Raw genomic sequence first — 57,044 nt, 5'->3', positions numbered from 1 at the left:
ACCTGCCGGATACCCAGGCCAAAGCGATGAACGCCGATACGCAGCCTATAACCGTGTCCATCAACTCGGCCGGTCAGATCTACCTCCAGGAAACCGAGATCCCGATCGAGGAGCTGGTGGCAAAGCTGCAGGCGATCTCGAAGACCGGCTATGACGAGCGCATTTTCATCAGGGGTGACAAGTCCACCGACTATGGCACTGCCATGAAGGTGATGGCCCGCATCTCGGCTGCTGGCTACAAGAATATCGGCCTGGTTTCACTGCAGGAACAGGATCAGTAGACGCAAGATGAGGACCGGCCTCACCACATCGGTGATCTTGCATACGGTGGCGATCGCCTTCGGGCTGTTCACGTTGTCCTCGCCGCCTGCGATGCCTGCGTCCGATGCGGAATCGGTGTCGGTCGAGATCGTGCCGATGGAAGCGACGGCACAGGTCCTGCTAGGCGACAAGAAGGCTGTAATGCACGACAAGCCGGCGCCGGTACCGACGCAGCGTCCCGACATCGTTCCCGATGCCCAGAAAGTCGGCGATAACAGCGTCGACACCGACAAGCCGCCGACACCGGAGTCCAAGCCCCAGCCAGTCGACATGACGGCGGCTCCGCCACCCGCGCCGACGCCGGTCGAAAAGCCCAAGCCCGAGGACGTGCCGAAGCCGAAGGAAGAGCCGAAGCCTATTCCTGCTACGGAGGTGGCGCCGGTGCCGCAGCCGAAGGAAGAGGTCAAGCCCGAACCTGTCAAGCAGACCGAGCCCAAGCCGACGCCGGCCAAGGAGCCGACGCCCACGCCGCCGCAGGACAAGACTGCCGCGATCGATCCGCAGCCCGAGGTCAAGCCGGATGCCGTCGCCGAGGCGATTGCCAAGCAACCGCCAACCGAGGAGGCGCAGCTTCCCGACTCGGCGCCGGCACCCGAGGCTCGGCCAAAGCCGCAGCCGGCCCAGGCCGAGAGCGCGAAGGCACCGGAGCGCAAGGACGCCGACAAGCCGGTCAAGGAAGCCTCATCCAGGCCGAAATCGGACGACAAGCAATTCAACGCCGACGAGATTTCGGCTCTGCTCGACAAGCGGAAGCCGTCCGGCGGCGGCGCCAAGCGCTCGACCCAGCAGGCATCGCTCGGCGGCGAGAAGGATCAGGGCCAGAAGCTTTCGAAATCGGAGCAGGGGGCATTGGAGGCCCAGCTTGGTGGTTGCTGGACGCTTCCGGCAGGGCTCGAGGGTTCGGAGAATTTCGTCGTCGTGGTCCGGTTTAATCTGGACGCCTCCGGCAAGCTGGATGGCCGGCCGAGCGTTGAAAAGTCGAGCGGAAACCGCCCGTTTGACGAAAGTGCAGTGCGCGCGGTTCAGAAATGCGATGTGGCCGGCTTGCAGGTTCCGGCGGGCAAGCAAGACATCTGGTCCGACGTTCGGGTCACTTTTGACCCCAGGGAGATGCTCGGTCTTTAGGCCTGGCGCTCACAGAATCAGCGAAAGAAGCGAGAAGACATGAAATCCATCCTCAAGCCGCTCCTGACGATCGCAGCGATGGCGCTGGGTATGACCGTTGCTGTCACCCTGCCGGCGCGGGCGCTCGTTGAGCTCAACGTCAATAAGGGCAATGTCGAGCCGTTGCCGATCGCCATCACGGACTTCCAGGGCGGCGATGCGCTCGGCGCCGAGATTTCTGGCATCGTCAGTGCCGACCTGAAACGCTCCGGCCTGTTCGCGCCGATCGACAAAAGCGCTTTCATCGAAAAGATCTCGAACCCGGATGCAACGCCGCGCTTCGAAGACTGGAAGGTGATCAATGCGCAGGCGCTGGTCACCGGCAGTGTCGGCAAGGAGGCTGACGGCCGCATTCGCGCCCAGTATCGGTTGTGGGACACGTTTGCCGGCCAGCAGATGTCGGGCGAGCAGTTCTTCGCCAACGACGCCAATACCAGGCGCGTCGCCCATATCATCGCCGATGCGATCTACGAGCGGCTAACCGGCGAGAAGGGCTATTTCGACACGCGCGTCGTCTTCATCGACGAGTCCGGCGCCAAGAATGCGCGCAAGAAGCGGCTAGCCATCATGGACCAGGACGGCGCCAACGTCCGCTATCTCTCGAACGGCAAATCGATCGTGCTGACGCCGCGCTTCTCGCCGAACCGGCAGGAAATCACCTACATGTCCTATGAAAGCGGTCAGCCGCGGGTGTACCTGCTGCAGATCGAGACGGGGCAGCGCGAGCTGGTCGGCAATTTCCCCGGCATGACGTTTGCGCCGCGCTTTTCGCCGGACGGCCAGAAGGTGATCATGAGCCTGCTGCGCGATGACGGCAATTCCAACATCTTCGCCATGGATCTGAGAAGCCGCTCGACAACCAGGCTCACCAACTCGACCGCCATCGACACCTCACCATCCTACTCGCCTGACGGCAGCAAGGTGGTGTTCACCTCGGATCGCGGCGGCCGCGCGCAGATCTACGTGATGGGCGCCGACGGCTCGGGCCAGACCCGCATCTCGTTCGGCGACGGCGTCTATTCGACGCCGGTGTGGTCGCCGCGCGGCGATCTCATCGCCTTTACCAAGCAGACCGGCGGCGAATTCCAGATCGGCGTCATGCGCACCGACGGTTCGGGTGAGCGCATCCTGTCCACCGGCTTTCAGCAGGAGGGGCCGACCTGGGCGCCCAACGGCCGGGTGCTGATGTTCTTCCGCGATTCCAATGGTGGACCAAAACTTGTTTCGGTCGATCTCACCGGCCGCAACGAACAGTCGATCCCGACGGCGAACTTCGCCTCGGATCCGGCCTGGTCGCCGCTGCTGGAGTGATGGAAGAAGAATTGAGGAATTGAAGAACTGAGGAATTGAAGAGTTGAAGAACTGAAGAATGGAGAAGGCAGGGGGGTCTACATCGAGCACGCGAGGGATTTAGAAGTCTATAAGCGTGCCTATGCGGTTTCCCTTGGGGTACACAGAGCCACGCTTGCTTTTCCGAAAATGGAGCAATACGCGCTCGCCGATCAACTACGTCGTTCCAGCAAGGCGATCTGCGCCACTTTGGCCGAAGGCTTTGCCAAACAGGCTCACTCCAAGCCCGAATTCGCACGCTTCATTTCAATGGCCATAGGATCATGCAGTGAGGTGGAGACCTGGAGTTCGTATGCGTTCGACCTCGAGTACATCACACAGGCGCAACGCGACGATTGGTTGCAATCCTATGCCCGCATCTACGGAATGCTGGTCAATCTCATAGAGAAGCTGAGGTGATCTCTTTCCTCAATTCCTCAGTTCTTCAGTTTCCTCAATTCCCTCTTTTTCATGTTTTGGCCGCATTTCCGCCTACGGTCCGCGCTCATTGTCGCCCCTCGGCAGAACGGTTGCGGACGGCAGCCGAAACCAAATTTTAACCGTGTTTCTTGAGCGTCGGTTAACCCAAACGTGGTTACTGGACGATCAATGAAATCACTCGAATTGCGAAGGAGAGGCGGCATGGGCCGTATCGCAGCACTTACCACAAACCCGGTCATGATCGCTCTGGTCGCTATGCTCGCGATCACCGGTTGCGCCTCGAAGAAGACGCCGAACAGCGCCGCCGATCTCGGCCTCAACGGCGCTGGCGCGGCAACGCCCGGGTCGGCCCAGGACTTTACCGTCAATATCGGCGACCGCATCTTCTTCGACACCGATTCGTCCTCGATCCGCGCCGATGCGCAGACGACGCTGTCGCGCCAGGCGCAGTGGCTGAACCAGTACAAGCAGTATGCCATCGTCATCGAAGGCCATGCCGACGAGCGCGGCACGCGCGAATATAATCTGGCGCTCGGCGCCCGCCGTGCTGCCGCCACACGCGACTTCCTGGTCGCCAAGGGCGTTTCGGCGCAGCGCCTGAAGACCATTTCCTACGGCAAGGAGCGTCCGGTCGCGGTTTGCGACGACATCTCCTGCTGGTCGCAGAACCGCCGCGCCGTAACCACACTGGGCGGCGCCGGTTCTTGATCGGCATAAATGCAACACCTGGTGCGAAAGGCGGCCAAAAGGCCGCCTTTTTCATATCTGCCCGCTCCAAACAAAATTTGGCCGAAGTCTCACGTCCTGTTAAGAGCCGAGGGCGCCTGGCCACTTCGGTTGGAAAGGGCGCGCAACAGGCTAACGGTTTCACGGCGAGAGGCACATGCATTTCAGATCGGTCTTGAGCGGCACGCTTGCGCTGCTGCTCGTATCAAGTATCGCGGCACTTGCTGACGGGGCAAACGGCACCGGGCAGTCATCGGAAAGCGGTTTTTCCTTCCACCTGCCGACGATCAAACTGCCCGGCATTTTCGGCGAAAAGAAAAAGCCGGATCAGGTTCAATTCGCGCAACAGGATGGTACCGGCACTCCGGCGCTGGAGGAACAGCTCCGGCAGATGAATGGCAAGATCGAGGAACTCAATTTCCAGGTCCTGCAGATGCAGGAGCAGATCCGCAAGCAGCAGGAAGACAACGAATTCCGCTTCCAGCAGCTGGAAGGCGGTCCGCAAGGCGCGCAGCAGCCGGCGGAGCAGAAGAAGTCCGAGGCCGCGCCCAGCAGCGACAGCCCCAATGGCGACGGTAACGTGGCGGAGGCGCCGGCAACGCCGGCTCCAGCCGCTGCGGACGCGCCGCCAGCAGGCGATAAGAGCGTCGAGGACGTCATCGTCGAATCGCCCAACGGCGATCCCGGCAAGCTGATCCCCGGCGCGCCGCCCAAGACGTTCGGCACCATCACCGTCGACAAAAACGGCAATGTCGTCGAAGCCGATGGCAATGCGCAAGCGAATGCGCCGCGGCAGAATACGGCCCCAGCCAACGGCGCCAGCGCAGCCGGCAACAAGGCCGGTAAATCCGATGATACGGTGGTCGCGGCACTCCCGTCGACCAACGATCCGGAAGAGCTTTACCGCAATTCTTACCAGTTCATCCTGTCGGGCGACTACAGCACCGCCGAACAGGGCTTCCGCGACCATATCGCCCGTTTTCCCAAGGACGCCAAAGCAGCGGACGCGCATTACTGGCTTGGTGAATCGCTGCTCGGCCAGCAGAAATACCGCGATGCGGCCGAGACTTTCCTCGCTGCCAGCAAGGACTATCCCAAGGCCAAGAAGGCGCCAGACATGCTGCTGAAGCTCGGCGTTTCACTGGTCGGGCTGAAGCAGCGCGACGTGGCCTGTGCCACTTTCAGCGAGATCGGCAAGCGCTACCCCGATATTTCCGGCGCGCTCAAGGAGCGGGTCAAGCAGGAAAGGGCACTCGCGGCGTGCTAGTTTTTCCGTTGCGTGTCGTTGCCGCAAAACCGGGCCCACGCTTGGGCGACATGCATGACGCTCGACAGCGAGCCTGACCTTTCGGATTTTTCGCGGATCGACTTTTCCAACGGCGCTGTTGCGGCCGTGTCCGGCGGCAGCGACTCGACCGCCCTTCTCCTCCTCCTCAAAGCCCATCTCGATCGTAACGCCCCGGCAACGAAATTGCTGGCGGTAACGATCGATCATCAATTGCGGCCGCAAGCGGCAGCGGAAGCGCAAGCCGTGGCCAGGCTGTGCGCGGCGCGCGGCATTGCCCATCGCATCCTCGCCTGGTCGGGGCACAAACCATCGACCGGCCTGCCCGCCGCCGCGCGCGAGGCGCGCTACCGGCTGCTCGCCGAGGCCGCCGAAGCGGCAGGCATCGGCCTGATCCTGACCGGCCACACCGCCGACGACCAGGCCGAGACCGTGCTGATGAGGCAAGCACGTGACGACGGGCCAGGTGAGGAGAGGCCGCGCGAGGAAGGGCGGGGCCTTGCCGGCATGGCGCCGGCAACCCTCTACGAGTGGCGGCACTGGATCGTGCGGCCGCTGCTCGGCATAAGGCGTGCTGAGCTGCGCGAATTCCTGCGGCGTGAACAGGTTGTCTGGATCGAAGATCCGACCAATGCCGACACCGCTTTCGAGCGGCCGCGCGTCCGCGCAGCACTTGTTGAAGGCGACGATGCGCCTCGCATGGCTGAAGCTATGGCGCTGGCCAGAAAGGCGGCGGTCGAGCGTGAGCAGCTGGGACATCGCGCGGCCATGCTGATCCGCAGCTTGGCCTCCAGGCCGGCCGCCGGCCTCGTCCGGCTCGATCGGGATTTTGCGACGGCCGCCGACAGCCGGTCGGCCATTTATGCGCTGCGCATCCTGCTGGCGGCGACCGGCGGCACCGCCTTCCTTCCCGACCAGGCCCGCAGCGAAGCCCTTTTCGGCCGGTTCCGCACCGGGCCGCTTTGTGCCACATTGTCGCGGACCGTGGTCGATGCCCGGCGTACCGGCATCTTTCTGCACCGCGAATTGCGCGATCTGCCGCCCGCTGTTGCGGTTTCCGGCAATGCCCTGTGGGACGGCCGCAGACGGATCACATTGGGCGACAGCCCAGGTGCATTGTTGATCGCGCCGCTGTTGGTAGCACCGCTCGGGGCGGCTCTTGCCGCAAAGCGGGCAATTGAAGGGCATGGCACGCCGGCAAGCCTTGTGCGTGCCGCCTTGGCCGCCGAGCCGGCGCTCTGGCGGGACGGCGAATGCCTCGGTTTGCTCGGGGAAGGCCGGGGTTTGCCCGGGGAAGGCCCGATGCAGGCGGCTGTCGCCGCATATCCGGCAGTCGCGCCCTTCGCCCGTTTCCTGCCGTCCTTCGATCTGGCGCCGGCCGATGCCGTCGCCGCGTTGCTTGGCGCGGCGCCCGTTCCAGCCGTGCCGTTCGGCGGCCACAATGCCGGCCTACCACGGGCGAAAGCTTAACCGAGACCTGCTGTTATGCTTGGCAATGGGAGACGCTCTCCCTATGTTAGGGCCAAGTTTCCTCTCACGACGCGTGTCCGCCCAGCGGGCGCCAACGGGACAATTGATGAATCCGAATTATCGCAACCTCGCGCTCTGGGCGATCATAGCGGTCCTGCTCATCGCTCTCTTCAATCTTTTCCAGACGCCGCAGACGCGTGGAGCCTCGAGCGATGTTCCCTATTCGCAGTTCCTGCAGGAAGTCGCGGCGGGACGGATCAAGTCGGTGACCATCGCCGGCGCCCGTATCTCCGGCAATTACACGGACAGTTCCAACGGCTTCCAGACCTATTCGCCTGGGGACCCGTCACTGGTTTCGCGGCTGCAGGACAAGAACGTCACCATCAATGCGCGTCCTGAATCCGACGGCTCCAATTCGCTGTTCGGCACCCTGATCTCCTGGCTGCCGATGATCCTCATCCTCGGCGTCTGGATATTCTTCATGCGCCAGATGCAGTCCGGTTCCGGCCGCGCCATGGGCTTCGGCAAGTCGAAGGCCAAGCTTTTGACCGAAGCACATGGCCGCGTCACCTTCCAGGACGTCGCCGGCGTCGACGAAGCCAAGGAAGATCTGGAAGAGATCGTCGAGTTCCTGCGCGACCCGCAGAAATTCCAGCGGCTGGGCGGCAAGATCCCGCGCGGTGTGCTGCTCGTCGGTCCTCCTGGAACCGGCAAGACGCTGCTCGCCCGCTCGGTCGCGGGTGAAGCCAACGTGCCGTTCTTCACCATTTCGGGCTCGGACTTCGTCGAGATGTTCGTCGGCGTCGGCGCAAGCCGCGTTCGCGACATGTTCGACCAGGCCAAGAAGAACGCGCCTTGCATCATCTTCATCGACGAAATCGACGCGGTCGGCCGCCATCGCGGCGCCGGCCTCGGCGGCGGCAATGATGAACGCGAGCAGACGCTGAACCAGTTGCTGGTCGAGATGGATGGCTTCGAATCCAACGAAAGCATCATCCTGATCGCCGCCACCAACCGGCCAGACGTGCTCGATCCGGCGCTGCTGAGGCCGGGCCGCTTCGACCGCCAGGTGGTGGTGCCGAACCCCGACATCGTCGGCCGCGAGAAGATCCTGAAGGTGCATGTGCGCAACGTGCCGCTGGCGCCCAATGTCGACCTCAAGGTGATCGCGCGCGGCACGCCGGGCTTTTCCGGCGCCGATCTGATGAACCTGGTCAACGAATCCGCCCTGATGGCGGCGCGGCGCAACAAGCGCCTCGTCACCATGGCCGAATTCGAGGACGCCAAGGACAAGATCATGATGGGCGCCGAGCGCCGCTCGTCGGCGATGACACAGGCCGAGAAGGAGCTGACCGCCTATCACGAGGCTGGTCATGCCATCCTGGCGCTCAACGTGCCGTCGGCCGATCCGCTGCACAAGGCGACCATCATTCCGCGCGGCCGGGCACTCGGCATGGTCATGCAGCTGCCGGAAGGCGACCGCTATTCGATGAGCTACAAATACATGATCTCGCGCCTCGCCATCATGATGGGCGGCCGTGTCGCCGAGGAGTTCAAGTTCGGCAAGGAGAACATCACCTCCGGCGCCTCCTCCGATATCGAGCAGGCGACCAAGCTGGCGCGTGCCATGGTGACGCGCTGGGGCTTCTCCGACAAGCTCGGCCATGTCGCCTATGGCGACAACCAGGAGGAGGTGTTCCTCGGCCATTCGGTGGCGCGCACGCAGAACATCTCGGAAGAGACGGCGCAAATCATCGACGCCGAAGTGCGCCGGCTGATCGACGAGGCCTATTCGACGGCAAGGTCCATCCTGACCAAGAAAAAGAAGGAATGGATCGCGCTGGCGCAGGGCCTGCTCGAATACGAGACGCTGTCCGGCGAGGAGATCAAGCAGCTGATCGCCGGCAATAAGCCCGCGCGCGACCTTGGCGACGACACGCCGCCGAGCCGCGGCTCGGCCGTGCCGAAGTCCGGCCGCCGCAAGAAAGGCCCCGAGCCCGAAGGCGGCATGGAACCTCAGCCGTCAAGCTAGGCTCCGGCCCGGCACAGATCGATTTCGAAACGCCGCGGCTCTAACCGCGGCGTTTTCTCTTGGGGAATGCGACCCTTCCTGCATCGCAGGAAATTGGCGAAAGTGACGATGACGGCCAATCTCCCGCCTCGCGGGGGGATGTCCGGCAGGACAGAGAGAGGCGCGAAGGAATGGAGCCTTCTATCGGCCTCGTTGACGACTTCGGGAAGATCGACAAAGCGCGCCGGAGAATGAAGCTCGCATTTTTTGCCGGCGGCGCCACATTTTGTTCTTGCTTTGTGCCGGCAGCTATGCTATCAATTTGGGTGTGGTGCCAATTGGCGCTGAATGACCCGCCCGCCGAGGCGGGTTTTCTGCTTCCGGCTATGAGAGTTCCGGTGGTGCCGAGATCGATGTCGGCCGGACAGAGCCAAGAAACACGATCTGACAGTTGGTTCGACCTCGGAAGGCCCTCTCACTTGTTCGGCAGCAACAAAAAGCCCGCGAACCTTGCGGCTCGCGGGCTCATGTCGTCGGATGGTGGCGCCGGTCAGCTCTTCAGCTTGGCGTTGCAGAGGCTGTAGAAGCCGCCGCCCTTCTGGATCCACCTGAGGCCGCCCAGCGTGTTGGCGTCCTTGTTGGCGTAGTAGAGGTCGAGACAGGTGTGCATGCGGCCCTTGGCCGGGGTCTCGGTTGCATACTTCTTGGAGATCGCCGTCGGGAATTTCACGCCCTGGGGGGCGGTGATGGTCGGCGGTTGCGGATCGCCGGTGTATTTGGCATCGGGAGCCGGCAGGGTGTCGTCGTCGGCTGCGCCGGCGCCGCATTGGCTCTTGCGGAAGTCGTTCCACTTCATGCCGTTCAGCGTGTTGCCGGCCTTGGCAGCCTGATATTTGGCGCTGCAATCCGCCATGCTGACGCCTTTGCCGGTATCGGTCGCGGCGGCTGTCGTCGCCTTGGCAGGTGCCGCGGCGGGTTGTGCGGCTGCAGTTGCGCCGGCGGCGCATTCACTCTTGCGGAAGTCGTTCCACTTCATGCCGTTGAGCGTGCCGGCAGCCTTGGCGGCCTGGTATTTGGTGCTGCATTCCTTGGCCGTCAGCCCAGGCGCTGCGTCATCGCTGCTGGCCGCCGCTGCTTTGGTCTTGGCGGCGGGTTGTGCGGCTGCCGTCGCGCCGGCGGCGCACTGGGTCTTGCGGAAATCGTTCCACTTCATGCCGTTGAGCGTGCCGGCAGCCTTGGCGGCCTGGTATTTGGTGCTGCACTCCTTCGCCGTCAGGCCCGGCGCCGCATCGTCGGCGGCGGCTGCCTTGGTCGTGTCGGCAGCCTTGGCCGTGGCTTTGGCTGGCGCGGGTTCGGTTGTAGCGGCGGAAGCATCGGTGCCGCATTGGGCCTTGCGGAACTGGTTCCAGTTCTGCCCGCCAAGCGTTCCCGCGTCCTTGGCCGCATTATACTTGGTGCTGCACTCGGCCATGGTCAGCGCGCTGGCAGGCGCCGCCAGGAATAAGGTCGCGACGGCAAGACCCGTCAAAGTGGCAAGTCGGTGGATGAGCATGCGTTTTCTCCCTGCGGCGGTTCATGATATGTCCCAGTGCAGCAATAGCGCTCAACGGCTGGTTGCGCCAGATGCTAAGTAGCGTAGAGACAAATTTAGAAGTGCATTCTTTTCTTTAAGGTGATGAATTCGTTGCCGGGACCGTCTCCCCGCCAAGTTCGTCCGGGTGCATTGCACGGAGCGCGCGCCTATGGCTGGTTCCCAGCGAGGACACTGCGTCGAATGACAGCCAGTCAAATCGGCGGCTGCGGCGGACCTGAGCCACCGCTGTCTGGAGCAGCACGATGCGGATTCGGGTTCAAGGCCACACTGCCACAGCCCAAAGGAACCAGATGAGGTTTGAGTTGATGTTTCTGATGCTGCTGCCGCAACAAGGGCTCGGAACTTGAAAATCAACACACTAGCGTGACGTAAAACACACAAAACAACAATTTTCTAAGGATTGGTCGTCCATAATCATACAATGTGATGACGGGGCTTGGGCCATTTTATGGCATGAGATGCTCGGAAAGAACCATCGGGAAGCTGGCGAACATGGCAGGACATTATTTCGGTACGGACGGCATTCGTGGGCGCGCCAACAAGTTTCCAATGACGGCGGAGGTCGCCATGCGGGTCGGCATGGCCGCCGGCCTCTCGTTCCAGCGCGGCAGCCACCGCCACCGCGTCGTGCTCGGCAAGGATACCAGGCTTTCCGGCTACATGATCGAGAACGCCATGGTGTCGGGCCTGTGCGCCGCCGGCATGGATGTCTTCCTGCTCGGCCCGATCCCGACGCCGGCTGTTGCCATGCTGGTGCGCTCGCTGCGCGCCGATATCGGCGTGATGATCTCTGCCTCGCACAACCCCTATTACGACAACGGCATCAAGCTGTTCGGCCCCGATGGCTACAAGCTGTCCGATGAGATCGAGGAGCGTATCGAGGGGATGCTCGACAAGGATATCGAACTGGCGCTCGCCGATTCCGATGGGCTCGGCCGCGCCAAACGCGTCGACGGCGTGCATGACCGCTATATCGAATTCGCCAAGCGCACGCTGCCGCGCTCGATGTCGCTGTCGGGCCTGCGCATCGTCGTCGATTGCGCCAATGGCGCCGCCTACAAGGTGGCGCCCGACGCGCTGTGGGAACTCGGCGCCGAGGTCGTTGCCATCAATGTCGAGCCCAACGGCTTCAACATCAACAAGGAATGCGGCTCGACTCATCCGGCCGGTCTGCAAAAGAAGGTGCACGAGGTGCGCGCCGATATCGGCATTGCGCTCGACGGCGATGCCGACCGTGTCGTCATCGTCGACGAGAACGGCGCGATCGTCGATGGCGACCAGATCATGGCGCTGATCGCCGAATCCTGGCAGCAGAGCGGACGGCTGGCCGGCGGCGGCGTCGTCTCGACGGTGATGTCCAATCTCGGCCTCGAACGCTTCCTCGGCGACATGAACCTGCAGTTGCATCGCACCAAGGTCGGTGACCGCTATGTCGTCGAGCACATGCGTGCCCATGGACTCAATGTCGGCGGCGAACAGTCGGGCCACATCGTGCTGTCCGATTTCTCGACCACCGGCGACGGCCTCGTCTCGGCGCTCCAGGTGCTCGCCTGCATCAAGCGGCATAACCGACCGGTCAGCGAACTGTCGAAGAAATTCGAGCCGGTGCCGCAGCTTTTGAAGAATGTGCATATTTCCGGCGGCAAGCCGCTGGAGGAGGCGCCGGTCAAGGCGGCGATCGAAGATGCGCGCAATCGCCTCGGCAAGGCCGGGCGCCTGGTCATCCGGCCATCCGGCACGGAGCCGCTCATCCGCGTCATGGCGGAGGGCGACGACCCGCAGCTTGTCGAGTCCGTGGTCAACGACATCGTCGAGGTCATTTCGGAACCGCGCAGCGCCGCCTGATCTCCCTCCAACATCGGTTCAAAAGCCCGCCTTGCCGGCGGGCTTTTTTATTGGGTCGCGGCCAGCTCCGCCTGCAGCAACGGCCGCCAGGTTGCTCCACTTTTAGAGATTCGTGGTTAATCAATACGGTTAAACGCCTTTTAACCTTTCCGATTCATTATCCACAACTGAGGTCAATCACATTTCGGGCGCGTTCGCCGTTCGAGGGTTCTCAGGGGTGATAAGCATGTTCAACACAGCTAGAATGGCTCTTCTGGCCGCGCTGTTTGCCGGCGTCGGACCGGCATTCGCCGCCGATTTCGTCGAGCCGCCCGTCGTCGAGGAGGCACCGCCACCGGTTGCCTATGAGCAGCCGGCCGAATTCGGCGGCTGGTATATCCGCGGCGACATCGACTATCACTGGTCGAGGTTTCGTGGTGGCGACTACATCACCTACGGTGTGGCGCCCCAGAATCCCGGCAAGTTCGATACAGGCAAGCTGGATGGCGCCTTCTCGGCCGGCGGCGGTGTTGGTTACCAGATCGACGAGCATTTCCGCACCGATCTCACCCTGGACTGGATGAGCAAGTCCAAATTCCGCGGCTCGACCAACGGCTTCTGCGGCCCACAGCAAACGCCTTGCACGTCCGTCGATACCTCGTCCTATTCGGCGCTGCTGCTCTTGGCCAACGCCTATGTCGATATCGGCACCTGGCATGGGATCACGCCTTACGTCGGCGCCGGCATCGGCGGTGCCTGGGTCAAGTGGGATGAACTGCACAACGTGGACAGCGACGGTTCATTTGATCATGCCGGTGGCAAGGGCTGGCGGTTTGCCTATGCTGCCATGGCGGGCGCATCCTACTGCTTGACTGACCGCGTCAAACTAGATGTCGGCTACCGCTTCAGCCACATCAACGGCGGTAAGATGTTCGACTATGCCTCCCTCCCCAATGTCGGCCCCGGCTATGACAAAGGTATCAACGTTCACGAAGTGCGCGGCGGCCTGCGCTACCAGTTCGGCAGGTCGGACTGCGCGCCGCCGGAGCCTTACGTCCCGGAACCCGAGCCGGTCTACACGAAGTAGTCGCTTCGAAATCGAGGAATTCGTCGACCGCCCGGCTGATGCCGGGCGGTTTCGTTTGGCTGCCTAAAGATGCTGCGTTGCCCTGTAACACCGTCCGGCTCGAGGAGCGAAAACGGATCAAATCAATTGCTAACGCCTTGTTATCCTTAACCCGCACTTAACCACTATGGTTAACAATGCTGTCTGAAACGGCGCGCGCGATCGCGAATGCGCCAAGTTCGGGAGCCGGGACCATGACATCCAAATCGCCTGTAGTGCTGGCGCTTGCAGCAATCGTCCTGATGCCGCTGACGCCGGCACTTGCCGCCGACTACGATCCGCCGGTCTATGTCGACCAGGCGCCCGACTATGTACCGGTCGAGGTTGGCTCGGGATGGTATCTGCGCGGCGATGTCTCCTATCTGGTGCAGAAGAGCTTCAAGGATGAGGATTTCGCCTTCACACCCGCGAGCTTCGACGAAAAGGAAGATCCCATCTTTGCCAGCATTGGCTTCGGCTACCATTTCAACGACTATCTGCGCGCCGATCTCAATGTCGGCTATCTTCCCGGCAACAAAATCGACGTCGGCTATAACGACGGAACGACCGTGGCATCGGCGACCCTGAAGAACTATGCCTTCTCAGGCATACTCAACGGCTATGTCGACCTTGGCACCTATGTCGGAATCACACCTTATCTCGGCGCCGGTGTCGGTATCCTGCAGAGCAAGCGTCGCCTGTCGGCGAGCTACTTCACCGACAACGCCGACCCCACCGACGATTTCGTCCGGCATGACAACAAAACCCAATACTCCTTCGCCTACACGCTGAATGCCGGCCTTGCCTACCAAGTGTCCAAGAACGTCTCAGTCGATCTGGGCTATCAGTATTTTTCCGCGCCAGACGCCGAATATGTGACTGCCGAGAGCCTGACTTCCTTTCCGATCCGCAAAGGAATCAACAATCATCAAGTCAAAGTCGGACTACGCTACGATCTGTGGTAGGCTCGATCGAAGCCGAGGCGTTGACAATCGTGGGTCGCAGGCCCGCTGTTTGCGTTTCGCCCCCGGCAATATCCTGACAGCGACAAAAACTTTCCCCTTGACGCCGAAAGCCTGAACGCATATCGCCGTCCGTGGGCCACCCCTCCCCAACGAGGGGCCACTATCTGGAAGGATAGACCACGATGACGACGCATACGAAGCCCGGATTCCGTCCGGCAAATCCCAATTTTTCCTCAGGTCCCTGTGCAAAACGCCCCGGCTGGTCGGTCGAGGCGCTCAAAAATGCCGCGCTCGGGCGCTCGCACCGCGCCAAGATCGGCAAGACCAAGCTCGAACAAGCGATCGAGCTGACGCGGGAAATCCTCCAGGTTCCGGCGGACTACCGCATCGGCATCGTGCCGGCCTCGGATACCGGCGCGGTCGAAATGGCGCTGTGGTCGCTGCTCGGCGAACGCGGCGTCGACATGGTCGCCTGGGAGAGCTTCGGCTCCGGCTGGGTCACCGATGTGGTCAAGCAGCTGAGGCTCGCCGATGTTCGCAGGTTAGAGGCGGACTACGGCGCACTGCCGGACCTGACCAAAATCGACTTCGACCGCGACGTGGTCTTCACCTGGAACGGCACGACGTCGGGTGTGCGCGTGCCGAACGGCGATTTCATCCCGGCCACCCGCAAGGGCCTGACCATCTGCGACGCGACTTCGGCGGCCTTTGCGCAACAGCTCGATTTCAGGAAGCTCGACGTCGTCACCTTCTCCTGGCAGAAGGTGCTGGGCGGTGAGGGCGCGCACGGAATGCTGATCCTCAGCCCGCGCGCCGTCGAACGCCTGGAAAGCTACAAGCCGGCCTGGCCGTTGCCGAAAATCTTCCGCCTCACCTCGGGCGGCAAGCTGATCGAAGGCATCTTCAAGGGCGAGACTATCAACACGCCGTCGATGCTGTGCGTCGAGGACTATCTCGACGCGCTGCGTTGGGCGAAGTCGATCGGCGGCCTCGACGCGCTGGTCACCAGAGCGGATGCCAATGCCGCTGTTCTCGATCGCTTTGTCAGAAAATCTTCCTGGCTCGGCCATCTTGCCGTAGACCCGGCGACGCGTTCGAACACGTCGGTCTGCCTTTCCTTCACCGACCGGCAAGTCGCTGCACTCGACGCCGATGGACAGGCTGCGTTCGCCAAGGCAATTGTCTCGGCGCTCGACAAGGAAGGCGTCGCCTACGACATTGGTGCCTACCGCGATGCACCGCCCGGCCTGCGCATCTGGTGCGGCGCGACAGTCGAGACCTCCGATCTCGAAGCGTTGCTGCCCTGGCTCGACTGGGCCTTTGCGGCGCAAAAGGCGTCGCTCAAAGCGGCGGCCTGACTCCCTCCCCCTCGAGGGGAGGGTGGCCCGAAGGGCCGGGTGGGGTCGCCTCCACCCGTTCAACGATCCGCCATCCAGAAAGAAAAAGATTTGGCCGCATCCGGCCGCAACGACCCCACCCCGGCGCTTCGCGCCGACCCTCCCCTCAAGGGGGAGGGACGCCAATCGCAAAGGACCAAGCCAATGCCCCGCGTTCTCGTCTCAGACAAACTTTCCACCACCGCCGTGCAGATCTTCAGGGATCGCGGCATCGAGGTCGACTATTTGCCGGATCTCGGCAAGGACAAGGAAAAACTGCTCGAAGTGATCGGCCAGTATGATGGGCTGGCCATCCGCTCGGCGACAAAGGTCACGGAGAAGCTGATCAATGCTGCAACCAGGCTGAAGGTCGTGGGCCGCGCCGGCATCGGCGTCGACAATGTCGACATCCCGGCGGCGAGCCGCAAGGGCATCATCGTGATGAACACGCCCTTCGGCAATTCGATCACCACCGCCGAGCATGCCGTCGCCATGATCTTCGCGCTGGCCCGCCAGATACCGGAGGCCAACGCCTCGACCCACGCCGGCAAATGGGAAAAGAACCGCTTCATGGGTGTCGAGATCACCGGCAAGACGCTGGGCATCATCGGCTGCGGCAATATCGGTTCGATCGTCGCTACGCGCGGCGTCGGCCTGAAGATGCATGTCATCGCCTTCGATCCATTCCTGTCGGACAGCCGCGCCGAGGAGCTCGGCGTCGAAAAGGTCGAGCTCGACGAGCTGTTCGCCCGCGCCGACTTCATCACGCTGCATACGCCGCTTACCGACAAGACGCGCAACATCATCGACGCCGCGGCGATCGCCAAGATGAAGACCGGCGTGCGTATCATCAACTGCGCCCGTGGCGGGCTGATCGTCGAGGCCGACCTGATCGCGGCGCTGAAGAGCGGCAAGGTGGCCGGCGCCGGCATCGACGTGTTCGAGGTCGAACCGGCGGAGAACAACGCACTGTTCGGCATGGAGAATGTGGTGGCAACGCCGCATCTGGGGGCCTCGACGATGGAGGCGCAGGAGAATGTCGCGCTGCAGGTCGCCGAGCAGATGTCGGACTATCTGATCAAGGGCGCCGTTTCCAACGCCATCAACATGCCGTCGATCACCGCCGAAGAGGCGCCGCGGCTGAAACCTTTCGTCAAGCTTGCCGAAGTGCTCGGCGCCTTTGTCGGACAGGTCACCGAGGATCCGATCAAGGAGGTCGAGATACTGTTCGACGGCTCGACCGCGACGATGAACACGCGCGCGCTGATCAGCGCCACCCTTGCCGGGCTGATCCGGCCGCAGGTCTCCGACGTCAACATGGTGTCGGCGCCGATCATGGTGAAGGAGCGCGGCATCATCGTCGCCGAGGTCAAGCGCGACAAGTCGGGCGTGTTCGACGGCTATATCAAGCTGACGGTCAAGACCGAGCACAGGACGCGCTCGATCGCCGGCACCTGTTTTTCGGACGGCAAGCCGCGCTTCATCCAGATCAAGGGCATCAATCTCGACGCCGAGGTCGGCCAGCACATGCTCTACACGACCAATGCCGACGCGCCCGGCATCATCGGTCTGCTCGGCACGGTGTGCGGCGAGAACGGCGTCAACATCGCCAACTTCCAGCTCGGCCGCAACCGGCCGGGCGGCGATGCCATCGCATTGCTCTATCTCGATGCGCCATTCCCGGAAAACGTGTTGGCGCAGGTACGCTCGCACAAGTCGATCGACTCCGCCAAGCGGCTGCATTTCGATGTTGGGATAGCCTGAAATTCGGTCGCCCCGTGTGCAGCAGCACGCGGGGCGGTGGAACGTCGCGGCAAGCGACTTCATTCAGCAGCGGATGCCGCCATCTTCCGTCCGCTGTATTCCGCGAGGCTGATGCCACCGAGCACCAGCGCGAGAGCCAGCGCCTGATAGAGCTGGAATGTCTCGCCGACAATCAGCACCGATAGCAGCGTACCGAAGATCGGCACCAGATTGATGAACAGGCCGGCGCGGTTGGCGCCGATCAGCTCGTTGCCCCTGATGTAGAAGATCTGCGAGATGACCGAAGCACCGATGGCGGTATAGAACGCGACCGCCCAGCCGCGGGCATCGGGGACGATGACTTTGCCGGCGGCAATCTCCCACAGGAAGAAAGGCAGCGATGTGACGAGTGCGGCAACCGACAGCGCCAGCATCAGGCTCTGCCAGCGGATTATCGGCTTCAGCCGCAACCCCACCGAATAGAAGGAGTAGCAAAGCACGGCGACCAGCATGATCGCGTCGCCAAAGTTGAGATCCAGCTTGAGAAGCTGGCGCAGGTCGCCATGGCTCGCCGTCACCGCGACGCCAATGATGGTCAGCACGACGCCAGCGATCTGCACCCGGTTCACCCGCAGGCGAAACAGCACGAAATTGGCGATGATGATCACGATCGGTATCGCCGCCTGCTCGATCGAGACGTTGATCGCCGTCGTGTAGTTGAGCGCCGTGTAGAAGATCGCATTGAAAAAGGCGAAGCCGCAAGCGCCGAGCCCGCCAAGCAGCAACCAGTGCCTGCGCACCACCGGCCAGTCTTGGCGTAGCGTTCCCCAGCCGATCGGCAGCAGGATCAGAACCGCCAGCAGCCAACGCAGGAAGACCAGCGTCATCGGCGAGATATGACCGACCGCCAGCTTTCCCGCCACGGAGTTGCCGCCCCACAGCAAGGTGGTGAACAGCAGGAACAGATAGGCGGCTCGATGCATCGTGAACTCCCGGCCAGGCAGAGGGAATTTGGCGGTCGGTGTGGGCCTATTGCGACCGCCAGCCCAAGTAAATGATGTCAAAGGCGAAAATTGTTGTGCCTCGGAGCGTTTTCGGCGGCAAAGAGTGGTCGCACTCGCCGGGTCTTGACGCTATAGAACGACGTGCGTGCAATTGGACGCTACAAAGTACGCGTCGGAAGGCTTTAATCCTCGCGTCGTGCTTTCCGAAAATCGATTCCGATTTTGGGGGCCGATGCGATAGAGGCCCGTCGTTTCGAACTGTTTCAAGCTGCTCGTGCGGCGTCTCAAGGGAAAAGAAATATGGCCAATGTGGTGGTCGTCGGCTCGCAATGGGGCGATGAGGGCAAAGGCAAGATCGTAGACTGGCTGTCGGAGCGCGCCGATGTTGTCGTGCGCTTCCAGGGCGGCCACAATGCCGGCCATACGCTGGTCGTCGACGGCAAGGTCTACAAGCTGTCGCTGCTGCCGTCCGGCGTGGTGCGGCAGGGCAAGCTGTCCATCATCGGCAATGGCGTCGTCTTCGATCCGCACGCTTTCGTCGCGGAGGTTGCGAAATTGAAGGCACAGGGCGTCGAGGTGACGCCAGACCGCCTGAAAATAGCCGAAAACACCGCGCTTATCCTGTCCTTGCACCGGGAGCTGGACGGATTTCGCGAGGACGCCGCTTCCAATTCCGGAACGAAGATCGGCACGACCCGTCGCGGCATCGGTCCCGCCTATGAAGACAAGGTGGGCCGGCGCGCGGTCAGGGTGATGGATTTGGCGGATTTGGAAACGCTGCCCTTGAAGGTCGACAGGCTGCTGACGCACCACAATGCGCTGCGGCGTGGGCTCGGCCATGCCGAGGTCACGCATGAGGCGATCATGAGCGAGCTGATCTCGGTGGCCGACGAGATCCTGCCCTATATGGACCGCGTCTGGAAAATCCTCGACGACAAGCGCCGCGCCGGCGAGCGCATCCTGTTCGAGGGCGCGCAAGGGACGTTGCTTGACATCGACCACGGCACCTATCCGTTCGTCACCTCGTCCAATACGGTTGCCGGCCAGGCCGCCGCCGGGTCGGGTGTCGGGCCGGGCGCCATCGGCTATGTGCTCGGCATCACCAAGGCCTATACGACGCGCGTCGGCGAAGGCCCGTTTCCAACCGAACAGAAGAACGAGATCGGCGAGTTCCTGGGCACGCGCGGCCATGAATTCGGCGTCGTCACCGGCCGCAAGCGGCGCTGCGGCTGGTTCGATGCCGTGCTGGTCCGCCAGGCCGTCGCCGTCAACGGCATCAAGGGCATTGCGCTGACTAAGCTCGATGTGCTCGATGGGCTGGACGAGATCAAGGTCTGTACCGGCTACCGACTCGACGGCGAGGCGATCGATTACCTGCCGGCCAGCCAGGGTGCGCAGGCCCGCGTCGAACCGGTCTACGAGACGCTGGAGGGGTGGAAAGGCACCACTGCCGGCGCGCGCAGCTGGAACGACCTGCCGGCCCAGGCGGTGAAGTACGTCCGCTACATCGAGGAGCTGATCGGCGCGCCGGTCGCACTCCTTTCCACCAGCCCTGAGCGGGACGACACGATACTTGTGACCGATCCGTTTCAAGACTAGTTTCTCAGCCTTTCCGGGCATTGCGGCTGATTTGCGGGGGCCGGCCCAGAAACAAATGCAGGTCGACTGACGTATGGTAGATTTTGTTCCTATTCTGAAAAAGGCGCTCGATAAACTCGGTGAGCCGTCGGCGGAAGTGCGCGCCAGGGTCTATGACAGGGCCCGTTCGTCAATCGCGAAACAACTCGCAGAGAAGGCCACGATGACGCCTTCCGATGTCGACCGGCAGATGCGTGCACTGGAAGACGCCATCGCCAAAGTCGAGCGGGACTATGCCAAGCCTGCGCCGCCACCCGACCCGCTGGCGGAACTGGAGGACATCTTCTCCTCCATCGACCGCAACAAGAACCAGTCCAGCCATATCCGACAGCCGGCAAAGACGGAGCCGGCATGGCAGCCGGCCAAGACCGAGCCGGCAAAGACGGAGCCAGCAAAGACTGGGCCGGCCTGGCAGCCCACGCCCGCCAAGGCGGCGCCGAACTGGCAAAAGCCGCAGCCCGTCGCTCTTTCTCAGGAGCGCGCTGGTCCGCCGCCGTCCGATATGGAACTTCCGACGGCTGACGGCCAAGACGGCGTTTTTCCGGGCGACGACTTTTCCAACGACGGCGGCCCCGCGGAGGACAGGTTCCAGCGGCTCTATCCTGCGGAGCGCAGGCGCAGCTATGGCGGTGTGATCGCCGCCGCCATTGCCTTGCTCGTCATTGCCGGTGGTGGCTATGGCATCTGGCTGAACAAGGATGCGTTCGGCAGCATGCTCGGCCTCGACTCGACCACAGCCGTCGCCACCGAACCGCTGGTAAAACCAGCCCCGGCCAAGCCGGTGGCCGATGCGGCCGTACCGGCCGCCGCGCCTCCGACGGATGACGGCGAGGGCGCGAAGTTCACGCAGCGCCTGACGCCCGAGGGCCACGAAGTCGATCCCGGCCCCGCGGCCGGGCAGGCGGGCATCGGCGAAGGCGAATCCGTCGCCGCACTGACCACGCCGCCATCGGCCGCACAAGCGCCGACCACCCCGGCACCGACCACCCCGGCACCGGCCGCGCCGGCTCCGGCCGCACCCGCCGACACGCAAGCCACGGCCAATGCTCCAGCAGTCGATGGGTCCGCTGCACCAACTCCCGCAACGCCGCCCGCCAACGGGGCAGCAGCGCCTGCAGCGGCCGCCCCGCCGCCAGCACCGGCAGCGGCACCAACGGCAGTTCCGCCGCAAGCCACGTTGGCCGTCGGCCAGAAGGCGATCTTCTACGAGGAGCGCACCAGCACCGCTCAAGGCTCGGCCGAGCCCGGCAATATCGTCTGGTCGCTGGTGCAGGAATCGCCCGGCGGCGACCTGCCGCCCGAGCCGGCGATCCGCGCCGAGGCGACCATTCCAGGCAAGGATATCCAGTTGCGCATGACGATCCGTCGCAACACCGACCAGACGCTGCCGGCCAGCCATATTATCGAGATGATCTTCCTGACGCCTGACGGCTTCGAGGGCGGCGGCGTCGACAACATCCTGCGTGTCGCCATGAAGGGCTCCGAGCAGGATGCCGGAAGCCCGCTGATCGGCATCCCGGCCAAGATCGCCGACGGTTTCTTCCTGGTTGCGCTCAACGATACCAAGGCGGATGAAGACGCCAATCTGACCTTACTCAGAGGTCAGGACTGGATCGACGTGCCGGTCGTCTACAAGACCGGGCGGCGGGCGCTGCTCACCATGGAAAAGGGCATTCCAGGCGAGAAGGTGTTCGACGAGGCGCTTAAGGCCTGGCAGACTAAGACGGCGGGGTGAAGACGGTCCGCCACCCCGAAGCTCCCCAGCAGTTCAGAAGCCCTGGAACAGCATATCGAGCGCGGCCACGATCTCGTCGTGATGCCTCGTCAGATTCAGTCGGCTCTCGCCCAGTTCCGTCGCCGCAACCGTGGCGATCAAATGGGTGGCCATGACCAATTTCCGACCATTGATCTCGAAAATCGGATGGAGCTTTCGCATTGGTGATGGCGCCATCGCCGCCGGCAGAAGCGGGACGACCACCCGGGTCTTGAAATGGTCTAGCAGATCGGCCTGGACGTCGAGGAGATAGCCGCCTTCGATGCTACCCGCGAAGACGTCGTAGCGGGCCATCAGAATTGCCGATGTTCTGCCAGCGGAATACCGTGTTTTTCGACATATTCGTTCCACGCATCTATCGTCGCGCGGTTCTCAAGCTTCCACAGCCGCGTCTTTTCGGCGGCCACGGCCTCGGCGATGCCGGCTTCAGCGGCGCGCGAGACATTCACATCGAGCCCCTTGGCTTCCTTCATGAGCTTTGAGTCGATCGACAGATTTGCCGGCTGGCGAACCGCATTCACAGCTATCTTGCGCATGATCACCTCCGCAGTATGCGCATAATATATGCGCATTCCTCTCTAGTCGCAATGACAAGATGCTTGAACTCGTGAATTACCCCTCCATCTCCTCGCGCAGCATTTCCAGTTCCAGCCATTCCTCCTCGAGCGCTGCCAGTGTGACGCGCTCCTTGTCGAGCGCGGCAATCGTCTTCTGGAACGAGGCCGGATCGCGCTCGTAATAGGCCGGATCGGCGATGTTGTTCTCCAGCCGCGAGATCGAGGCCGACACCGCCTCGATCTTCTTGGGCAGCGATTCCAGCGCGAATTTCTGCTTGAACGACAGTTTCTTGGCCGGGCCCTTCGGTGCGGCCGCTTCGTTCCTGCTTGCCGCCGTCGCGTCGCCCGTCTCGGCCTTTGGTCGCGCCTTGCGGTCGTCCAGTCTGGTGCCGCCGCGCTGCGCCAGCATGTCGGAATAGCCGCCGGCATATTCGATCCAGCGGCCGTCACCATCCGGCGCGATGATGCTGGTCACGGTGCGGTCGAGGAAATCGCGATCGTGGCTGACCAGGATCACCGTGCCGGCAAAGCCGGCGACCAATTCCTGCAGCAGCTCCAGCGTCTCCATGTCGAGGTCGTTGGTCGGCTCGTCGAGCACAAGCAGGTTTGCCGGCCGCGCCAAAACGCGGGCGAGGATCAGCCGCGCCCGCTCGCCGCCCGAAAGCTCGCGCACCGGCGTGCGCGCCTGTTCCGGCTTGAACAGGAAGTCTTTCATGTAAGAGACGACGTGGCGCTGCTCGCCATTGATGACGAGGTTCTCGCCGCGCCCGTCGGTGAGATACTGCGCCAATGTCTCCTGCGGGTCGACGGCTTCGCGCTTCTGGTCGAGCGTGGCGATCTCCAGATTTGTGCCGAGCCGCACCGTGCCCGCGTCCGGCTTCAATTCGCCGATCAGCATCTTCAACAGCGTCGTCTTGCCGGCGCCGTTCGGCCCGACCAGACCGACGCGATCGCCGCGCTGGATTCGGGTCGAGAATCCCTTGACCACGGTCAGATCGCCAAAGGTCTTCTCGATGTTCTTGGCTTCGATCACCAGCTTGCCGGATTCGGCGGCGTCGCTGGCTGTCATCGTCGCCGCACCCTCGGCGCCGCGATGACCACGAAAGCGCTGGCGCATGGTCTGCAACTCACCGAGCCGGCGCATGTTGCGCTTGCGCCGCGCTGTCACGCCATAGCGCAGCCAGTGCTCCTCGCGCACGATCTGGCGACCGAGCTTATGCTGCTCGCGCTCTTCCTCCTCCAGCACCGTGTCGCGCCATTCCTCGAAATAGCCAAAGCCCTTGTCGAGACGGCGGGTCTGGCCGCGGTCGAGCCAGATTGTGGCGCGTGACACGCGCTCGAGAAAACGGCGGTCATGCGAGATGACGACCAGTGCCGAGGAGGTGCGGGCAAGCTCCTCCTCCAGCCATTCGATGACCGAAAGGTCAAGATGATTGGTCGGCTCATCGAGGAGGAGAATGTCGGGCTCCGGCGCCATGACGCGGGCGAGGGCGGCGCGCCGCGTCTCGCCGCCGGAAAGGTCGTTCGGCCGTTCCTCGCCGGTCAGGCCGAGATGCTCCATCAGATAGGTGGCGCGGTAGGGATCGTCGGCGGGCCCGAGCCCCGCCTCGACATAGGCGCGGACGGTCGCAAAACCGTCCATGTCGGGCATTTGCGGCAAGTAGCGCACGGTTGCCGAGGGCTGGCGGAAGACTTCGCCATCCTGCGGTTCGATCAGCCCGGCGGCGATCTTGAGGAGCGTCGACTTACCAGAGCCGTTGCGGCCGACCAGGGCGATCTTGTCGCCAGCCGAGGCCGTCAGGGCGGCACCGTCGAGCAACGGCGTGCCGCCAAAGGTCAGCTTTATCCCGTCGAGATTGAGAAGTGGCGGCGCCATATCAGCTTTCTGGGCTCAGCTTTCCGGAAGAGGGTAGGGATGCGCGAGCAGCAGCGCGCGGCCGCTGGCCAGCGCGATTTCGAGCCGGCCATTGACCTCGTTGGAAATGGTCAGCGACGAGCCGAACGCAACCTCGACATGGTCGAGCGGCCATTTGGCGCCGGTGACGCTCAGGCCGGCGAGATCGGAGAAGCCGAGCACCGAAAACAGCGTGCCGTCGGCATAGTCGAAGCCAGTCTTTCCCGGCAGCAAGGGAATGCCTTCCTGCACGCCACTGGTCAAAAGCACTTTCGTCCCGCCTTCCGCCAGCCGGACGCTCAGCGCCAGATGCAGGAAGATGTGGTCGGTACGTTTGCCGCCGAAGGCGCCTGCGAGCACAAGGCTGGTCGCACCGCGTTCGAGCGCGGCGGCGATAGCGAGTTCACCGTCGGTCTTGTCTTTTTCGGCAGGAAACACCTGCCGTGGCACGGCGGCCAGATCCTCCGGCAACTCGGCAGGCACGGAATCGAAATCGCCGACCCAGAGTTCCGGCCTCAGGCCCAGCATGCGGGCATGGCCGATGCCGGCATCGGCGGCGATGACGCGCGAGCCTTCGACCTGGCGGTCGAGCAGCGGCGTGCGGATGAGATCGCCGCCAAGCAGGATGGTGAATGTGCTCATATCTCGTGGCCCTTACCAGCCCTGCCCCGGAAACGGAAGATGAAACGGCAGACGAAACGGAAGGCTGGGCTTTGGATGCCCGGCAAACTTCCGCTTGCGCAGCACTTCGGCCGGGCCTATGTGTCGCAACGCTCTAACGGGGTGCCGGACGCGATTTTCGCGGACCGGCTGAGAGGCAAGACTGCCAACCCGCTGAACCTGATCCGGTTTGTACCGGCGGAGGGATTAGACGTTTCGGACAGCCCGACGCCTCAATTCCTTTCAACGCAAACGAAGGAGGCGCCGATGCGCAGTTTTTTCCACTCTCTTGTCTCAATTGTCCTGCTTGCGGCATCCGCGCTCGCCCTGCCAGGGCAGGCATCGGCACAGGATAGACTGACGGTCTATACCTATGAAAGCTTCACCGCCGATTGGGGTCCGGGACCGGCGGTGAAGAAGGCCTTCGAGACCGAATGCAGTTGCGTCGTCGAATTCGTCTCGGTCGCCGACGGCGTGGCGCTGCTCAACCGTGTGAAGCTGGAAGGCGCCGCGACCAAGGCCGATATCGTACTTGGCCTCGATACCAACTTAACCGCCGACGCCAAGGCAACCGGCCTGTTTTCGCCGCACGGCGCCGTCTCGGGCGTCAATGTACCGGGCGGCTGGAGCGACGATATTTTCGTGCCGTTCGACTATGGCTATTTCGCCGTCGTCTACGACACCGAAAAACTGAAGAGCCCGCCGAAGAGCCTCAGGGAATTGGTCGAGGGCGATGCCGGAGAGAAGATCGTCATCCAGGATCCGCGCACCTCGACGCCGGGCCTTGGCCTGCTGCTGTGGGTCAAGTCGGTCTATGGCGACAAGGCGCCGGAAGCCTGGGCCAAACTCAAGGCGAAGGTGCTGACGGTAACGCCGGGCTGGAGCGAGGCCTACGGCCTGTTCACCAAGGGCGAGGCGCCGATGGTGCTGTCCTACACGACCTCGCCGGCCTACCACATGGTCGCCGAAAACACCGAGCGCTACCAGGCGGCGTCCTTCGAGGAGGGCGAATATCTGCAGATCGAGGTTGCGGGGATCACCACCAAGGGCGCGAAGAACCCGCTGGCGGAAAAGTTCATTGCCTTCATGACCGGACCGAAATTCCAGGATGTCATTCCCGAAACCAACTGGATGTTCCCGGCCGGCAAAACCGACAAGCCGCTCAACCCGGCGTTCGACAAGCTGGTCAAGCCGACCAAGACCTTGCTGTTCAGCCCGGAAGACGTCGCGGCCAACCGCAAGGCCTGGGTCGATGAGTGGCTTGCGGCGATGAGCAGGTAGGGCTCAAGCCTCGTCGGATGTTTGCGCCAAGCCACCCCCCTCTGGCCTGCCGGCCATCTCCCCCTCAAGGGCACGGCTATCGCAGATGGAACGCCGAGGCTTTCGCTCTACGATGGACCCCCACCCCTAACCCCTCCCCACAAGGGGGAGGGAGACTTCCGTTGGCGCTGACCTCGGCAAATTGCCTGCCTTTCGGCGCCAAAAGGGGAAGTAAGGGCGCGCGGCAGCATTCCCTCCCCCTTGTGGGGAGGGTTAGGGTGGGGGTCCAACTTCGTAAGAATCCAAATGCGATAGCCCTGCCCTCAAGGGGGAGATCGGCAGCTTTGTCGCCTCTCCTCGTCCTGCCACTTGTGAGATTGGCGAAGGCGGCTGAGTGCGCAATCTCCCCCCTTGAGGGGGAGATGTCCGGCAGGCCAGAGAGGGGTGGGCTCGGCCTTTGCCAGGTATTTCCTTCGATCAACACCTGTCGTAGTGTCGGGTAGCACGACATGCGTACGCGTCATCCGGCCGATCCCCGCGTCACTGCCGGCATCGTCGCGCTCGCCGCCATCGCGCTGCTGATCGGCGGTGCATTCGCCGGGCTCGTCGTCGAAGCCACACGCGACCTGTCCGGCGCCGCCTCCGCTTTCGATTCCTATCTCTTGCGCGTCGTCCGTTTCACGCTCTGGCAGGCTCTGCTGTCGACCCTGCTCTCCGTTGCACCGGCGCTGTTCGTCGCGCGCGCCCTGTCGCGGCATCCGCGTTTTTTCGGGCGAGGCTTCATCCTCCAGCTTTTCGCCGTGCCACTGGCGCTGCCGGCCATTGTTGCCGCACTCGGTGTCTTGGCGCTCTATGGCCGCGCCGGCTATTTTGCCGGCACGCTGGGCGCGCTAGGCGGCCAGAGCTGGCCCGGCATCTATGGCCTGTCGGGCATACTCGTTGCGCATGTCTTCTTCAACCTGCCGCTGGCGACGCGGCTGTTCCTGGAGGCGTTGCAGACCGTGCCGGGTAACCAATGGCGGCTGGCGAGCCAGCTTGGCATGGGGGCTGCGCCGGCCTTCCGGCTGATCGAATGGCCGCCGCTGCGTGCGGCCTTGCCGGGCGTTGCCGGGCTCGTTTTCATGCTGTGCATCACCTCCTTCACCATCGTGCTTACGCTCGGCGGCGGGCCGCGCGCGACGACGCTCGAGGTTGCCATCTACCAGGCGCTGCGTTTCGACTTCGACCCGGCGCGGGCTGTGACGCTGACCCTGCTGCAGATTGCCCTGACCTTCGTCGTCGTGCTGGCACTGACGCGGCTTGGCGCCAATATGACCGGCGACGCCAATCTGCCGGTGGCGCCGCGCCGGTATTTTTCAGCCGGTGCGGCCGAGACCGTGCTGAACGCGCTGGCGATCGGGCTCGCACTGCTGTTTGTCGCCGGGCCGATGGCGGCCACGCTGGCAGCCGGGCTTGGCGCCGATCTCGGCCGCCTGGCCGGCGAGAGCGCGGTGCGGCAAGCGACGGCGACCAGTGCCGTGCTCTCCCTCCTGTCGGCGCTGCTCTCTGTGGCGTTGTCGCTGTCGCTGGTGATGGCGCGCCGGGCGCTGGCGCTCACCCGGCGGAGCGGCAGGAGGACGCTGCTCGAACACCTGGCCGACACCGGTGCGGGGTTCGTCCTGGTGGTGCCGCCCATCGTCATCGGTGCCGGCTGGTTCTTGCTCCTGCGCACCGTCGGCGATGTCTTTGCGATCGCCCCTGTCATGGTCGTTGCGGTCAATGCGGTGATGGCGATGCCGTTCGCCATCCGCGCCATCCGCCCTGCCTATGACGCGGCGAGCGAACGCCACGAACGGCTCTGCGCACAGCTTGGCATCTCGGGCTGGAACCGGTTGCGGCTGGTCGATTGGCCGTCGCTGCGGCGGCCGCTCGCCACCGGCTTCGCGTTCGCCATGGCGCTGTCGCTCGGCGATCTCGGCGTCATTGCGCTGTTCGGCAGCGATTCCGTGCAGACCTTGCCCTATCTGTTGCTGGCGCGCATGGGCAGTTACCGCACCGAGGATGCCGCCGGCCTGGCGCTGCTGCTCGGCCTTGTCTGCCTGGCGCTGGTGTTGGCCGCGGACTGGCTGGGAAGGAGGGAGAAATCATGATGCCGATAAGCCCGGAACGGTCCATTTCGGTGGAAAAAGGCGCGGCCGTGCGGCTCGATAATGTCTCGTTCAGCTATGGTGAAACGCCGCTTATATTCGATGTCGATTTCCCGGTGTCGGAAATCACCGCCATCATGGGGCCGAGCGGTTCGGGAAAGTCGACGCTGCTCAATCTGGTGGCCGGTTTCGAGACGCCGCGGTCGGGCCGCGTGCTGATCGGCGGCGCCGACGTCAGCACTGCGCCGCCATCAGCGCGGCCGGTATCGATGGTGTTCCAGGAAAACAACCTGTTTGCCCATCTGTCGGTCGAGCAGAATGTCGGGCTCGGCCGCTCGCCTTCGCTCAAGCTGAGCGAGGCTGACGGCGCCGCAATCGCCGCAGCGCTGAAGCGCGTCGGTCTTGCCGGCAAGGAAAGCCGGCTGCCGCGCGAACTCTCCGGCGGCGAGCGGCAGCGCGTCGCGCTCGCCCGGGTCCTGGTGCGCGACCGGCCGGTGCTGTTGCTCGACGAGCCGTTCGCTTCGCTCGGACCGGCACTGCGCGACGACATGCTCGATCTGGTAGCCGACGTTCATTCGGAGCAGCGCATGACGGTGCTATTCGTCACGCACCAGCCGGACGATGCGCGCCGTATCGGCCAAAACATGGTTTTCCTGGATGGTGGCACGGTTGCCGCGACGGGCACCGCGGCCGATTTTTTCGTCGGGGCTGGACCGGAGGCATTCCGACGCTATATCGGCTCGGGTCCGTTTGCGGCTGGATCACGAGATGTTGCCCGGAAGCGGACATAATTTATGGTCAAACCGGCGGAAGGCGAAGCGGCGCTTGCTTGCCATGGTCGAGGTAGTGTGGCTAGGTCCGCCAGGAGCTGGTCCGGCCTAGGCCGTGATTTGCCCTTGCTGCCTCGTATCTGTCGGACGCACGAAGGACGCCGTAGCACTTGATTTGCGCGTGATGCTTTCCGGAAATCGCGCCCGATTTTCGCGGTCACGTGCCAGGACTTGAAAGGAAGCCGATCTGCCGACCGGCATCGACAATCGGAGGGTGAAACCGCTGGCGCGCTTTCTGGCGCTGGCCGGTCTTGCCGTGGCGCTGGCAAGCTGCCAGATGTTCACGCCTCCCGACGTGCAGGAATCAGGCTTTCAGCCCTCAGACAAGCCGATCACGGTCGACAATGTCGCCGCCAACGGCAAGCTCGCTCAACTGGCGAAGGCGCAGCACCCGCGCATCCTCGCCACCTATGGCGGCGAGTATTCCGACCCCAAGCTCGAGCGCATGGTGGCCAAGATCGTCGGCAGACTGACCGTGGTGTCGGCCAACCCAACCCAGACCTACCGCATCACCATCCTCAACTCGCCCAACGTCAATGCCTTCGCGCTGCCGGGCGGCTATCTCTACATCACCCGCGGGCTGCTGGCGCTGGCCAACGATTCCGCCGAGCTGGCCGCCGTCATCGCGCATGAGATGGGCCACGTTACGGCCAACCACGGCCTGCAGCGCCAGCAGCTGGAAGCCGAAGAGGGGTTGGCGACCAAGGTCGTTTCGGACGTGCTCGGCGACAACCCGACGGCCAAGGCGGCGCTGATCCGCGGCAAGCTGAGGCTGGCCCAGTTCTCGCGCAATCAGGAGCTGGAGGCCGATGCCATCGGCATCAAGTCGATCGGCGAAGCCGGTTTCGACCCCTACGCCGCCGGCCGCTTCCTGCAGTCGATGTCGGCCTATACCGATTTCCGCTCAATCAGCGGCGCCACCGACGCCAGCCTCGACTTCCTGGCGACGCACCCCAACACGCCGCAGCGTATCGATCTCGCGCAGCGCCACGCCCGCCAGTTCGGCGCGCCTGGTGTCGGGTCGCGCGACCGCGATTCATTTCTTGCCGGCGTAGACGGGCTGCTTTACGGCGACACGCCGGAGGAAGGCTACGTGCGCGGCGAAACCTTCCTGCACCCTGGCCTCGGTGTGTCGTTCTCGGTGCCCAACGGTTTCGTCATCGACAATTCGGCGGCGGCGGTGACGGCCACAGGCCCGGGCGACATGGCGATCCGCTTCGACGGCGTTTCGATCGACAAGAACCGCTCGCTGACCGACTACATCCGCAGCGGTTGGGTTGCCGGCCTCGACGACAGCAGCGTGCGCCAGGAGACGATCAACGGCAACGAAGCGGCAACCGCGCATGCCGGCGCCGATGGCTGGCAATTCGACATTGCGGTGATCCGCGCCGGCGGCCAGGTCTACCGCTTGCTGACTGCTGCACCGTCGGCCAGCACCTCGCTGAGCACGGTGGCGCGCTCGGTCAGCGGCTCGTTCCGCATCCTGAGTGCTGCCGAGAAGGCGGCGTTGAAGCCGCTGCGTATCCGCATCGTCACGGTGCAGCCCGGCCAGACAATGGGCTCCCTGGCCGCGCAGATGGTCGGCGTCGACCGCAAGCTGGATTTGTTCAGGGTGCTCAACGCGCTGTCGCCGGGTGCCGCGGTTTCGGCCGGCGACAAGGTCAAGATCGTCACCGACAAATAGCAGGCGACGCGATTCAGGCTGCGAGAAATTCCGGATTCTGCTTTACCAGCGCCGCCTTGAGCTTTTCCATGGCGCGCGCCTCGATCTGCCGGACACGTTCCTTGGAGATGCCGAGCGTCTCGCCGAGCGCTTCGAGCGTCGCGCCCTCGTCGCTCAGCCGGCGTTCCTCGATAATCCTGAGCTCGCGCGCATTGAGAGCGCCGAGTGCCGTCTTCAGCCACACCGAGCGGCGTTCGACGTCGATCGTATCGCCGACGACCTCATCGGGCAGCGGGTCATCCGAAACCAGGAACTCCATCCGCTCGGTTGCGCCGGCATCGTCGGCTAGCGGCGTGTTGAGCGAGCTGTCCGGCGCCGAAAGGCGGGAATCCATCATCGCCACATCGGCTTCCGATACCCCGAGAGCCGCCGACACTTCGCGGTAGAGCGTGGCATTCGACGTCTGCTCGGCGCCGTTTGCCAGGCGGGCGCGCAGACGCCGCAGGTTGAAGAACAGCGCCTTTTGCGCCGAGCTGGTGCCGCCGCGCACGATCGACCAGTTGCGCAGGATATAGTCCTGCATCGAGGCGCGAATCCACCAAGTCGCGTAGGTCGAGAACCGCACCTCGCGCTCGGGTTCGAAACGGGCCGCGGCCTCCAGCAGCCCGACATGGCCTTCCTGGATCAGGTCGCCCAGCGGAAGGCCGTAGTGGCGAAACCGCGACGCCATGGAAATGACCAGCCGCATATGCGCGACGGTGATGCGGTGCAGCGCGTGCTGGTCATTGTTTTCCTTCCAGCGCAGCGCCAGGAGATGCTCTTCGTCACGTTCCAGATAAGGGGCTTTCATCGCCGCGCGAACCATGGTCCGTCCTGCACTGTCTTCCATCATGCCGCGCTCCTGCTTCAGGCGTTGCGGTGCGATCGAATCGTGAGTTGGCGCCGATGGTTGAAATGGCGGCGCCGCGCCCTACAACAGCGAAGAACGTGCCATGCGGGGGAATGTTCCCCCGGACTGTCATGTCGATTGCGCTGTTCCAGGCGATTCGCCACCGGCCTTGACTCAGCCGGATGGCGCCGGAAGATGCTGGTTGAGAATTGGATTTCAAGGGCGCGGGATTTTTGAAATTCAGTTTCTTATTCTGGCATCGCGCATCTGTCATTTTCCGGCACTCGCAATGACGCCGGACACCGGCCAAGGACGGATCACAGAAAAATGAAATGGCTCAAATCGCTCATCATCGCCGGAACGCTGCAGGTTCTGGCCATCGCCGCCGGTCACGCCGGCGCCAATCTCGACCAGATCAAGCAGTCCGGCGTCTTCAAGGTCGGCACAGAAGGAACCTATGCGCCCTTCACCTATCATGATGCTTCCGGCGCGCTGGTCGGCTTCGACGTCGAGATCGCGCGGGCCATCGCCGAGCGCCTCGGCGTCAAAGCCCAGTTCCTCGAAGGCAAATGGGACGGGCTGATCGCCGGTCTCGATGCCGACCGCTACGATGCCGTCATCAACGAGGTCGGCATCACCGAGGCGCGCAAGGCCAAATATGCTTTCTCCGATCCCTACATCGCCTCCAAGGCGGTGCTGATCGTGCGTGGCGACAACACCGACATCAAGGGTTTCGCCGATCTCAAGGGCAAGAAGGCGGCGCAATCGCTGACCTCGAATTTCGGCAAGCTGGCTGAAACCAATGGCGCCGAGCTCGTCGGCACCGACGGCTTCGACCAGTCGATCCAGCTGCTTCTTACCGGCCGCGCCGACGCCACCATCAACGACAGCCTGTCCTTCCTCGACTTCAAGAAGCACAAGCCCGACGCCAATGTGAAGATTGCCGCCCAGGAAGAAAACGCCGACTATTCCGGCGTCATCGTGCGCAAGGGCGATCCGGAACTGGTGGCCGCCATTAATAAGGCGCTGGCCGACATCAAGGCCGACGGCACCTACAAGAAAATCGCCGACACCTATTTCGGCCAGGACGTTTCGAAGTAAAACGGCTTTCTCGTGTGGGCCGAACGCCGGCCCGCGTCGTTCATATCGCGGCGAGCTGTCTTTTGACGGCCCGCCGCTTTCGCGTGATATGAGCGACGGCAATCTGGCAAGGAGGAGCCTTCGTGCCGCACTGGCTGCAATTGATGCTGGAATCCCTGCCTACGCTGCTGTGGGCTGCACTGATCTTCACCGTGCCGTTGACGCTGCTGTCGTTTGCATTCGGTCTTGTACTAGGCCTGGTTGTGGCGCTTGTCCGGCTGTTCGGTCCCAAACCGCTGGTCGCCGTGGTCCGCTTCTACGTCTGGATATTCCGCGGCACGCCGCTTCTCGTGCAACTGTTCCTTATCTTCTACGGCCTGCCATCGGTCGGCATCCTGCTCGACGCCTTTCCGGCAGCACTGATCGGCTTCACCTTGAACATCGGTGCTTATTCATCGGAAATCATCCGCGCCGTCATCGGTTCGGTGCCCAAGGGCCAGTGGGAAGCGGCCTATTCGATCGGCATGACCTGGGCTCAGGCAATGCGGCGCACCATTCTTCCACAGGCGGGGCGCGTCGCCGTGCCGCCGCTGTCCAACACCTTCATCTCGCTGGTCAAGGACACTTCGCTCGCCGCCGCCATCACGGTGCCGGAGATGTTCCAGGCAGCGCAGCGCATCGTCGCCACCACCTATGAGCCGCTGATCCTCTATGTCGAGGCAGCGGCCCTCTATCTGATCATGAGCTCCGTGCTGTCGGCCTTGCAGGCGCGGCTGGAAACGCGGCTCAACCGTTATGGCGGCTTCCTGGAGGCGCGCGCATGATCGGCCTCACCAACATCGAAAAGCGTTTCGGCGACAATCTTGTGCTGAAGGGCGTGACCGTCACCATCGAGGAAGGCAGCGTTACGGCGCTTGTCGGACCATCGGGCGGAGGGAAGAGCACGCTTTTGCGCTGCATCAACCTGCTCGAGCTCCCGACTTCAGGCACGGTACGGATCGGCGACGATGCACTCGAATTCCGCCCCGGCGGCAGGGTCTCGACCAGGGATATCCAGCGGCTGCGGCTGCAGACCGGCATGGTGTTCCAGAATTTCCAGCTGTTTCCGCATCGCACCGCGATCGAGAACATCATGGAGGGGCTGGTGACGGTGCTGAAATGGCCCAGGGAAAGGGCACGCGAACGGGCGCTGGCCCTGCTCGAAAAGGTCGGCATGGCACACAAGGCCGATGCCTGGCCGGCGACGCTGTCAGGTGGCCAGCAGCAGCGCGTGGCGATTGCCCGGGCTCTGGCGCCTTCGCCGAAAGTCCTGCTCTGCGACGAGCCGACCTCGGCACTCGATCCGGAACTGGCGCAGGAGGTGGTCGATGTGCTCGGCAAGCTCGCCAGCGAGGGCACGACCATGGTGATGGCGACGCATGATCTGCGGCTCGCCTCCAAGATCGCGCGGGAAGTGGTGTTCCTCGATGCCGGCAACATCGTCGAACAAGGGCCGGCCGCGGTACTGTTCAGCAATCCGGAGCGCCAGCGGACCAAGCGGTTCATCGCCACGCTGAAGCACGAGGCGGAAAGGGAAGGCGGCGGCGAAGGTTAGATATGCCTCGTCGCCGGTCAGCTAAGACAAAAAAACCCGGCGCAAGGCCGGGTTTTTTGTGAATTCGAAGACGAGAAAAGCTCAGGCGGCTTCTTCCTGCTCGGCTTCCTCGTTGTCGGCCTTGGCGCCGCGCTTGGGACCCTTGTTGAGGTTCACCTCGATGAGGCGGACCGCTTCGGTCTCCGACATTCGGTTGACGGCCGCGATCTCGCGGGCCATGCGGTCGAGGGCCGCCTCGTAGAGCTGGCGCTCGGAATAGGACTGCTCCGGCTGGTTATCGGCGCGGTAAAGGTCGCGCACCACTTCCGAGATCGAGATCAGATCGCCGGAGTTGATCTTGGCATCATATTCCTGGGCACGGCGTGACCACATGGTGCGCTTGACGCGGGCGCGGCCCTGCACGACCTTCAGCGCGCGCTCGACATAATCCTCTTCCGACAGCTTGCGCATGCCGATCGAGGTCGCCTTGGCGACCGGCACCTTGAGGCGCATCTTGTCCTTCTGGAAGTCGATGACGAACAGCTCCAGCTTGTGGCCCGCGACTTCCTGCTCGTCGATCGAGACGATCTGGCCGACACCATGCGCCGGATAAACGATGTACTCGCCGGTCTTGAAACCGTGGCGCGCTGCGGTGGACTTCTTCTGCGGGGTGATCGTTGCCATTACGCCCTGAACTCCTTGTTGTGGTACCGGCATCGTGCCGGCCCGAACTCGTGCGACCGGGGTGACCGGTCCTCAGCCACACAACGATGAACTCACCGGAAAGGCCAGGACCGGCAAATCGCAACATTGCGACCGCCTGCCCCAGATCGCTCTGGTCCGGATTGAGAAATTCACCTTTCAGTGATTTGGGGCGTTTGCGCCATAAATCGACGTTGTGTCACCGGCATGTTTGGTTGATATAACACAAAAAGTCGGAAGAATCAAGGTTTTGCTGCACGCGCGAAGGCCACGCGCCGTCGCCGCCTGTCAAGGCGGTTAATGTATCACGGCTGTTACGCGGCGTCAGGCCACCGCAGCCGGCAGGCTCGTCAGTCGCCTTCGCCGGGCTCGGGGGAGAAATATTTCTCGAACTTGCCAGTTTCGCCATCGAAATTCTTAGCGTCGGCCGGCGGCTCCTTCTTGGCGGTGATGTTGGGCCATTTGTCGGCATATTCGGTGTTGATCTGCAGCCATTTGTCGAGGCCCGACTCGGTGTCGGGCTTGATCGCGTCGGCCGGGCATTCCGGTTCGCAGACACCGCAATCGATGCACTCGTCCGGGTGGATGACGAGCATGTTCTCACCTTCGTAGAAGCAGTCGACCGGACAGACCTCGATGCAGTCCATGTATTTGCATTTTATGCAATTGTCGGTCACGACGTAGGTCATTGGTCGGCTCCGGGACGTCCCATTTTGTTGGGCTTTTTTGGTGAGGTAACGCCTTTGTCCGCCGGTGGCAAGGGCGGCCCCTGCCAGCGGTGCCGCGGTTTCCGGAATGGAATTCCGGAAGGCCGGCAAAGCGGGCGTTCGACCTTGCTCAATCGTCGCCGAGCAGGTGGTCGGTCTGGCGGCGTTCCTTCTTCGTCGGGCGACCTCTGCCGGCCTCGCGCAACGGCGGCACCGCATCCGGAAGCGCCTCGCCCTTGGGCGCGGGGGGCGGCGACATGTCCTCGTAGAGCAGGCGGGCCTCTTCGGCCGGGCCACGCCGTACGCCGGTGCCAAGGACTTTCCAGACGAAGATCCGCCGCTCCAGCGTGATGGTCAAAACGTCGCCCGGCCGGACCGTATCGGAGGCCTGCGCTGCTTTGTCGCGATTGATGCGGACGCGTCCGGCGACGACCAGCTTGGCTGCCAGCGTGCGCGATTTTACCGCGCGCGAGAAGAACAGCCACTTGTCGATGCGCTGGCGGGCATCAGTGACCATTGGACGAGCAGCTTACTTCTTCAGCTGGTCGCGCAACGCGGCGAGCTTGGCGAAGGGCGAGTCCGGATCGAAGCGGACCGGGCGTTCCTCACGCGGCTTTGGCTGGAAGGCGGGTTTTGCGCCTTGGGCGCCGCCTTTGCCGTCCTGCCGGCCAGCCTTCCAGTCGGGCCGGTTTTCGCGCCGGTCCGGGCGTTCACCTTGCGGCTTGCCGGCGCGCTGCTCTGCCGCCTCGCCTTGCGGCCTGGGCTTGAACTTGCTGCGATCGAAGCGTGGCTTGCCGGCGCCGTCGCGCTGGTCGTGGCGCCCCTGACGGGCGGGCCGGTCGCCCGGCGTCGCTTGCCCGCCGGCATCTGTCGGCGCATCGCTGCGGCTGTCCGGCGCAGCTTGACCACTGCGCGCGCGATTGTCCCGATGATTGTCCCGGGGGCGGTTGTCATGCTGGCGATGACGCGGGCGCTGGTCGAAACGACCCTGCCGCCACAACAGGATGGGTTTTGGCTCCTCGGCTTCTGGAGCAGCTTCGCCGGCGATGGCTCCTGCCGTCGCTGCAGGTTCGGCCGGCGATGCTTCCGTAGTGTCGGAAACCGGCGGCTCTGCCGGTGCCGCAGCCTCAGTTTCCGCCCCAAGTTCCGCCGTTGGCTCGGCCGCTGGTTCCGCAGGCGCTTCAGCAGTCGCCTCCGCGGCGGGCCGGGTCTCTTGCGTGACTTCTGCCGCAGCTTCAGGGGCTGGAGCTTCCGCGACAGGCTCTGCCGTCGCTTCGGTCACAGCTTCGGCCGCCGCCTCCGCAACAGGAGCCGCATCCGACACAGGTTCCGAAGCCTCCGCCGGCGGCTCTGCCGCGGCAGATGCTTCCGCCATCCTCGCCTGCTCGACGCGCGCAGTCTCTTCCGCCGCCTGCTTTGCAGCGGCAGCTTCACGCGCGGCATTGTCCTGTGCTTCGAGCCGCGCCTTGACCTCGGCCGCCGGTTTGGCATCGGCGCGATAGCCGAGTCCCTTCAGGATTTCTTCCATGTCGTCGGCGGTGGCGCCGAGGATCGACATCATCGGCGGCGTCACCATGAAGGACTGGCCGTCATAGGCGCCGTCGGGGCGAGGGCCGAGGCCCGGCTTCCAGTTGGTCGCCGGCCGGATCAGGTCGGCCAGCCGTTCGAGAATATCGACGCGTACAGCACGCCGGCCAAGATTGCGGTAGCCGGCAAGCTTGTAGAAGGTCTTGTCGAAGGTCGGATCGATGACCACCGAGGTGCGGCCGGAGGCCAGTGCGTGAACGACATCGCCGAAGCCGGGCTTGTCCTTGCCGTCGTTTCTCAGCGCCCACAGCAGCGTTATCAGCCCGGCCGGCGCCGGTTTGATCAGCGCCGGCACGAAGACATGGTAGGCGCCGAAGCGCACTCCGAGACGGCGAAGCGCCGCGCGGCCTTCCTGGTCGAGCGACTTCATCTCGTCGGCGATGTCGCGACGGTTGATGAGGCCGAAATGCTCGACAAGCTGGAAAGCGATGCCGCGGCCGATGCCGGTGATCTGCTCGGCATTCTTGAGATCGACCAGCGGCTTCAGCAGGGATTCGATCTGGAAATTGACGAAGCGCTCGGCGCGCGCCGCAACCTTGTCGCGGGCCGGGCCGGTGAGTTGCTCGTCGGCCAGCAGAACCAGACGCGGCTTCAAAGCGTCTTCGCCGGCGACCAGCGTGCCGATCGGCGCGCCGATCCAGCGCAGCGTGCCATCCGAACCCAGCGCGATGTCGCCATTGGCCGAGGCGCCGAAGCGCTCGGCCCGCGCCTCGAACTCGGCGGCAAGCGCCTTCTGCGCCGCCGCCCGCACCGCCTTGGCGTCTTCGCCGCCGGCGCTCTGGTCGGCGGTGAAGCGGAAACCTTGCAACTCGCCGACGTGATGGCCTTCGACGAGGACGGTTCCGGTTGGGCTGATTTCGGCTTCAGGCATCGTGTTTTCTCTAAGGCGCCGCATGAGGACGGAAGTCCTGCGGTCTACAAAACGTTTCGTCAACCGCTCATGCAGCGCATCCGACAATCTGTCTTCGATTTCGCGCGTCTTTTCCTGCCAGTGTGCCCGATCGGCCAGCCAGCCGGGCCGGTTGGAAACGAAGGTCCATGTGCGGATCTGGGCAATCCTGTGCGACAGCGTGTCGATGTCGCCTTCGGTTGTGTCGGCACGGCGCACCTGCTCGGCCATGTAGTTCTCGTCGACATGGCCGTGCCTGGCAAGGTCCATGTAAATGGAGGCGATCAAGTCGGCGTGCTGGGCCGGCGCGATCTTCCTGTAGTCGGGCAGCGCGCAGGCTTCCCACAGCAGCGCCACGCGCCTGGCATCGGTGGTGAGTGCCCGGACGTCCTCGTCGCGCGACAGATGCTCGAGCGCCTGCGCGTCTACTGCCGGCAGCGCGCGCGTCAGGCCTTCGACCGGGGCGTTGGTCTCAATCGAGCGCTTCAGCGCATCAAGGTTGGCGAAATCGAAATGCGCGGTGCGCCACTGCAGTACTTTCACCGGGTCGAAATCATGCGCCTCGATTTTGTTGACCAGTTCATCATCCAGCGGATCGACCTGGCCGGTGACGCCGAAGGTGCCGTCGCGCAGATGCCGGCCGGCGCGGCCGGCAATCTGGCCGAGCTCGGCCGCCGTCAGGTTGCGGTACTGGTAGCCGTCGAATTTACGGTTCTGGGCGAAGGCGACATGGTCGAGGTCGAGGTTGAGGCCCATGCCGATGGCGTCGGTGGCGACGAGGTAGTCGACGTCGCCCGACTGGAACAGCGCCACCTGGGCGTTGCGGGTGCGCGGGCTGAGTGCGCCGAGCACGACGGCGGCACCGCCCTGCTGGCGGCGGATCAGCTCGGCGATGGCATAGACCTCGTCGGCCGAGAAGGCGACGATCGCGGTGCGCCGCGGCAGGCGGGTCAGCTTCTTCGAGCCGGCATAGGCAAGATGCGACAGGCGTGGCCGGGTCACCACCGACACGCCCCGCAGCAGGCGCTGCAGGATGCCGTGCATGGTGGCCGCGCCCAGCAGCAGCGTCTCCTGCCGGCCGCGCAGATGTAGGATGCGATCGGTAAAGATGTGGCCGCGTTCGAGATCGCCGGCGAGCTGGACCTCGTCGATGGCAACGAAGGCGGCGTCGGTCTCGCGCGGCATCGCTTCCACGGTGCAGACCGAGTATTTCGCGCCCGCCGGCTGGATCTTTTCCTCGCCGGTGATGAGCGCCACCTTATGGGCGCCGACCTTCTCGCAGACGCGCGTATAGACCTCGCGGGCAAGCAGCCTGAGCGGCAGGCCGATGACGCCGCTTTCGTGCGCCACCATGCGTTCGATGGCGAGATGGGTCTTGCCGGTGTTGGTCGGGCCGAGCACGGCCGTCACGTCTCGACCCGACAGGATCAGCGGTTCAGTGTGTTTCGGATGGATGTTCATCGGCCTGGAAATAAGGCTCTCTGCCTCGCATTGTCGGGAGCGCGCCCATATTGGCCGCGTATGACAGGCGACACATAGGGATTTCGGGCGCGAAGCGAAAGCGGAATATGCCGAGGGCAGGCCGATTGGTCGGTTCGAAGCCAGAAAATCTGTTCCCGATTAACAGTTGGAACGAGTCTGGAACGAATCAGCGACGAATCACTGACTCGCGCTGATTCAGGTTTTGTTCACGGCTACATCTGGGTTTTCTGCCGGCGTACCTCACCACATGCTGAATCACGGAAACTGGCCCGATTTATGCAAGCGGCATCAAAGCGAGCACTGCGGTTAACCTTTGCCGGTGAATGGTCGTGGCTGGCCAACCTGCTTCGCACAACATTATGAAATTATTGATGTTTCCTAATGCGCTTTAATCATTTCGCAGGTGTTTTCAGCTCTCGCCGTTAACGCTCCGCTCAAAGCCGGAACGAATCGGCGACGAATCAGCGATAGCTGAAGTTTCTTGGTTTGTTCACCGCAACATGTTGTGTCGTGAACAGCTTTTCCACCGAGAATCCACAGGCTGCCGGGCGGCTTTTGCACAAGCTGCGAGTTTGCCGTTAACCTTTGCGTGCCGGATTGGGGCAGCGTTGCATCGAGATCTTGCAACGGGAAGACCGCTATAGAAACGGGCCGTTTTGCAGGCCCGTTCGTCCAAGCGAGGATCTGTCTCAACGTAAAGACAAACGATCAGGCGACGTACTGGCCGCCATTGGCTGATATGGTCGAGCCGGTGATGAAACCGGCATCGTCGGAAGCGAGGAAGACGACGCAGCGCGCGATCTCCTCCGGCTCGCCGAGACGGCCGACCGGGATGTGCGGGATGACGCGCTCGTTGAGGACCTTCTCGTCCATTGCCTTGACCATCTCGGTGGCGATGTAGCCGGGGCAAATGACGTTGACGGTGATGCCGGCGCGCGCGCCTTCCTGGGCCAGTGCCTTGGTGAAGCCGATATCGCCGGCCTTCGAGGCCGAATAATTGACCTGGCCGACCTGGCCTTTCTGACCGTTGATCGAGGAGATGGTGATGATGCGACCGAACTTGCGATCGCGCATGCCGCCCCACAATGGATGCGTCATGTTGAAGACGCCGGAAAGGTTGGTGTCGAGGACCTCTTTCCATTGCTCGCGCGTCATCTTGTGGAACATCGCGTCGCGAGTGATGCCGGCATTGTTGACCAGCACCGAGACGGGACCGAGATCGGCCTCTATCTGTTTGATGCCGGCGGCGCAGGCCTCGTAGTCGGCGACCGACCATTTATAGACCGGGATGCCGGTCGCGGCGTTGAACTTTGCCGCCGCTTCTTCATTGCCGGCGTAGTTTGCGGCGACCGAATAGCCGGCGCTTTTCAAGGCGACCGATATCGCCGCGCCGATGCCGCGCGACCCGCCTGTGACGATTGCAACCTTTGTCATATGTCCTCCCGGGAAATGCAGATGACTGAGCGTTGAAGCGGTGGGGGTTTGCCCTCTATTCCCTACTCGCTTTGCGCCAGCATCCTATTCGTATCGCTTATCTCATCACAATGCTTCCACGCACATGGCAACACCCATGCCGCCGCCGATGCACAGCGTGGCAAGGCCTTTCTTGGCACTTCTGCGGCGCATCTCGTAGACCAGCGTGTTGAAGATGCGGGCGCCCGAGGCGCCGACCGGATGGCCGATGGCGATGGCGCCGCCATTGACGTTGACGATGGCCGGATTCCAGCCCATGTCCTTGTTGACGGCGCAGGCCTGCGCGGCAAAGGCCTCGTTGGCTTCGACCAGATCGAGGTCGCCAACCGACCAGCCGGCCTTGGCCAGCGCCTTGCGCGAGGAGGGGATCGGTCCCGTCCCCATGATCTGCGGGTCGACACCGGCGGTCGCCCAGGAAACGATGCGCACCAGCGGTGTGATGCCGCGCCTTGCGGCTTCCGCTTCGGTCATCAGCACCACGGCGGCGGCGCCGTCGTTGATGCCGGAAGCATTGGCAGCAGTTACCGTGCCTTCCTTGTCGAAGGCGGGCTTGAGCTTGGTCATGGCATCGATTGTCGCGCCGTGGCGGATGTATTCATCCTGGTCGACGACGGTGTCGCCCTTCCTGCCCTTGACTGTAAAGGCAACGATCTCGTCCTTGAATTTCCCGGCTTTCTGCGCGGCCTCGGCCTTGTTCTGGGAAGCCAGTGCGAACTGGTCCTGGTCGTCGCGGGTGATCTGGAACTGGCGGGCGACGTTCTCAGCGGTGTTGCCCATATGATAGCCATAGAAGGCATCGGTCAGGCCGTCCTTGATCATGGTGTCGATCAGCTTGAAATCGCCCATCTTGACGCCACCGCGCAGATGCTGTGCATGCGGAGCCATCGACATCGATTCCTGGCCGCCGGCAACGATGATCCTCGCGTCGCCCTGGGCGATCTGCTGCATGCCGAGCGCGATGGCGCGCAAGCCCGAGCCGCAGAGCTGGTTCAGGCCCCAGGAGGTCGCCTCCTGCGGTACGCCGGCAGCCATTGCCGCCTGCCGCGCCGGGTTCTGCCCTTGAGCCGCGGTCAGAATCTGGCCGAGAATGACCTCGTCCACCTCCTTGCCGTCGACGCCGGCACGGACCAGCGCTTCCCTGACGGCGACGGCACCCAATTCATGGGCTGGGGTGTTGGCGAAGGCGCCGTTGAAGGAGCCGACGGGCGTGCGCGCTGCACTGGCGACAACGATGGCGTTGGAAGCGGACATGTTCTTCTCCAGGCTTTCGGGGAACGATTTCGGGTGCCGTCGGGGACTTTTCTTGCCCTTTCCACAACCCGAGTCAAACCCGAAATGGGCATGGCGTCCCACTCCCGCAAGCATGCCGCCCGTCGCTGCGACGGCGGCCCGTCCGTGCTGCGCAGCATAAAATGTTCCCGCACTGCACAAACTGCTTGGATTCATGGCGCTTTTGCGCATATCCTTTAAAAAGGCGCAATCGTTACCGGCGGCTTACTTAAGCTGCCCGGTGTCCGGGGAGGATGCAGATGGCCGCAAAAGACGAACCTATTGTTATCAAGAAATATGCCAATCGCCGTCTCTACAATACGGGCACCAGCACCTATGTGACGCTCGAGGATCTCGCTGAAATGGTCAAAAGAGGCGAGGACTTTACTGTCCAGGACGCCAAGACCGGTGACGACATCACGCATCCGGTACTGACCCAGATCATCTTCGAGCTGGAGAACAAGGACGGGCAGAACATGCTGCCGATCCCGTTCCTGCGTCAGCTCATCGCCTATTATGGCGACCAGATGCAGATGATCGTGCCGAGCTTTCTCGAGCAGTCGATGCTGGCCTTCTCGAAGGAGCAGGAGCGCTTTCGCGAGCAGATGAAAGATGCCCTCGGCAAGTCGCCGATGGACATGATGAAGATCGCTACGCCGATCAAGGTGCTGGAGGAGCAGACGCGGCGTAACATGGAAATGTTCCAGAACGCCATGCGGCTGTTCACGCCGTTCCCGCCCGCGGGCTCGGCGCCGGCAGCGGCGCCGGCCGAACCGGCCAGGAAGGAAACGCCGGAAAAACCCGACGACCTTCAGGAGCTGAAGGAGCAGATCGCCGCGATGCAGCGCAAGCTCGACACGATGTCCTGACTGCCGGCTGGCGAAGTGCAGGGTCGAACCTTCCTTCAGGTGCCGCTGAGACTTCGCAAGCAGCGCGGCTAGAGCTGCTCCGGCAGCGGTCCCTGGTAGCGGGCGCGTGGCCGGATCAGGCCGCTGCTCGTCACCTGCTCCACGGCATGCGCGGCCCAGCCGACGCTGCGGCCGAGCGCGAACAGGCGGAACGGCGCATCGGACGGCAAACGGAGACCGCGCGTCAGCGCGGCCAAAGCGAAATCGACATTCGGGCGCATGCCCGTTGCCGCAAAGGCCGCATCGCAAAGCCGTAACAGCCCATCATCGACATCTATCGCGGCCAGCAACGGTTCCGCACGCGGATCGCCGTCGGGATAAAGCGGATGGCCAAATCCGGGCAGCGGCCTGTCGTGACCGAGCCAGCGTCCGACAGCCGCATCCGGCCCCAATCTCTGCGCATCTTCCGCCAGGATCATGACCGCCTCCGCGGCGCCGCCATGACGCGGCCCGGAGAGCGTGGCGAGGCCGGCAAGCAGGCAGGCCGAAACAGGTGCGCCGGTGGACGCGGCGACCCGTGCGGCGAAGGTCGATGCGTTCAATTCGTGATCGGCCAACAGCACCAGCGAGCGGCGGATCAAGGCTGCGCCGGCCGCATCGAGCGACCATCCCCGCGCCAGCCTTTCGTGCACGGGACCAGTTCCGGGAATCGCGCCGAGCACCTGGGCCAAAGCGGCGATGGCGCCGGCCGCATCGTGGTTGAGCGAAGCCGCCCTGCGGCCGAGCGAAGGCCGGCCGTCGGCCGCCAACGCGGCCAATTCCGCGAAGGCAGCCGGCCGGCCAGTTGCGCCGTTGCCATGGCGGCTCGCCGAGACGAACGACACTGGTGCGTCAGATGCCCAAAGCAGGTTTGCCGTCTGCTCCAGCGTGGCAGCCTCGCAGAGAGCAACCGCATCCTGGCCGCGATAGACAAGGCGGCCATGCAAAACGGTCGAGATCGTGGTGGCGATCGCCGGCTCACCCCAGGCAATTGCACTTTCGGCGATTGCCTGGGGATTTCGGCCACGAGCCCGGCGGCTCGCCAGCGCCGCGATGTCGTCGGCGCGATACTGACTGCGGCGTGGATCCGCCCGGTCCGGCCGCACGCCGATGCGTCCGCGGCTGACATAGGCATAGAGGGTCTGGGCGCGCACCTTGAGACGCTCCAGGGCTTCGTCCCGCGTCAGCCACTCCGTCATGTCAGCCTTGGCATATTGATTCAGTTGATCAAGATTGATGGTCCAGTCACCAACCCTTATCTTCCACCCGGAAAGGGTCAAGGAGAAAACCAATGGCGAATGGGCTCGATGATGTGGTGGCGGCGGAAACGGTGCTCTCCGATGTCGACGGTCTTGGTGGCCGCCTGACCATCCGGGGCCATTCGTTGCCCGAACTGGCAGGCCGCTGGAAATACGCCGAGGTGGTTCATCTGCTGTTCGACGGCTTTTTCGACGATCTTCCCGACGGCAGGGAGCTGGCGAACGCGATCGGTCGGGCGCGCAGCGAAGTGTTCGAGCAGATCAAACCCTTGCTGCCGTTTCTCGCATCCGTCGATATCTACAGCGCGATGCGCGCCGGTATTGCCCTGCTGCCGGATGGTGACAAATTGTCGGACGCGCTGCGGCTGGTTGCGGCACCCGCCGTGCTGACGCCGGCCTTGCTGCGCTTGCAGCGCGGCGAAAGCCCGATTGCGCCCGATAGCAAGGCCGATCATGCAGCCGACATGCTGCGGATGCTGACCGGCATTGTGGCCTCTCCTAAATTGGCGAAGGCGCTCGATGCCTATCTCGTGACGGTTTGCGACCACGGCCTCAACGCATCGACCTTCGCCGCGCGCGTGGTCGCTTCGACGCAGGCCGGACTTACTTCGGCGGTGCTGGCCGGGCTCGGAGCGCTTAAGGGGCCGCTGCATGGCGGCGCGCCAGGTCCGGTGATCGAGATGCTGGATGCGATCGAGGCGCATGGCGACGCCGCCGGCTGGCTGCGTGGCGAGATCGCGCGTGGCCGCCGCATCATGGGCTTCGGGCATCGCATCTATCGCGTGCGCGATCCGCGTGCCGACGTGCTGAAAGCGGTGGTGCGGCAGCTCGGCGCCAAGGGCGAAGCCGGCCACCGGCTGGCGTTTGCCGAAAGCGTGGAGCAAGCGGCGCTCGAAGTGCCCCGCATCGCCAAGCCGTCGCGCTCGCTCCAGACCAATGTCGAGTTCTTCACAGCGCTCCTGCTGGAAGCGGCGGGCTTTCCGAAAGAGGCGTTCACCAATGTCTTTGCTGCCGGGCGCGTCGCCGGCTGGATTGCCCATGCGCGCGAGCAGCAAACGAGCGGACGGCTGATCCGGCCGCAGTCGCGCTATATCGGGACGGTGCCGGACCTCGTCGCCTGACGAGCTTTCAGCGCATGCTTTGCGAAACGAGGCAACGACCTCTCTTAGGGGACGAGAGAGGTCTACATGACAAAAATTTCATGTCATTGCTCCACACATCCGCTGTTCTTGGGTGACAGAGAGCCTATATGCTGCAGTGCAGCATGGTTCCACGGGAGCCCGCCTCGAAAGGAATAAAGCCGCCTTGACCGCCAGAAAAACCGCCATCATCACCGGTTCCACCTCGGGCATCGGCCTGGCCATTGCCCACGCGCTCGCGGCCGAAGGCTGCAACGTCGTCGTCAATTCCTTTTCCGACACCGCCGACGACCGCGCCATCGCAGACGCGATCGCGAAGCACCACAAGGTGAAGACCGCCTATGTCAAAGCCGACATGTCGAAGCCGGCCGAGTGCCGGGCTTTGGTGGCGAAGGCAGCCGAGGCATTCGGCTCGGTCGACATCCTGATCAACAATGCCGGCATCCAGCATGTCGCGCCGGTGGAAAGCTTCCCGATCGAAAAGTGGGATGCGATCATCGCCATTAACCTGTCATCGGCCTTCCACACCATCGCAGCCGCCATCCCGTTGATGAAACAGGCCGGTGGCGGCCGGATCGTCAACGTCGCCTCGGCCCACGGCCTTGTCGCCTCGCCGTTCAAGTCGGCCTATGTCTCGGCCAAGCATGGCATTCTGGGCTTGACCAAGACTGTCGCCCTGGAGCTGGCGCGCGACAAGATCACCTGCAATGCCATTTGTCCGGGCTATGTGTTGACGCCGCTGGTCGAGGCGCAGATCCCCGACCAGATGAAGGCCAACAAGATGGACCGCGAGACGGTGGTCCGTGAGGTCATGCTCGAAAAGCAGCCTACCAAGGAGTTCGTCACCGTCGAGCAGGTTGCGGCGGCCGCGGTGTTCCTATGCTCGGATGCGGCGGCGCAGATCAACGGCGCGCACATCTCTGTCGATGGCGGCTGGACCGCTCAGTGAGGCTTCCAGCGGTCAAGGGCCACGCCATGCCGAAAAATGGCAAGGCGGAAGAGCCAAAGAAGATCAATGTCGCGCTGCAAGGCGGCGGTTCGCACGGGGCGTTTTCCTGGGGCGTGCTCGATCGGCTGCTCGAGGACGGGCGCCTCGACATAACGGCGGTTTCGGGCACCAGCGCCGGCGCCATGAATGCCGTGGCGCTGGCCGACGGCTTTGTCCGCGGCGGTGTCGAGGGCGCGCGGCGGAAGCTCGACGATTTCTGGCGTGCGGTGGCGGCAAAGGGCCGCTTCAGCCCGGTACAGCGCATGCCTTGGGACGTCGCCTGGGGCAATTGGTCGATCGAGAACACGCCCGGCTATTTCCTGTTCGATACGATGTCTCGGGTATTTTCGCCCTATGTCGCCAATCCGCTCGCCATCAATCCGCTGCGCGACGTGGTCGAACGTGAGATCGATTTCGACAATGTGCGCGCCTGCAAGTCGATGGAACTGTTCATTTCCGCTACCAATGTCGAGACCGGCCAGTTGCGGGTCTTCTCGGACGGCGAGATCGACCTCGACACGGTGATGGCGTCGGCCTGCTTGCCGCAATTGTTCCGTGCCGTCGAGATCAAGGGCGTGCCCTATTGGGATGGCGGTTTTGGCGGCAACCCGGCACTGTTCCCGTTCTTCAAGACGGCGGCCACCGAGGACGTGCTTTTGGTGCAGATCAATCCGGTGGTCCGCGAGGGGACGCCGAAGAGCGCCAATGAGATCCAGAACCGCATCGACGAGATCACCTTCAATGCCGGGCTGTTGCGCGAATTCCGCTCGATCGCCTTCGTCAAGGAACTGATCGCCGCCGGCCGATTGCCGCACGGCGAATATCGCGACATCCGCATGCACCGCATCGATGCCGACGAAGCGTTCAAGGATCTGTCGGCATCGTCCAAGGTCAATGCCGAATGGGCGTTCCTTGCCTATCTGCGCGACCTCGGCCGCACCGCAGCCAGTGATTGGCTGGAAGAAAATTATGACGCCGTCGGCAAGCGGCCGACGATCGATCTGTCCGGCGAACTCGACGACGGCTTGAAGCCGGTGCGCGGGCCGGCGCCGGGCCGGCGGGTCAAGGAATTTCTTGCGGCGCGCAAGCAGCCCGAGGCCGCCCGCCGTCCGGCCTAGCTGCTTCGCAAAGCAGATGGCATTCGCAATCTGTCCAATCATCCTGACACTTGCTGCCATGCCGCTGTTTTGGCAATCAACAGCCGATGCTGCGGCCGCATCTTTGCGGACAAAGCAACAATCCATCAACTTTTCTGACTATATTGCGATGCAACTTTGAGGTAGAAGCGCGCTTCGCCGATCACGGCAATTTGAATACGGCCTCGCGCGCACCCATATCGGCGACGCGCCCCAAGTAGAAGATGCGGCCTGGCCGAACCCCGCGCACTGGAAAAAATGACGATGCCGAAATTCAGGTTTCACAAGCTTGCAGCCATTGTTGTGCTCATCGGGTTCGCTGGCTGGATGGCGACAGGCGAGTTCTCGTCCGTCGGCAGCGCGTCCGCCGACAACAAGCCCAAGGCAGGAGAGGTCGAGCAGCCCAAGGCAGCCGACGCAGGCAAGCCCCAAACTGGCAAACAGGGGGCTGCCAAGCCGGGGACTGCCGAGGCGGAACAGCCCAAGGCGCCGTTACGCACGGTCGCGATCATAACCCCGCCGCGGCGCACCTATGCACGCGCTATCCGCATTTCCGGACTGACCGAAGCCGACAAGCGCGCCGTCCTGGCGACACGCGTCGCCGGCGTCATCGACAAGCTGCCGGTCAAGCAGGGTCAGCATGTCAAGACCGGCGACCTGATCCTGATGCTTGCCGCCGAGGAAAAAATCTCGGCGGTCGACAACGCCAAGCAGCTTGTCGTGCAACGTGAGGCAGAGCTGGCAGCTGCCCTGCGGCTGATGAAAACCGGCAATCTGCCCAAGCTGCAGCTCGACACGGCCCGCTCCAACCTGACGCTGGCCAAGTCGCAACTGGAGGCCGTGCAAGCCGAGCTCGACCGCAACGAGGTGAAGGCGCCCTTCGACGGCGTCATCGACCGGGTGCCAGTGGAGCTTGGCAGTTCCGTCATGCAGGGCGGCGAAGTGGCGACCATTCTGAAGCTCGATCCGGTGATCGCCCGCGGCGAAGTCAGCGAACGCGATCTCGGCTATCTGAAGATCGGCGACAAGGCAAATGTGCGTCTGGTCAGCGGCCAGAATGTCGAGGGCACGGTGCGCTACATCAGCCGCGATGCATCTTCGGCAACCCGTACCTTCCGCGTCGAAGTCGCCATCCCCAACGCCGATGGTTCCGTACCGGCCGGCATGACGGCAGAAATTGCGCTCAGCGCCCAGCCGACCGACGCCGTCATGCTGCCGCGCTCGGTGGTGACGCTCGGCGACAAGGGCGATCTCGGCATTCGCGCCGTCGACAAGGACGACAAGGTCGTGTTCTTCCCGATCGACCTGGTCGACGACACGCCGACCGGCCTGGTGCTCGGCGGCATTCCGGCCGACGCCCGCATCATCGTCGCCGGCCAGGAGCTGGTGAAGGAAGGCGAAGTGGTCAAGCCGGTCGAAGCCGACCAGGCGACCATTCAAAAGCTGTTGGGCGAAGCGACGGCCGGGACGCAGTAATCATGGACATCGTCAAACTTGCAATCAGCAATGCCCGGCTGACCATTTCGGTCCTGGTCTTTCTCATCCTTGCCGGTGCGGTCGCTTACCAGTCGACGCCGAAGGAAGCGGAACCCGACGTTCCGATTCCGATGATGTATGTCAGTCTGATCTACCAGGGCATCTCGCCGGAAGACTCCGAACGCCTCCTGCTGCGGCCGATGGAAGCCAAGCTGAAGAGCCTGAAGGGCCTGAAGGAGATGCGGTCGGCCGCCTTCCAGGGCGGCGGTTATGTGCTCGTCGAATTCCAGCCACAGACGGACCTCGCCACCGCGCTGCAGGACACACGCAGCAAGGTGCAGGACGGCAAGGCCGACCTGCCGCAAGCGGCTGAGGAGCCCGTGGTCTCCGAGGTCAACATCTCCGAGTTCCCCGTCCTGGTCGTGACGCTGTCGGGCGAGGTGCCCGAGCGCGTGCTGACGGCGGCGGCGCGCGAGCTGCGCGACCGCATCGAGGAAGTGCCTGGCGTGCTCGAGGGCTCGCTGCAGGGTGCGCGCGACGACCTCGTCGAAGTGGTTATCGATCCGATGAAGCTGTCTTCCTACGGGCTGCAGCTCGACCAGTTGATCGGTGCGGTCGGCGCTTCCAACAGTCTTGTCGCCGCCGGCAATATCGAAGGATCCGAGGGCAAATACGCGGTCAAGGTGCCGTCGCTTATCGAGACGCCAGAGGATGTGGCGGCGCTTCCGGTCGTCGCCGGCCCCAATGCGGTGGTGCAGGCCAAGGACATTGCCACCATCCGCTCCACATTCAAGGACGCCGAGACGGTCACCCGCCTCGACGGCAAGCCGGCGATCGCCATCGAGGTGAAGAAGCGCATCGGCTCCAACCTGATCGATACGATTGGCAAGGTCAGGGAGGTGTCCGACGCCTTCATCAAGACGATGCCGGAGGGCATGCACGTCACCTACACGCAAGACAAGTCGGTCTTCGTGAACCAGTTGCTCGGCGACCTGCAGAACCACGTGATGATCGCCGTGATCCTGGTGTTCATCGTCATTCTCTACGCGCTGTCTGGCCGTGCCTCGCTGCTGATCGGATTGGCCATCCCATCATCCTTCCTGATCGGCATCCTGTTGCTGGCAATGATGGGCTACACGATCAACATGATCGTGCTGTTCAGCCTCATCCTGGCGGTCGGCATGCTGGTCGACGACGCCATCATCGTCACCGAATTCGCCGAGCGCCGCATGAGCGAGGGCATGCCGAAGGAGCAAGCGTTCGCGCTTGCCGCCAAGCGCATGGCCGGCCCGGTCATCGCGGCGACGATGACGCGCATTGCCGCCTTCTCGCCGCTGTTGTTCTGGCCGGGCATCATCGGCGACTTCATGAAATACATGCCGATCACGCTGATCGTGACGCTCTCGGCCTCGATGCTCTATGCGCTGGTCTTCGCGCCGACGCTGGGCGCGATATTTGCCAAGGCGCCGGCCCATCACCCCGACGACAATCGCGACGGCTGGTACATGGCCGTGGTCAAGCAGGCGGTGCATTATCCCATCACCGTGCTTGTCCTCACTGTGGCGCTGTTGTTCGGTGTCGGCTACGCCTATTCGAAATTCGGCGCCGGCGTCGAATTCTTCCCGAATGTCGAGCCTGACTACGGCCTGCTCTATGTCCACGCCCGCGGCAATCTTTCGCTTGCCGAAATGGACGCGGCCACCAAGACCGCGGAAAATCGGCTGCTCGGTTGGCCGGGCGTGAAGTCTGTCTATACCCGTGTCGGCAAGACGCAAGGCGGCGGCCAGGATGTTCCGGAAGACGTGGTTGGTGTGATCCAGTACGAATTCGTCGACTGGCGCGAGCGTAAATCGGCGAACTCAATCCTGGACGAACTGCGCGGCGTTATGGCCGGCATTCCCGGTGTCGACGTCGAGGTTCGCGTGCCGGAAGCCGGCCCGCCTACCGGCAAGCCGATCCAGATCAGGCTTTCGGCCGTCGATCCGAAGGGCCTTGACGACAAGGCCCGCGCCGTCGCCGCGCGCATAGCCAAGGTGCCCGGCGTCATCGATATTTCCGACGGTCTGGCGCCGCCCGGCGTCGACTGGGCGCTCGACGTCGATCGCGCCAAGGCGGCCCAGTACGGCATCAGCCCGACCGCGGTCGGGACGGTCGTGCAATTGGTGACCAACGGGCTGAAGCTCAGCGAGTACCGGCCCGCCGGCGCCGACGATGCGGTCGACATCAGACTGCGCCTGCCCGAAGATCGGCGCACGCTGTCGACGCTCGACGAACTCAGGGTCCAGACCGCGCAAGGCTCGGTGCCGATCTCGAACTTCGTCGTGCGCAAGCCGGAGCCGACGGTCGGTATCCTCAACCGCATCGACGGTGCGCGAACGGTCGTCGTCCAGGCCAACGTCGCTGCCGGCGCCCAGGTGGCTGCCGTCCAGCAGGAGGTCACCAAAGCTGTCGCCGACATGAACCTCGGCAGCGGCATTCGCTGGAAGCTTGCCGGTTCGAATGAGGACAGCGCGGAGGCTGGTGCCTTCCTCAGCAAAGCCTTCGGTGCGGCGATCTTCCTGATCTTCATCGTGCTTCTGGCGCAGTTCAACAAGTTCACCAGCGTCTGGCTGGTGCTGTCCTGCGTGGTCATGGCGACGATCGGCGTGTTCCTCGGGCTGCTGTTGACGGGAGAGGCATTCGGCATCGTCATGTCGGGCATCGGTGTCATCGCGCTGGCCGGGGTGGTGGTGAACAACAACATCGTGCTGATCGACACCTATGACCGGTTGCGCGAAGAGGGCTGGGACAAATACGAAGCCGTTCTGCAGACCTGCCGCGAGCGTGCCCGCCCGGTGGTGCTGACGGCGGTGTCGGCGATCCTCGGCGTGCTGCCGATCGCCTTCGGCCTTGGCCTCGAAATCTTCCATCACGAGACGACGATCAACGCGCCGTCGACGCAATGGTGGATTTCGCTGTCCTCGGCGATCGTCTTCGGCCTGTCCTTCGCCACCGTGCTGACGCTGGTGGTGACGCCGTCGATGGTGATGGTGTTCACTCGCGCCAAGGTCAAACCCGGTGCGCGTCGGGGCTGGTTCAGCCGCCTGTTCGGGCGTCGCAAGGCCGAAATCCCGTCGAAAGGCCTGGACGCCGATCTGGACGCCGAACCGGCGATCGCCTTCCCGAAGGCCGCCGAATAGAGTCCGGCTCGCCGTCCTGATCAAGCAAGGCCGCCCGGGAACAATGGGCGGCCTTCTGCATTGTTCCGTCATTGCAACCTCAAAGCGAGGATTTTCTGATGACGATCAGCACCATTCTCATCATTATCCTTATTCTTATTCTGATCGGCGCGGTTCCGGCGTGGCCGCATTCCCGGTCCTGGGGTTACGGACCATCCGGCATCGTCGGCGTCATCCTGATCGTTGTCCTGGTGCTGCTGTTGATGGGCCGGATCTGAGCGCAACCTTCCTCCCCGACCAGCGGCGGATGACCGTGAGGCCATCCGCCTTTTTTTGGTTTGTTGTTAGGCAGCTTTTTGCGTCGTCTTGAGCGTGGCGATGCCGATATCCTCGAGCGCTTCCGACACCGCATTTTCCAGCGGCGTGTGCGGGATCGTACCGATGACGCTTTCCAGCCTGCCTGAAACCAGCCGGTGCGGCTCGAAGCGGAGATAGGACATCGAAACGATCTCGCGCCACATCGCCACGAACGGGCCGCCGGCACGCAGCACCCACCACGGCATCGACGTCAGTTTCAGCGTGCGTCCGAGCGCCTTCTCCGCGGCCGCCTTGATGTCCAGATCGGTCACCGCATGGCCAGGAAAGTTCAGCGCCTCGTAGAAGCCGAGCTTGTCGAGATTGTCAGCCAGCCCGACGAAGGCCTTGGCCAGGTCGGGCAGATAGGCCCATTCATGCACGAGATCGACCGGCCCTGGGGCGGTATAGACGCCCTTGGTCATCTTGGCGGCAACAACCAGATCGAACCACGATCCGCTGCCGGTGCCGCCGAAGAAATCACCAGCGCGCAACAGGATCGTGCGCACCAGACCCGCGTCGGCCTCGCGGCGAAACAGATCTTCCATGGCGACGCGGATACGGCCCTTTTCCGTCGTCGGGCGAAACGGCGTGTCTTCGGCGATCACCGCTGGCATCTGCGAGCCGTAATTGTAGACGGTGCCCGGGAAGAGATGCAGCGCGCCGTTCGCCCGGCAGGCAGCCATCACATTCTCGGCCATCGGCAGGCATTTGCTCCAGTCGGTGTAGAGCGGGTTGAGGCCGTTGAAAATGATATCGACGCCTTCGGTCGCGCGGATCAGCGCAGCACGGTCGAGCGCGTCGCCGGCGATCGCCGTGGCGCCTTTGAGCTCGGCCGGCACCTTGCCGCTGCGGGTGATGGCACGGACATCGTAGCCGGCATCGATGAAGGCCTTGGCCACCGTGTGGCCGAGGCGGCCATTGGCGCCGAGAATTGCGATCGTGGTCATGGTTCGTCTCCGTGTTGCGTTACGACCCCAATATTGTCTCTCCGCAAACGAATGGAAATTGACTACGATTGGCGATGTGATATTCAATTTTGAATGGATATTGACTGGAACCTGATCAAGAGTTTCGTCACGGTGGCGGAGACCGGCAGCCTGTCGGCGGCCGCACGAAAACTTGCCGCAAGCCAGCCGACGCTCGGCCGCCACATCGCCGAGCTGGAACAGGCGCTCGGCGTCACGCTCTTCCGGCGCGGGCGGCGTGGCTACGCGCTCACGGAAGCAGGCAGTACGCTCTTTGAACGGGGTCGCGCGGTGAGCGAGCAGGCGAGCGCCTTTTCGCTGCTGGCGCTGGGATCGGTCGAGGCGATAGAGGGTACGGTGCGCATTGCCGCCAGCGAAGTGGTGGCGGCCTATGTGCTGCCGGAAATCACAGCGAGGCTTGGGACCGAGGAGCCGGGCATCGAGGTCGAGATCGTCGCCTCGAACCAGGTCGAGAATCTGCTGCGTCGCGACGCCGATATCGCCATTCGCATGGTCAAGCCGGCGCAGAATGAACTGGTCGCGCGCAAGGTGACCGACATTCCGCTCCGCGCCTGCGCGGCAAAATCCTACCTCGACCGGCGTGGCCGTCCGCGCGAGGCCCGCGATCTAGCCGGCCACGATCTGGTCGGCTTCGACCGCGGCGATGAGATCATTCGCGGCTTCGCCCAGTTCGGCGTCCCGCTCGCCCGCAATGCCTTCCGCTTCAGGACCGATAATCAGATCGTGCTGTGGGAAGCAGTGCGGGCGGGAAACGGCATCGGCTTTGGCCAGGAGCCGCTCGCCGACCGTGATCCGCTGGTCGAGACAGTGCTGCCGGGTCTCCCGCTGCCGACGCTGCCGGTGTGGCTGGCCATGCACCGCGACGTGCGCACCAGCGTCCGCATCCGCCGCATCGCGGATTTCCTCTACGAAGGGTTCAAGCGCTATTCAGCCGGTGCAGGCTCGGCAGCGAATTCGGCGCGGTGAGCGAGGCCGGCCATCAACAGCACGACGACCAGCAGCCCGGACAGTGCGACGAAGATCGGGCCGAAGCTCGAGTGCTCGGCGACGAAGCCGATCGCCGACGGCGCCACCAGAATGCCTGAGTAACCCATTGTGGTGACGACGCTCATGCCTGTGCCGGACGCCATGCCTTCCTGGTTGCCGCCAGCCGAAAAGATGATCGGCACCATGTTGGCAATGCCGAGGCCGCAAAAGGCAAAGGCGGCAATGGCCAGCCAAGGCGAGGGAGCCAGCCCGGCCACCAGCATGCCGGCAGCAGCGGCAAGGGCCGAGGCGCGCAACGTCGTAACGGCACCGAAACGGTTGCGGACGCCATCGCCGAGGAAGCGCATGACGGCCATGACACCGGAAAAGGCGGCATAGGCCAGGCCTGCGACGGCAAGATCGGCGCCGAGTTCCTGCCGGAGATACAGCGCTGCCCAGTCGAGTACCGCGCCTTCGGAGATCATCGTCAGCAGCGCCATAAGTCCGACCAGATAGACCAGCGGATTTGCCGGCAACGCGAATTTGTGGTGCTCGGCGACCGGGTGCTTGTCCTCGGCGATCAGGTAGCGGATCGCTACGGCGATTACGGCAAAGGCAAGAGCCGTCACCACTGTCGCATGGGCGAGGTGACCGTAGTTCTGGATGGCGAAACCGCCCAAAGCGCCGCCGGCGAAACCGCCAAGGCTCCAGAAGCCGTGCGAGGACGACATGATGGCACGGGACAGCCGCCGTTCGACTGCCACTGCATTGGCATTCATGGCGACGTCCATGCCGCCGATCGAACCGCCGAAGATGAACATGGCGATGGCTGCAAGGGGCACGTTGGGGGCCAGAGCCACAACCAAAAGGCCGAAGCTGCCGGCAAGTCCGAACCAGCGCAGCACCGTGCGCGAGCCATGCTTCGAGATCAGATGGCCGCACCAGGTCATGGCAGTGACGGCGCCGGCACCGAACAACAGAATCAGCAAGCCGAGCGTGAACTTCGAAATGTCGAGTCGCGTCAGGAACACCGGGATATGCGGCGCCCAACTGCCGGTCAAGAAGCCGTTGGCGAGGAAGATGCCGGCCACTGCCCAGCGTCCACGAATCGCGATCTGCGTGATTTTCTGCGCGTCCATCGGGTAGAATCCGGTCCGGAAATGGCGTTGCGCGGCAAATTAGATCGATTCAATTCACAGTCAAGCGCTCTTCGCCGAAAGTGCTTGGACCAGACGCTACGTCCTCTCGCATCGGCCAACCATCTCGGCGGTCCACTCCGAAATCCCTACGGCTGGGGATAAGGCGCGCCATCCTTGTGCACAAACCGGCCGTCAGCGTTGGTGCTCATCATGTCGATGTCGGAGCAGGTGGCGACGTCGTCGGGCCAGCGCGAACCGACTTCGAGATAGATCGCCATCGCGCCCGATTTATTGATCATGTGATGGCCGTTGCCTGATCCTTTCGGAAAGGCCGCGCAATCACCGGCGCGCAGCACCGTCTCGCCGGCATCTTCGACGAGCGTCAGCTCGCCTTCAAGCACGTAGACGAATTCGTCTTCGTGCGAATGCCAGTGGCGCTGGCTCGACCAGTTGCCCGGCGGCAGGCGCATGAGATTGATGCCGAAGTCGGTGAGCCCGCCTGCGTTGCCTAGCCGCTGCCGCACGCGTTCGGCACAGGGTGCATCGAACGGCGGTGGATAGGATGAGCCCTTGCGTCCGGCCACGTCGGCAACGTCAATCTTAGGCACGGCGTCCTCCCCTAGTGATCCCTAGGGCGTCTTGCCTCGAACTCGGCCTTCTTGGCGTCGGAGGCTTCGACCTGGTTCAGTGCCTGCCACTCGGCATAGGGCATGCCGTAGATGATCTCGCGCGACTGTTCCTTGCTGAGTTCGACACCTTCGGCTTGCGCCGCATCGCGGTACCAGTTGGACAGGCAGTTGCGGCAGAAGCCAGCGAGGTTCATCAGGTCGATGTTCTGCACGTCGGAATGCTCGCGCAGATGCGCGACCAGCCGGCGGAAGGCAGCGGCTTCGAAATCGCGCTTTTGTTCTTCGCTGAGTTCGGTCATGTCATGTTGGCCTCCCTTGGGCCTCATCATACCGGCCCGGTGCGCGAGCCGAATATTTTCACCGCATGTATATCGGCACGTCGGTCTATCGCGTCAACGATCGGCGCCAGCCGTTCGGCCCAGGCGAGGGCACCCTTGCGGTCGGCGATCAGGTCCTGGCGGACCTCGAGCAACGCATGGGCAAAGCCGTTGACGATGGCGTGCCTGAACATGG

The 57,044-nt window shown here is 63.4% G+C and carries 50 protein-coding genes and 1 riboswitch (2 of these 51 running past the window's edge); of the genes, 31 read left to right on the top strand and 19 right to left on the bottom strand.

Annotation, left to right across the window (positions count from 1 at the left end; all coding sequences use genetic code 11):
• The 8 genes from tolR to ftsH form a co-directional block, all read left to right on the top strand.
• Positions 1-281, top strand: the 3' portion of a protein-coding gene (gene tolR, locus NKJ81_RS09775; protein ID WP_352522864.1) for a protein TolR. It extends 178 nt beyond the left edge of the window; only the last 281 of its 459 coding nucleotides appear in the window; its start codon lies off the left edge, out of view; the stop codon is at positions 279-281.
• 7 nt (positions 282-288) lie between these two features.
• Positions 289-1,446, top strand: a complete 1,158-nt coding sequence (tolA, locus tag NKJ81_RS09770) for a cell envelope integrity protein TolA (RefSeq protein WP_352540301.1) — start codon at positions 289-291, stop codon at positions 1,444-1,446.
• Between the two features lie 78 nt (positions 1,447-1,524).
• Positions 1,525-2,796 carry a Tol-Pal system beta propeller repeat protein TolB gene (gene tolB, locus NKJ81_RS09765; protein ID WP_245274748.1) on the top strand — a complete coding sequence of 424 codons (1,272 nt, stop codon included), beginning with the start codon at positions 1,525-1,527 and terminating at the stop codon, positions 2,794-2,796.
• A gap of 51 nt (positions 2,797-2,847) precedes the next feature.
• Positions 2,848-3,234, top strand: a complete 387-nt coding sequence (locus NKJ81_RS09760) for a four helix bundle protein (RefSeq protein WP_352540342.1) — start codon at positions 2,848-2,850, stop codon at positions 3,232-3,234.
• A 222-nt stretch (positions 3,235-3,456) separates the two neighbouring features.
• Positions 3,457-3,963 (top strand): peptidoglycan-associated lipoprotein Pal, encoded by a 507-nt coding sequence (pal, locus tag NKJ81_RS09755; protein WP_023677992.1) that lies wholly within the window; start codon positions 3,457-3,459, stop codon positions 3,961-3,963.
• 175 nt (positions 3,964-4,138) lie between these two features.
• Positions 4,139-5,248 carry a tol-pal system protein YbgF gene (gene ybgF / locus NKJ81_RS09750; RefSeq protein ID WP_352540300.1) on the top strand — a complete coding sequence of 370 codons (1,110 nt, stop codon included), beginning with the start codon at positions 4,139-4,141 and terminating at the stop codon, positions 5,246-5,248.
• A 54-nt stretch (positions 5,249-5,302) separates the two neighbouring features.
• On the top strand, positions 5,303-6,736 hold the full coding sequence (gene tilS / locus NKJ81_RS09745) for a tRNA lysidine(34) synthetase TilS (RefSeq protein WP_352540299.1): 1,434 nt from the start codon (positions 5,303-5,305) through the stop codon (positions 6,734-6,736).
• Between the two features lie 106 nt (positions 6,737-6,842).
• Positions 6,843-8,768, top strand: a complete 1,926-nt coding sequence (gene ftsH, locus NKJ81_RS09740; protein WP_023677989.1) for an ATP-dependent zinc metalloprotease FtsH — start codon at positions 6,843-6,845, stop codon at positions 8,766-8,768.
• Positions 8,769-9,297: 529 nt separating this feature from the next.
• Here the strand turns inward: ftsH and NKJ81_RS09735 are convergent.
• Entirely contained in the window at positions 9,298-9,960 is a 663-nt protein-coding gene (locus tag NKJ81_RS09735; RefSeq protein ID WP_502904280.1) for a hypothetical protein, read from the bottom strand.
• An 873-nt stretch (positions 9,961-10,833) separates the two neighbouring features.
• Here NKJ81_RS09735 and glmM point away from each other — a divergent pair.
• From glmM to serA, 5 genes are all read left to right on the top strand, one after another.
• On the top strand, positions 10,834-12,186 hold the full coding sequence (glmM, locus tag NKJ81_RS09730) for a phosphoglucosamine mutase (RefSeq protein WP_352540297.1): 1,353 nt from the start codon (positions 10,834-10,836) through the stop codon (positions 12,184-12,186).
• 226 nt (positions 12,187-12,412) lie between these two features.
• The gene (locus NKJ81_RS09725; protein WP_352471192.1) at positions 12,413-13,252 is read left to right on the top strand and encodes an outer membrane protein; all 840 of its coding nucleotides are present in this window, start codon (positions 12,413-12,415) and stop codon (positions 13,250-13,252) included.
• 233 nt (positions 13,253-13,485) lie between these two features.
• Positions 13,486-14,235: an outer membrane protein gene (locus NKJ81_RS09720; RefSeq protein ID WP_352540296.1), complete on the top strand. Its 750-nt coding sequence runs from the start codon at positions 13,486-13,488 to the stop codon at positions 14,233-14,235.
• Positions 14,236-14,417: 182 nt separating this feature from the next.
• Positions 14,418-15,593 (top strand): phosphoserine transaminase, encoded by a 1,176-nt coding sequence (locus NKJ81_RS09715; RefSeq protein ID WP_352540295.1) that lies wholly within the window; start codon positions 14,418-14,420, stop codon positions 15,591-15,593.
• A gap of 183 nt (positions 15,594-15,776) precedes the next feature.
• Positions 15,777-17,375 (top strand): phosphoglycerate dehydrogenase, encoded by a 1,599-nt coding sequence (serA, locus tag NKJ81_RS09710; protein WP_352540294.1) that lies wholly within the window; start codon positions 15,777-15,779, stop codon positions 17,373-17,375.
• 59 nt (positions 17,376-17,434) lie between these two features.
• Here the strand turns inward: serA and NKJ81_RS09705 are convergent, their stop codons facing one another.
• Positions 17,435-18,337 (bottom strand): DMT family transporter, encoded by a 903-nt coding sequence (locus NKJ81_RS09705; protein WP_352540293.1) that lies wholly within the window; start codon positions 18,335-18,337, stop codon positions 17,435-17,437.
• A gap of 321 nt (positions 18,338-18,658) precedes the next feature.
• Here NKJ81_RS09705 and NKJ81_RS09700 point away from each other — a divergent pair, with 321 nt between their 5' ends.
• Both NKJ81_RS09700 and NKJ81_RS09695 read left to right on the top strand, forming a co-directional pair.
• Positions 18,659-19,957 (top strand): adenylosuccinate synthase, encoded by a 1,299-nt coding sequence (locus NKJ81_RS09700; RefSeq protein WP_023680654.1) that lies wholly within the window; start codon positions 18,659-18,661, stop codon positions 19,955-19,957.
• 73 nt (positions 19,958-20,030) lie between these two features.
• Complete coding sequence (locus tag NKJ81_RS09695) at positions 20,031-21,731, top strand: hypothetical protein (protein WP_352540292.1); 1,701 nt, start codon at positions 20,031-20,033, stop codon at positions 21,729-21,731.
• Positions 21,732-21,764: 33 nt separating this feature from the next.
• On the opposite strand, the gene NKJ81_RS09690 is transcribed toward NKJ81_RS09695, so the two are convergent.
• The 4 genes from NKJ81_RS09690 to NKJ81_RS09675 all read right to left on the bottom strand — a co-directional run bounded on the left by NKJ81_RS09690 (position 21,765) and on the right by NKJ81_RS09675 (position 24,863).
• Positions 21,765-22,064 (bottom strand): CcdB family protein, encoded by a 300-nt coding sequence (locus NKJ81_RS09690; protein ID WP_352450813.1) that lies wholly within the window; start codon positions 22,062-22,064, stop codon positions 21,765-21,767.
• Positions 22,064-22,306 (bottom strand): type II toxin-antitoxin system CcdA family antitoxin, encoded by a 243-nt coding sequence (locus NKJ81_RS09685; RefSeq protein ID WP_254816484.1) that lies wholly within the window; start codon positions 22,304-22,306, stop codon positions 22,064-22,066. The genes NKJ81_RS09690 and NKJ81_RS09685 overlap by 1 nt, the downstream gene beginning before the upstream one ends.
• A 76-nt stretch (positions 22,307-22,382) precedes the next feature.
• The gene (locus NKJ81_RS09680) at positions 22,383-24,203 is read right to left on the bottom strand and encodes an ABC-F family ATP-binding cassette domain-containing protein (RefSeq protein ID WP_352540291.1); all 1,821 of its coding nucleotides are present in this window, start codon (positions 24,201-24,203) and stop codon (positions 22,383-22,385) included.
• A 15-nt stretch (positions 24,204-24,218) separates the two neighbouring features.
• Positions 24,219-24,863, bottom strand: a complete 645-nt coding sequence (locus NKJ81_RS09675; RefSeq protein ID WP_352540290.1) for a thiamine diphosphokinase — start codon at positions 24,861-24,863, stop codon at positions 24,219-24,221.
• Between the two features lie 127 nt (positions 24,864-24,990).
• Positions 24,991-25,105: riboswitch (TPP riboswitch) on the top strand.
• A 43-nt stretch (positions 25,106-25,148) separates the two neighbouring features.
• Here NKJ81_RS09675 and thiB point away from each other — a divergent pair.
• The 4 genes from thiB (at position 25,149) to NKJ81_RS09655 (ending at position 30,781) form a co-directional block, all read left to right on the top strand.
• Positions 25,149-26,162 carry a thiamine ABC transporter substrate binding subunit gene (gene thiB / locus NKJ81_RS09670; protein ID WP_352540289.1) on the top strand — a complete coding sequence of 338 codons (1,014 nt, stop codon included), beginning with the start codon at positions 25,149-25,151 and terminating at the stop codon, positions 26,160-26,162.
• Between the two features lie 488 nt (positions 26,163-26,650).
• Positions 26,651-28,270, top strand: a complete 1,620-nt coding sequence (thiP, locus tag NKJ81_RS09665; RefSeq protein ID WP_352540288.1) for a thiamine/thiamine pyrophosphate ABC transporter permease — start codon at positions 26,651-26,653, stop codon at positions 28,268-28,270.
• Entirely contained in the window at positions 28,267-29,058 is a 792-nt protein-coding gene (thiQ, locus tag NKJ81_RS09660) for a thiamine ABC transporter ATP-binding protein (protein WP_352540287.1), read from the top strand. The genes thiP and thiQ overlap by 4 nt, the downstream gene beginning before the upstream one ends.
• A gap of 253 nt (positions 29,059-29,311) precedes the next feature.
• A complete protein-coding gene (locus tag NKJ81_RS09655) occupies positions 29,312-30,781 on the top strand; it encodes a M48 family metalloprotease (protein WP_023680559.1) in 1,470 nt (489 codons plus the stop codon).
• Between the two features lie 13 nt (positions 30,782-30,794).
• Here NKJ81_RS09655 and NKJ81_RS09650 read toward each other — a convergent pair whose 3' ends face one another.
• Positions 30,795-31,652 carry an RNA polymerase factor sigma-32 gene (locus NKJ81_RS09650; protein WP_254816490.1) on the bottom strand — a complete coding sequence of 286 codons (858 nt, stop codon included), beginning with the start codon at positions 31,650-31,652 and terminating at the stop codon, positions 30,795-30,797.
• A gap of 324 nt (positions 31,653-31,976) precedes the next feature.
• Between NKJ81_RS09650 and NKJ81_RS09645 the strand changes: the two genes are divergently transcribed.
• From NKJ81_RS09645 to NKJ81_RS09635, 3 genes are all read left to right on the top strand, one after another.
• Positions 31,977-32,750 carry an amino acid ABC transporter substrate-binding protein gene (locus NKJ81_RS09645; protein WP_352540286.1) on the top strand — a complete coding sequence of 258 codons (774 nt, stop codon included), beginning with the start codon at positions 31,977-31,979 and terminating at the stop codon, positions 32,748-32,750.
• Between the two features lie 122 nt (positions 32,751-32,872).
• A complete protein-coding gene (locus NKJ81_RS09640) occupies positions 32,873-33,553 on the top strand; it encodes an ABC transporter permease subunit (protein ID WP_352471183.1) in 681 nt (226 codons plus the stop codon).
• Positions 33,550-34,323 (top strand): amino acid ABC transporter ATP-binding protein, encoded by a 774-nt coding sequence (locus NKJ81_RS09635; protein ID WP_352540285.1) that lies wholly within the window; start codon positions 33,550-33,552, stop codon positions 34,321-34,323. The genes NKJ81_RS09640 and NKJ81_RS09635 overlap by 4 nt, the downstream gene beginning before the upstream one ends.
• A gap of 81 nt (positions 34,324-34,404) precedes the next feature.
• On the opposite strand, the gene NKJ81_RS09630 is transcribed toward NKJ81_RS09635, so the two are convergent.
• The 6 genes from NKJ81_RS09630 to NKJ81_RS09605 form a co-directional block, all read right to left on the bottom strand.
• Complete coding sequence (locus NKJ81_RS09630) at positions 34,405-34,986, bottom strand: CarD family transcriptional regulator (RefSeq protein ID WP_006327799.1); 582 nt, start codon at positions 34,984-34,986, stop codon at positions 34,405-34,407.
• Between the two features lie 368 nt (positions 34,987-35,354).
• Positions 35,355-35,693 carry a ferredoxin FdxA gene (fdxA, locus tag NKJ81_RS09625; RefSeq protein ID WP_352452512.1) on the bottom strand — a complete coding sequence of 113 codons (339 nt, stop codon included), beginning with the start codon at positions 35,691-35,693 and terminating at the stop codon, positions 35,355-35,357.
• A 148-nt stretch (positions 35,694-35,841) separates the two neighbouring features.
• Positions 35,842-36,228: an RNA-binding S4 domain-containing protein gene (locus NKJ81_RS09620; protein WP_352540284.1), complete on the bottom strand. Its 387-nt coding sequence runs from the start codon at positions 36,226-36,228 to the stop codon at positions 35,842-35,844.
• 12 nt (positions 36,229-36,240) lie between these two features.
• Positions 36,241-39,648 carry a helicase-related protein gene (locus tag NKJ81_RS09615; RefSeq protein ID WP_352540283.1) on the bottom strand — a complete coding sequence of 1,136 codons (3,408 nt, stop codon included), beginning with the start codon at positions 39,646-39,648 and terminating at the stop codon, positions 36,241-36,243.
• A gap of 729 nt (positions 39,649-40,377) precedes the next feature.
• Positions 40,378-41,103 (bottom strand): acetoacetyl-CoA reductase, encoded by a 726-nt coding sequence (gene phbB, locus NKJ81_RS09610; RefSeq protein WP_352471181.1) that lies wholly within the window; start codon positions 41,101-41,103, stop codon positions 40,378-40,380.
• Between the two features lie 105 nt (positions 41,104-41,208).
• Positions 41,209-42,393: an acetyl-CoA C-acetyltransferase gene (locus NKJ81_RS09605; RefSeq protein ID WP_352540282.1), complete on the bottom strand. Its 1,185-nt coding sequence runs from the start codon at positions 42,391-42,393 to the stop codon at positions 41,209-41,211.
• A gap of 278 nt (positions 42,394-42,671) precedes the next feature.
• Here NKJ81_RS09605 and phaR point away from each other — a divergent pair, with 278 nt between their 5' ends.
• Complete coding sequence (phaR, locus tag NKJ81_RS09600; RefSeq protein ID WP_023678449.1) at positions 42,672-43,280, top strand: polyhydroxyalkanoate synthesis repressor PhaR; 609 nt, start codon at positions 42,672-42,674, stop codon at positions 43,278-43,280.
• Between the two features lie 68 nt (positions 43,281-43,348).
• Here phaR and NKJ81_RS09595 read toward each other — a convergent pair whose 3' ends face one another.
• Positions 43,349-44,497 (bottom strand): citrate/2-methylcitrate synthase, encoded by a 1,149-nt coding sequence (locus tag NKJ81_RS09595; RefSeq protein ID WP_352540281.1) that lies wholly within the window; start codon positions 44,495-44,497, stop codon positions 43,349-43,351.
• Positions 44,498-44,589: 92 nt separating this feature from the next.
• On the opposite strand from NKJ81_RS09595, the gene NKJ81_RS09590 reads away from it, so the two are divergent.
• The 7 genes from NKJ81_RS09590 (at position 44,590) to NKJ81_RS09560 (ending at position 52,732) form a co-directional block, all read left to right on the top strand.
• Complete coding sequence (locus tag NKJ81_RS09590; protein WP_352540280.1) at positions 44,590-45,678, top strand: citrate synthase/methylcitrate synthase; 1,089 nt, start codon at positions 44,590-44,592, stop codon at positions 45,676-45,678.
• Positions 45,679-45,862: 184 nt separating this feature from the next.
• Positions 45,863-46,645 carry a 3-hydroxybutyrate dehydrogenase gene (locus NKJ81_RS09585; protein ID WP_352471178.1) on the top strand — a complete coding sequence of 261 codons (783 nt, stop codon included), beginning with the start codon at positions 45,863-45,865 and terminating at the stop codon, positions 46,643-46,645.
• Between the two features lie 26 nt (positions 46,646-46,671).
• On the top strand, positions 46,672-47,802 hold the full coding sequence (locus tag NKJ81_RS09580) for a patatin-like phospholipase family protein (protein WP_352540341.1): 1,131 nt from the start codon (positions 46,672-46,674) through the stop codon (positions 47,800-47,802).
• A 16-nt stretch (positions 47,803-47,818) separates the two neighbouring features.
• Positions 47,819-47,962, top strand: coding sequence for a hypothetical protein (locus NKJ81_RS09575; protein ID WP_352452504.1), 144 nt, complete (start codon positions 47,819-47,821; stop codon positions 47,960-47,962).
• A gap of 122 nt (positions 47,963-48,084) precedes the next feature.
• Positions 48,085-49,296 (top strand): efflux RND transporter periplasmic adaptor subunit, encoded by a 1,212-nt coding sequence (locus NKJ81_RS09570; protein WP_352540279.1) that lies wholly within the window; start codon positions 48,085-48,087, stop codon positions 49,294-49,296.
• Between the two features lie 2 nt (positions 49,297-49,298).
• The gene (locus NKJ81_RS09565) at positions 49,299-52,475 is read left to right on the top strand and encodes an efflux RND transporter permease subunit (RefSeq protein WP_352540278.1); all 3,177 of its coding nucleotides are present in this window, start codon (positions 49,299-49,301) and stop codon (positions 52,473-52,475) included.
• Between the two features lie 98 nt (positions 52,476-52,573).
• A complete protein-coding gene (locus tag NKJ81_RS09560) occupies positions 52,574-52,732 on the top strand; it encodes a DUF3309 family protein (RefSeq protein WP_023678456.1) in 159 nt (52 codons plus the stop codon).
• 66 nt (positions 52,733-52,798) lie between these two features.
• Here NKJ81_RS09560 and NKJ81_RS09555 read toward each other — a convergent pair whose 3' ends face one another.
• Positions 52,799-53,758 (bottom strand): SDR family oxidoreductase, encoded by a 960-nt coding sequence (locus tag NKJ81_RS09555; RefSeq protein ID WP_352540277.1) that lies wholly within the window; start codon positions 53,756-53,758, stop codon positions 52,799-52,801.
• Between the two features lie 93 nt (positions 53,759-53,851).
• On the opposite strand from NKJ81_RS09555, the gene NKJ81_RS09550 reads away from it, so the two are divergent.
• On the top strand, positions 53,852-54,763 hold the full coding sequence (locus tag NKJ81_RS09550) for a LysR family transcriptional regulator (protein ID WP_352540276.1): 912 nt from the start codon (positions 53,852-53,854) through the stop codon (positions 54,761-54,763).
• Here the strand turns inward: NKJ81_RS09550 and NKJ81_RS09545 are convergent.
• From NKJ81_RS09545 to NKJ81_RS09530, 4 genes are all read right to left on the bottom strand, one after another.
• Complete coding sequence (locus NKJ81_RS09545) at positions 54,721-55,902, bottom strand: MFS transporter (RefSeq protein WP_352540275.1); 1,182 nt, start codon at positions 55,900-55,902, stop codon at positions 54,721-54,723. The genes NKJ81_RS09550 and NKJ81_RS09545 overlap by 43 nt on opposite strands.
• A gap of 146 nt (positions 55,903-56,048) precedes the next feature.
• Positions 56,049-56,510 carry a cupin domain-containing protein gene (locus tag NKJ81_RS09540; protein WP_352540274.1) on the bottom strand — a complete coding sequence of 154 codons (462 nt, stop codon included), beginning with the start codon at positions 56,508-56,510 and terminating at the stop codon, positions 56,049-56,051.
• Between the two features lie 11 nt (positions 56,511-56,521).
• Positions 56,522-56,830, bottom strand: coding sequence for a DUF1244 domain-containing protein (locus tag NKJ81_RS09535; protein ID WP_352471171.1), 309 nt, complete (start codon positions 56,828-56,830; stop codon positions 56,522-56,524).
• 26 nt (positions 56,831-56,856) lie between these two features.
• On the bottom strand, positions 56,857-57,044 hold the final stretch of the coding sequence (locus NKJ81_RS09530; protein ID WP_352540273.1) for an N-formylglutamate amidohydrolase. It continues 610 nt past the right edge of the window; the window shows 188 of its 798 coding nt (coding positions 611-798); the start codon falls outside the window, past its right edge; the stop codon is at positions 56,857-56,859.

This window comes from Mesorhizobium sp. M0018 (genome assembly GCF_040323955.1).
Taxonomy (GTDB): Bacteria; Pseudomonadota; Alphaproteobacteria; order Rhizobiales; family Rhizobiaceae; genus Mesorhizobium.
Note: the sequence above shows the minus strand (reverse complement) of the source record. Positions and strands in the feature narration are given on the sequence as shown.

What these genes read in the sequence shown, in the direction of transcription:
- phaR (WP_023678449.1), top strand. Translation starts at nt 42,672, where the DNA reads ATGGCCGCAAAAGACGAACCTATTGTTATCAAGAAATATGCCAATCGC.
- NKJ81_RS09695 (WP_352540292.1), top strand. Translation starts at nt 20,031, where the DNA reads ATGGTAGATTTTGTTCCTATTCTGAAAAAGGCGCTCGATAAACTCGGT.
- tolA (WP_352540301.1), top strand. Translation starts at nt 289, where the DNA reads ATGAGGACCGGCCTCACCACATCGGTGATCTTGCATACGGTGGCGATC.
- NKJ81_RS09720 (WP_352540296.1), top strand. Translation starts at nt 13,486, where the DNA reads ATGACATCCAAATCGCCTGTAGTGCTGGCGCTTGCAGCAATCGTCCTG.
- serA (WP_352540294.1), top strand. Translation starts at nt 15,777, where the DNA reads ATGCCCCGCGTTCTCGTCTCAGACAAACTTTCCACCACCGCCGTGCAG.
- NKJ81_RS09635 (WP_352540285.1), top strand. Translation starts at nt 33,550, where the DNA reads ATGATCGGCCTCACCAACATCGAAAAGCGTTTCGGCGACAATCTTGTG.
- NKJ81_RS09550 (WP_352540276.1), top strand. Translation starts at nt 53,852, where the DNA reads ATGGATATTGACTGGAACCTGATCAAGAGTTTCGTCACGGTGGCGGAG.
- NKJ81_RS09715 (WP_352540295.1), top strand. Translation starts at nt 14,418, where the DNA reads ATGACGACGCATACGAAGCCCGGATTCCGTCCGGCAAATCCCAATTTT.
- NKJ81_RS09685 (WP_254816484.1), bottom strand. Translation starts at nt 22,306, where the DNA reads ATGCGCAAGATAGCTGTGAATGCGGTTCGCCAGCCGGCAAATCTGTCG.
- NKJ81_RS09615 (WP_352540283.1), bottom strand. Translation starts at nt 39,648, where the DNA reads ATGAACATCCATCCGAAACACACTGAACCGCTGATCCTGTCGGGTCGA.
- NKJ81_RS09650 (WP_254816490.1), bottom strand. Translation starts at nt 31,652, where the DNA reads ATGATGGAAGACAGTGCAGGACGGACCATGGTTCGCGCGGCGATGAAA.
- NKJ81_RS09725 (WP_352471192.1), top strand. Translation starts at nt 12,413, where the DNA reads ATGTTCAACACAGCTAGAATGGCTCTTCTGGCCGCGCTGTTTGCCGGC.
- NKJ81_RS09605 (WP_352540282.1), bottom strand. Translation starts at nt 42,393, where the DNA reads ATGTCCGCTTCCAACGCCATCGTTGTCGCCAGTGCAGCGCGCACGCCC.
- thiB (WP_352540289.1), top strand. Translation starts at nt 25,149, where the DNA reads ATGCGCAGTTTTTTCCACTCTCTTGTCTCAATTGTCCTGCTTGCGGCA.
- NKJ81_RS09705 (WP_352540293.1), bottom strand. Translation starts at nt 18,337, where the DNA reads ATGCATCGAGCCGCCTATCTGTTCCTGCTGTTCACCACCTTGCTGTGG.
- NKJ81_RS09535 (WP_352471171.1), bottom strand. Translation starts at nt 56,830, where the DNA reads ATGACCGAACTCAGCGAAGAACAAAAGCGCGATTTCGAAGCCGCTGCC.
- NKJ81_RS09545 (WP_352540275.1), bottom strand. Translation starts at nt 55,902, where the DNA reads ATGGACGCGCAGAAAATCACGCAGATCGCGATTCGTGGACGCTGGGCA.
- NKJ81_RS09620 (WP_352540284.1), bottom strand. Translation starts at nt 36,228, where the DNA reads ATGGTCACTGATGCCCGCCAGCGCATCGACAAGTGGCTGTTCTTCTCG.
- tolB (WP_245274748.1), top strand. Translation starts at nt 1,525, where the DNA reads ATGGCGCTGGGTATGACCGTTGCTGTCACCCTGCCGGCGCGGGCGCTC.
- fdxA (WP_352452512.1), bottom strand. Translation starts at nt 35,693, where the DNA reads ATGACCTACGTCGTGACCGACAATTGCATAAAATGCAAATACATGGAC.
- NKJ81_RS09690 (WP_352450813.1), bottom strand. Translation starts at nt 22,064, where the DNA reads ATGGCCCGCTACGACGTCTTCGCGGGTAGCATCGAAGGCGGCTATCTC.
- NKJ81_RS09630 (WP_006327799.1), bottom strand. Translation starts at nt 34,986, where the DNA reads ATGGCAACGATCACCCCGCAGAAGAAGTCCACCGCAGCGCGCCACGGT.
- glmM (WP_352540297.1), top strand. Translation starts at nt 10,834, where the DNA reads ATGGCAGGACATTATTTCGGTACGGACGGCATTCGTGGGCGCGCCAAC.
- NKJ81_RS09575 (WP_352452504.1), top strand. Translation starts at nt 47,819, where the DNA reads ATGGCATTCGCAATCTGTCCAATCATCCTGACACTTGCTGCCATGCCG.
- NKJ81_RS09570 (WP_352540279.1), top strand. Translation starts at nt 48,085, where the DNA reads ATGCCGAAATTCAGGTTTCACAAGCTTGCAGCCATTGTTGTGCTCATC.
- NKJ81_RS09580 (WP_352540341.1), top strand. Translation starts at nt 46,672, where the DNA reads ATGCCGAAAAATGGCAAGGCGGAAGAGCCAAAGAAGATCAATGTCGCG.
- NKJ81_RS09675 (WP_352540290.1), bottom strand. Translation starts at nt 24,863, where the DNA reads ATGAGCACATTCACCATCCTGCTTGGCGGCGATCTCATCCGCACGCCG.
- NKJ81_RS09680 (WP_352540291.1), bottom strand. Translation starts at nt 24,203, where the DNA reads ATGGCGCCGCCACTTCTCAATCTCGACGGGATAAAGCTGACCTTTGGC.
- NKJ81_RS09645 (WP_352540286.1), top strand. Translation starts at nt 31,977, where the DNA reads ATGAAATGGCTCAAATCGCTCATCATCGCCGGAACGCTGCAGGTTCTG.
- thiP (WP_352540288.1), top strand. Translation starts at nt 26,651, where the DNA reads ATGCGTACGCGTCATCCGGCCGATCCCCGCGTCACTGCCGGCATCGTC.
- NKJ81_RS09700 (WP_023680654.1), top strand. Translation starts at nt 18,659, where the DNA reads ATGGCCAATGTGGTGGTCGTCGGCTCGCAATGGGGCGATGAGGGCAAA.
- ybgF (WP_352540300.1), top strand. Translation starts at nt 4,139, where the DNA reads ATGCATTTCAGATCGGTCTTGAGCGGCACGCTTGCGCTGCTGCTCGTA.
- phbB (WP_352471181.1), bottom strand. Translation starts at nt 41,103, where the DNA reads ATGACAAAGGTTGCAATCGTCACAGGCGGGTCGCGCGGCATCGGCGCG.
- NKJ81_RS09735 (WP_502904280.1), bottom strand. Translation starts at nt 9,960, where the DNA reads ATGAAGTGGAACGATTTCCGCAAGACCCAGTGCGCCGCCGGCGCGACG.
- thiQ (WP_352540287.1), top strand. Translation starts at nt 28,267, where the DNA reads ATGATGCCGATAAGCCCGGAACGGTCCATTTCGGTGGAAAAAGGCGCG.
- ftsH (WP_023677989.1), top strand. Translation starts at nt 6,843, where the DNA reads ATGAATCCGAATTATCGCAACCTCGCGCTCTGGGCGATCATAGCGGTC.
- NKJ81_RS09555 (WP_352540277.1), bottom strand. Translation starts at nt 53,758, where the DNA reads ATGACCACGATCGCAATTCTCGGCGCCAATGGCCGCCTCGGCCACACG.
- tilS (WP_352540299.1), top strand. Translation starts at nt 5,303, where the DNA reads ATGACGCTCGACAGCGAGCCTGACCTTTCGGATTTTTCGCGGATCGAC.
- pal (WP_023677992.1), top strand. Translation starts at nt 3,457, where the DNA reads ATGGGCCGTATCGCAGCACTTACCACAAACCCGGTCATGATCGCTCTG.
- NKJ81_RS09560 (WP_023678456.1), top strand. Translation starts at nt 52,574, where the DNA reads ATGACGATCAGCACCATTCTCATCATTATCCTTATTCTTATTCTGATC.
- NKJ81_RS09565 (WP_352540278.1), top strand. Translation starts at nt 49,299, where the DNA reads ATGGACATCGTCAAACTTGCAATCAGCAATGCCCGGCTGACCATTTCG.
- NKJ81_RS09595 (WP_352540281.1), bottom strand. Translation starts at nt 44,497, where the DNA reads ATGACGGAGTGGCTGACGCGGGACGAAGCCCTGGAGCGTCTCAAGGTG.
- NKJ81_RS09590 (WP_352540280.1), top strand. Translation starts at nt 44,590, where the DNA reads ATGGCGAATGGGCTCGATGATGTGGTGGCGGCGGAAACGGTGCTCTCC.